Raw genomic sequence first — 55,018 nt, 5'->3', positions numbered from 1 at the left:
GCTTTCTGCTCCAGCAGGCCGATGATGGCCTCGAAGCGTTGCAGATCGGCGGGCTCGGCCAGCAGGGTGGCGGTCAGCTGGCCGTGCAGGCCTTGCAGCGCCTGGTGCAGCTGGGCTTCGTCAGCCACCTCGACCACCACCGTGGTGGGACCGAAGACTTCTTCCTGTAGCAGCTCGTCGTTTTCCAGCAACAGGCTCACATCAGCCTTGAACAGCTGCGGACGCGCCTGATTGCCTTCTTGGTTGGCACCGGCCAGGTGCTGCACACCGGAATGGGCCAGCAGCGCCGCCACGCCCTTCTCGTAGCTCTTCAGGGTGCCCGGATTGAGCATGGTCTGGGGCGCCTGCTCGTTCATGGCACCGGCCAGGCGCTCGAGGAAGCCGCTGAACTCGGGCGAACGCACGCCGATGACCAGACCCGGATTGGTGCAGAACTGGCCGCAGCCCAGGACCACGGAGGCCGCGAGTTCACCGGTGATGGCGTCGCCACGGGCCTTGAGTGCCTCGGGCAGGATCACCACCGGGTTGATGCTGGACATCTCGGCGAACACCGGGATCGGCTGCGGACGGGCCGCGGCCATGTCGCACAGGGCGCGACCACCGCGCAGCGAGCCGGTGAAGCCCACTGCCTGGATGGCCGGGTGCTTGACCAGCTGCTCGCCCACGCCACCGCCATAGATCATGTTGAACACGCCCTTGGGCATGCCGGTCTTCTCCGCGGCGCGCAGGATGGCATCGGCCACGTATTCGGCGGTGACCATGTGGCCGCTGTGGGCCTTGAACACCACCGGGCAACCGGCGGCCAGGGCCGCGGCGGTGTCGCCACCGGCAGTGGAGAAAGCCAGCGGGAAGTTGCTGGCGCCGAAGACGGCCACCGTACCCAGGCCGATGCGGTACTGACGCAGGTCAGGACGCGGCAGCGGCTTGCGCTCGGGCAGCGCGGTGTCGATGCGTGCACCGTGGAAGTCACCGCGACGCAGCACCTTGGCGAACAGGCGCATCTGGCCGCTGGTACGGCCGCGCTCACCCTGGATGCGACCAGCCGGCAGCGCGGTTTCCTGGCAGACCAGCTGGACGAAGTCGTCACCCAGGCCATCCAGTTCGTCGGCGATGGCATCCAGGAAGGCCGCGCGCTTCTCGGCGCTCAGCTTGCGGTACAGGGGCGCGGCCTGCTCGGCGGCGCGGGCGGCGGCATCGACCTCGGCCGCGGACGCTTGGAAGAATTCATAGGGCAGTTTCTCGCCAGTCGTGGCGTCGATGCTGTAGACCCGCACCTCGCCCTCGCCGCTGCGAGCGCCACCGATGTAGTTCTTGCCTTGAATCTGCATTGTTCTCGACTCCTTATACCTAGGGGTTCAGGGAAGACCACCCGCAAAGGGGAGGTCTTCGAAAGGGTGGCACGCTCAGTCTCAGAGCGGCCGGGCCAGCCTGTGCGATACCCACTCTAGCATCCGCATAGTCAGCAGTCATCATACAACTATCAGAGCTGCTGGACCTGCCCGGGCTGGAAGGCTGCCGTGCCGGCCTTGACGCCATTGCTCAGCGGCTCGCCGAATTCCGGCACCGCGATCTCGAATCGGTCGCCCGGCTCGACGCGCACACCGTCGGCGAAGGACAGGGTCGCCGTGCCGAAGAAATGCACATGGACATCGCCCGGTCGCAGGAACTGCGCATACTTGAAGTGGTGATACTCGAGGTTCTCCAGGCTGTGGCACATGTTGTCCTCGCCGGAGAGGAATTCCTTCTCCCAGACCACCTGCTCGCCGCGACGGATCCGGCTGGTGCCCGCCAGATGGCGCGGCAGCTCACCGGTGCGCAGCGCCGGACCGAAGCTGCAGTAGCGTAGTTTGGAATGGGCCAGGTAGAGATAGTTCTTGCGTTCCATCACGTGGTCGGAGAATTCGTTGCCCACCGCGTAACCCAGGCGATAGGGCGTGCCGTCGTCGCCGATCACATAGAGACCGGTCAGCTCGGGCTCTTCACCGGCGTCCTCGGCGAATTCCGGCAGCGGGATGTCGGCACCGGGACGCACCAGGATGCCGCCGTCGCCCTTGTAGAACCATTCCGGCTGGGCACCGGCCGTGCCGGTCGCGGGCCGACCGCCCTCCACGCCCCATTTGAACATGCGCATGGAGTCGGTCAGCTTGGCCTCCTCCTGGCTGTTCTGCTGGTGCATCTTGTCGCGGGTGGCGGCGCTGCCCAAATGGGTCAGACCGGTCCCGGTGACCAGGCAGTGCGCGGGGTCCTCGTGGTCCAGCGGCGGCAACAGGCGGCCGCCGTCGAGCAGCTCGGCATAGGCCGGTCCGGGCTCCAGGCCCAGGGTCTGCACCTGAGACTCCAGCGACACGCCGGCGCGGATGGCCTGCAGCGCCAGGGTCCGGGTGCTGGTCGCGCCCCGGACCTGCTGGACTTCGCCGCGCTCGACCACGCCGACGCGGCGCTGGCCCTGTTGGTCTTCGAACTGAATCAGGTGCATGGCATTCTCCTTGTTGGTTATCGCCTGAAGGAGACTTTACTCGGCGCTACGGGGCCTGCCTAATGAGAGCTCCCTATCCCGCGATAACCAACGGTTATTCCCATGCTGCCATCCCTGGGCTCCATAGCCTCCCGTCTGCGCCTGCGGCAACTGCGCCTGCTGATCGCCCTCGACGAGGAAGGCTCGCTGCACAAGGCCGCCGAACGCATCGCCATTTCCCAGCCCGGTGCCACCAAGGCACTGCACGAGATCGAGAGCACCCTGGGCGCCACCCTCTTCCTGCGCACCCACCAGGGCCTGCAACCCAACGACCTGGGCCGCTGCGTGATTCGCTATGCGCGGCTGATCGAGAGCGACCTGGCCCACCTGCGCGAAGAGATGCTCGGCATTCTCCAGGGCGAAGGCGGCCGGCTGGCGGTGGGGGTGATCATGGGCGCCGTGCCCCGCCTGATAGCCGCGGTGTCGCGCCTGGGTGCCGCGCAACCCCAGCTGGGTATCGAGATCATCGAGGACACCAGTGTGCGTCTGCTCGACCTGCTCGACGCCGGCCGCATCGAGGTGGCCATCTGCCGCAGCAGCGTCAGCCGCCGGCCGGATGCCTACGCCTGCCTGGAGGTGCGCGAAGAACGGCTGGAGATCGTCTGCCATCCCCGCCATCCGCTGGCGGAGTCGGAGACGCTGGGGCTGGCCGAACTGGTCGACAGTCGCTGGATCGTCTATCCGGCCAACCTGCCCATGCGCCTGACCCTGGAACGGGAATTCCGCGCGGCGGAACTGGAGTTTCCCCGCTATCCGGTGGAAACCTCCTCGACCTTCACCCTGCTCGGCCTGCTGCAGGAAGACGCCAGCCAGGTGGCCATGCTGCCCAGCGACATCGCCCAGTTCGGCGAAAGGCATGGCCTGCTGCGTCGCCTGCCGGTGGTCCAGCGCACCCGCAACGAGCCCTATTCGATCCTGGTGCGCCAGGGCGCGGGGTTGTCGGCGGCCGCGCAGCTGCTGCTGGAGCAGTGGCGGCTGGAAGCGTGAAACCTCTATCGCGGCCATGGCGGTCCGCCGATGCTGCCGCTCCTATAGATGAAAGCACTACGACTTGTCGCGATTTCGCCGAGTCTGACGTGACTAAACGCCTACTCGGATAGCCCCCTCTCCCCTCGGGAGAGGGTTGGGGTGAGGGTTGTCCCCTTCAGCGCAGTCTCCAGTGGAAAGGCTACGCCGTTTTCCACGCTACGTACTGCTGCGGCCTGAAATGCATCGCGGCCATGGGCCGCTCCTACGAAAGCATCATGCACTGTAGGAGCGGCCGCATCGGCGGACCGCCATGGCCGCGATAAACCATCAAAAAAACTAACCTCAATACGTCGGCAACGTCACCCCGTGGAACAGGGTCTCCAGCTCCTGCCGCGAGGGCGTCTGCATCGCCTCGGCGAGGACATCGCGGGTCAGGTGCGGCGCGAAGCGGCCGATGAAGTCGCACATGAAGCCGCGCAGGAAGGTGCCGCGGCGCAGACCGATCTTGGTCACACTGGCCTCGAAGAGGTGGCTGGCGTCCAGGCAGACCAGGTCGGCATCGGCTTTGTGATCCACCGCCATGTCGGCGACGATGCCCACGCCCAGGCCGAGGCGGACATAGGTCTTGATGACGTCGGCGTCCGCCGCGGTCAGCACCACGTTGGGCTCCAGGCCCTGGCGGGCAAAGGCCTCGTCGAGCTTGGAGCGCCCGGTGAAACCGAAGACGTAGGTCACCAGCGGCTGTTCCGCCAGGTGCTCCAGGGTGAGGTGCTCCACCTTGGCCAGCGGGTGGCCCTGGGGCACGATGACGCAACGGTTCCAGCGATAGCAGGGCATCATCACCAGGTCGTTGAAGCGCTCCAGCCCCTCGGTGGCGATGGCGAAGTCGACGGTGCCGTCGGCGGCCATCTCGGCGATCTGGGTCGGCGATCCCTGGTGCATGTGCAGGGCCACGTCCGGATACTGCTTGATGAATTCGCTGATCACGTCCGGCAGCGCATAGCGCGCCTGGGTGTGCGTGGTGGCGATGGACAGGGTGCCCTTGCGCTCGTTGGAGAACTCCTGGGCGATCTGCTTGATGCTCTCGCACTTGCGCAGGATCTCGCCCGCGGTCTGGATGATCCGCTCGCCCGCTGGGGTCACCCGGGTCAGGTGCTTGCCACTGCGCGCAAAGACCTCGACGCCCAGCTCGTCCTCGAGCAGACGAATCTGCTTGCTGATGCCGGGCTGCGAGGTATAGAGACTCTGGGCCGTGGCGGATACGTTCAGATCGTGGTGGGCGACTTCCCAGATATATCTCAACTGTTGCAGCTTCATGCCGGCTCCTCGCTGACCCCGTGCGCAAGCATATAACAGTAATGCAGCCCTTAAGCTTTTTCTAGACCGAAATCGAATTAAGTCGCGAAGGGCAAGGCTGACGCTTATGGATCAGCCCTGCCGCAGCGGCACCAGGTACACCGGGATGCGCGCGGTCTGCAGCAGGCAACTGGCGGTCCGCCCCAGGGGTGTCACCTGGGCGTCGCCCTGGCTGCGACTGCCGATCACCAGCAGATCCGCGGCGAACTCCTGGGCCTGCTTGAGGATGGCCGCGGGCGGATCGCCCTGCACCACCCGCACGGCACGCACCAGCCCCACCGTGGCCGGGGTTTCCAGCAGGTCTTCGCGCAGGGATTCGAACACCTGCTGCTCGATGGTCTCCAGGACCTGATCCAGACCGCCATTGCGCAGGCGGTCCAGGGATTCGCCATCCAGATGCTGCTGCAACAGGGTAGACGCCAGCAGGCCGAGCGGCTCCACCACATGGACGACATACAGCTGGGCCTGATGGATACGGGCGAGATTCAAGGCATGCTGAAAGACATAGGGCGAACACAGGCCCAGGTCCGTGGCATAGAGCAGAGAGCGGATCACGATTCCTCCTGACCAGATCGACCGACCTGACCGGTGCAACGCGGGATAGCCCTTTCCAGCGTAGCAGGGGAAAAACGTTTGCGCTGCGAACCGCGCGTTAGAGCCCTTTCAGGGCAGCTCTTCGGGCTCGCGTGCGGCGGTGGCCAGGATCGCCGCCGCCAGCGCCGGTTCGCGCAGCGGTGCCTGCACCGCACCGAGCAGCTCGCCGTCCCGGATCAGGAACAGCGCCGGCAGATGAAAGACGCCATAGCGCTGCACCAGACCGCCGCTGCGCTCGGCATCCACCCAGTACAGCCGCTCGACCGGCAGCTTCGCCGCAGGCAGCACCTGGCGCGCCAGCCGGCAGGAGGCGCAGCCGACGCTGGTGAAGATCAGCAGCGAGCGCCCCGGCGCCGCCAGCAGGACGGCATCCGCCGTCCCGTCGTCCAATTCCATCGCTTCCTCGCCTCACTCATCGTTAAGGCGCGCCCTCAGGCTTGCCAATAGCGTCGTAACCATTGTGAGCGGGCGGGACACGCGTTAAGGTGCCCCATCCTCTCCACCGTATTTTGCCTGCACGGGTCCCGTCCTGTCGCAGCGCCGTGACCGACGAGTAGCACCATGGCCGCACAGCCCCGCCTTAACGACCTCAACATCGAAGCCAACGAGCCGCTCATCACCCCCGAGCAGCTCAAGCAGGAGATCCCGCTGAGCGATCTCGCCGCCGACACCGTCGCCCAGGGCCGCCAGGTCATCCGCGATATCCTCGACGGCAAGGACCACCGCCTGTTCGTGGTGATCGGCCCCTGCTCGATCCATGACATCAAGGCCGCCCACGAATACGCCGAGCGCCTCAAGGTACTGGCCGCCCAGGTCAGCGACAGCCTCTATCTGGTCATGCGCGTCTATTTCGAGAAGCCCCGTACCACCGTGGGCTGGAAGGGCCTGATCAACGATCCCTATCTGGACGATTCCTTCAAGATCCGGGACGGCCTGCACATCGGTCGCCAGCTGCTGCTGGACCTGGCGGAAAAGGGCCTGCCCACCGCCACCGAGGCGCTGGACCCCATCTCCCCCCAGTACCTGCAGGATCTGATCAGCTGGTCGGCGATCGGTGCCCGCACCACCGAGTCCCAGACCCATCGTGAAATGGCTTCGGGCCTCTCTTCCGCGGTCGGCTTCAAGAACGGTACCGATGGCAGCCTGACGGTGGCCATCAATGCCCTGCAGTCGGTCTCCAGCCCGCACCGTTTCCTGGGTATCGACCAGCGCGGTCAGGTCTCGGTGGTGATGACCAAGGGCAATGCCTATGGCCATGTGGTCCTGCGCGGCGGCAACGGCAAGCCCAACTACGACTCGGTCAGCGTCACCCTGTGCGAGCAGGCGCTGGTCAAGGCCAAGGTCAAGCCGAACATCATGGTCGACTGCAGCCACGCCAACTCCAACAAGGATGCCGCCCTGCAGCCGCTGGTGATGGACAACGTCGCCAACCAGATCGTCGAGGGCAACAATTCCATCGTCGGCCTGATGGTGGAAAGCCACCTGGGCTTCGGCAGCCAGCCGATTCCGGCGGATCTGTCGCAACTGGAGTACGGCGTCTCGGTGACCGACGCCTGCATCGACTGGGCGATGACCGAGAAGAGCATTCTCGACATACACCGCAAGCTCAAGGATGTGCTGCCGCGCCGCGCGCGCAGCTGATCCGCCAGCGGATACAAAAACGCCGGGCTCAGCCCGGCGTTTTTCTTCCGCACCAGAGCCTGTTCAAAGTCTCGCGAGCTAGAGACAAACAAGGCGAAGCTGGCTGAGGAAGCGGATCGGACCCGCGCTCGGGTTTACGAATGGTAAATGAGCATTGCGACGGGGCCACCTTGGCCGGGCTGGCGACCCAGGCCAGTTTCAACGCCGTTTGGCCGACGCGCAGCAGACTTAGGACAGGCGCTCAGGCCAGCGGCGTCACCTGGCCACGCCGCTCCAGGTAGTGCTCCACATAGGAGCAGGAGGGAATGACGCTGTAGCCGCGGCTCTCGGCGTAGTTCAAGGCGTGCTCGGCCAGCCTAGCGGCCAGACCGCGCCCACGCAGGGCATCGGGGACGAAGGTGCGATAGAAATCCATCGTCTGCTTGCCCAGATCCATGTAGGCGAGATAGGCGCGTTGACCGTCGACAGAAAGCTGGAATTGATGATTGGCCTCATCGTGTTCCACGTGCAGGGATTCGTTCATGACTACTCCTTGGCGGTTTGGCTCCGCCTTATCCATTGTTATCGATGATACCCGAAGACGAGAACGCACCCTTCCTGTGCGGGACTGAGCCACAGCGCGTCAGACCCCTCCGGAAGAAGCAGGTTCTGACCAGCCGTCGCACCGAGAAATCACACTATATCAGGGCTGTTCACGCGGGAGCAGGCGCGGCTTTGACCTTGACAACTTCCGGTCATCCTCTAACGTTTTGAAACGTTCGTGGCTTTCAGCCATCCAAGCAGTTGCTGGTGCCGGGTGCGGGCATTCGGGGGCGAACACGGGGAGCAGAGAGGAATTTCCGCAAAAAATCCCTCTTCAACGGGTTCACTCAGTTTACTTACGACCGGTAATGAGTAGTATGTAGCCGCAATTTTCCACCTGGGAAATTGATCTTAAAACAGGATGTCTACCTCAAGGGGTTTACGATGAACAACGCTCTGAAATTCGCCGCCCTGGCTCTGGCCGCTGCTATGGCCACTGGTTGCAGCACCGCTAACAAGGAAAGCGAAGCTCGCCTGACCGCTACCGAAGACGCCGCTGCCCGCGCTCAGGCTCGTGCTGACGAAGCCTACCGTCACGCTGACGAGGCCCTGGCCGCCGCTCAGAAAGCTCAGCAGACCGCTGACGAAGCCAACGAGCGCGCCCTGCGTATGCTGGAAAAAGCCAGCCGCAAGTAAGCGCCTCGGCTGGAAAGGCGAGTGGCAACAGTCGCCTTTCCCGGAGCAAACAAAAAGCCCGCCATCTCAGATGGCGGGCTTTTTGTTTGTCTGGCCGGCTGAGCGCGCTCGGCCGGTCGCGATCACAGGGTCTTGGCGGGCGCCTTGGCCACCGTACCGGTAACCATGCCGGCAGGCAGGTCGGCGATTTCCACCGGCAGGCCGTCCTGGCCCTGGACCACGTCACGTACCGTGTTCCAGTTCACCGCGCTGTTGGCCTGCAGCAGGTCATCACGCTTGATCAGCGCATTGACCACCGCGGCTTGACGGTCGATGTCGGTCGGGTCGCCCTTGAGGTTGACCGGCTGATGGGCTTCCAGATAGAGCTTGCCCTGGCTCACGCCGAACTTGTAGGGCTCGTCGATGATGCGCACCGGCGTGCCGACTGGCAGCATGCCGACCAGTTCGGTGACGTTGAAGTTGTACATGCGGAAGCAGCCGTGGCTGACCTGCATGCCGATCCCGAACTTCTTGTCCGAGCCGTGGATGAGATAGCCCGGCAGGGTCAGACGGATCTTGTAGGGACCAAGGGGATTGTCCGGACCGGGCGGAACCACCTTGGGCAGCGGATCGCCTTCGGCGGCGTGCTCGGCACGGATGGATTCCGGCGGATACCAGGCCGGATCCTTGATCTTGTCCACCACCTTGGCCACGCCGACCGGCGAGCCCCAGCCATCACGACCGATGCCCAAAGGATAGGTGAACACCGAATGACCACCTTTGGGGTAGTAGTACATGCGGTATTCGGCGATGTTGATGACGATGCCTTCGCGCGGCCCGGGCGGCAGGATGAACCGCGTGGGCAGCACGATCTCGGTGCCGGCGCCCGGCAGCCAGGCATCGACGCCGGGATTGGCGGCCACCATTTCGGTGTAGCCCAGATCGTACTTCTGGCCGAGATCGGCGAAGGTGTCTTCGTAGGCGGCCTTGATGACCTGAACCTCGCCGACCACGTCTTCACCGGGTGGCGGCAGCGGCAACTCCAGTGCCTGAGCCGTACCCGCGCTCAACAGACCAAACAGCGAGAGGGAACCGACCAGGGTCGAAACGCGCGCGGGCATGGGATGAATCCTTGCAAGGAGCAAAAAGGTGACGGCGCGAATTGTACACGCCTCGATCGGCGTCCGGCAGGGCCTGGAGCCTGCTCAAAGGCTCGCGAGCTAGCGCCGAACCAGGCGAAAAGACCTGAGAAAGCGGAGTTTACGAGGTGTAAATGCGCATTCCGAAGGGATTTCAACACCGTTTGGCCGACGCGCAGCAGACGTTGGGCAGGCTCTCAAAAGACCTGTAACGGATTGGGCAGACCCCGTTTGGCGCCCTGCAGCCGCTGCATGCAGGCCGGGCAGAGGGTCTTGAGCCCCAGCGCCCGACGACTTAGCGCATGCATCCGGGGCCGCGCCGGCAGCAGGGTGCCGCACAGGGTCCGGTCGGTCGGCGAGCCCAGCTCCAGCTGCCGGGCGACGATATGCACCCGCCCCTCGCGGCAGGCGAACAGGTCGAGCTGGGCATCGGGCTGGATCAGCTGATAGCCGTGCATGGACCGGGAAAGGCGGGACATCGGGATACTCCAGGGGCGGATCCGCCGGGCGGTAGATTGGCCGGACCGGCGGGGCGCGCAACCTTAGCGGAAAGCCTCGCCGGGGAAAAGTCCGACGTTCAGTCGCGCAGCAGCGGCTGCAACTGGGGCCAGGCGTTGTCCAGCAGGCGTTGCTGGGCATTGGCCTGGGGATGGATGCCATCCGCTTGCATGAAGGCGGGATCACCGCCTACCCCTTCGAGCAGAAAGGGCACCAGGGCCACCTGCTGGGCCTTGGCCACGTCGGTATAGACCTGGGCAAAGCCGTCGGTATAGCGCGGTCCGTAGTTGGGCGGTAGGCGCATGCCCAGCAGCAGCACGCGCGCGCCCCTGGACTTGGCCTGCTCCACCAGGGCGCTGAGGTTGCGCTCGAACTGGGCCAGCGGCTGGCCACGCAGACCGTCGTTGCCGCCCAGCTCGATGGCCACCACCGTGGGCTGGTGGTCGGCCAGCAGCTGGGACAGGCGCGCCAGGCCACCGGCGGTGGTGTCGCCACTGATGGACGCATTCACCACCTGATAATCGAGCTTCTGCTCCTGCAGGCGCCGCTCCAGCAGCCGTACCCAGCCCTGGCCTTCGGCGAGGCCGTAGCCGGCGCTGATGCTGTCACCCACTACCAGCAGGGTGCGCGCCATGGCCAGCGGTGTCAGGGTCAGGCAGAGCACGGCAAGCAGCCAGGCAATGCCTTGGCGCAAAGGCGCACTGGACTTCGCCCGGTTTTTTGACTCTAACTCGCCACAGCCGCCCGCGTGCGGGCCCTTCGAATACGGCATCGGAATCCTCATGAGCGAAGTCATACTGCTGGCACGCGACCTTAGCAAGGTCGTCACGGGCGCGGAAGGCGCGCTGCCGATCCTCCAGGCGCTGGATCTGCAACTGGAGGCCGGCGACAGTTTGGCCATCATCGGCAGCTCGGGTTCCGGCAAATCCACCCTGCTCGGCCTGCTGGCCGGTCTCGATCTGCCCAGCGGCGGCGAGGTCCATCTCGCCGGTCAGCGGCTGGACACCCTCGACGAAGACGCCCGCGCCCGGCTGCGCGCGGAACGGGTGGGCTTCGTCTTCCAGTCCTTTCAGCTGCTGGACAGCCTCACGGCACTGGAAAACGTCATGCTGCCGCTGGAACTGGAGGGCGTGCGCCAGGCCCGGGAACAGGCAGTGGCCCTGCTGGAACGGGTCGGCCTGGGCGAACGGCTGCGTCATTACCCGCGCCAGCTCTCCGGCGGCGAGCAGCAGCGGGTGGCCCTGGCGCGAGCCTTCGCGCCGCGACCCAGCATCCTTTTCGCCGACGAACCCACCGGCAATCTCGACAGCCGCACCGGCGCCCATATCAGCGATCTGCTGTTCGAACTCAACCGCGAGCGGGGCACCACGCTGGTGCTGGTGACCCATGACGAACGCCTGGCCGCGCGCTGCGCCCGCCAACTGCGCCTGGAAGGCGGTCGGCAGGTCGCGGCATGAGGCGCACCGGTCTACCCTTCGCCCGGCTGTTCGGCCTGGCCTGGCGCCAGAGTCTGAGAGAACTCCGCGCCGGCGAGATCCGCATGCTCTGCCTGGCGCTGGTGATCGCCGTCGCGGCCAGCGTCGCCATCGGCTACTTCACCGCCCGCCTCGGCGCGGGCATGGCGAATCGCGCCAGCGAATTCCTCGCCGCCGACCTGGTGCTGCTGGGCAGCGAACCGCCCCGTCCGGAACAGGTGGACGCCGGCCTGCAGCTCGGCCTCGAACACAGCCGCTCGCTCAACTTCAGCACCATGGCGGCAGGTGCCGAGGCCCTGCAACTGGCCAGCGTCAAGGCGGTCCAGGCCAACTTCCCCCTGCGCGGCGAGGTGCGCAGCGCCGCGCTACCGGACGGTCCCGAACAGCCGGGCGGCGCGCCGGCGCCCGGGGAGGCCTGGGTCGAGCCGCGCCTGCTGCTGGCGCTGGATGCCAAGGTTGGCGACCGCCTGGACATCGGCCGCAAGGCCCTCACCATCACCCGCGTGCTCACCTACGAACCCGACCGCGCCGGTGACTTCTACAGCCTGACGCCCCGGGTGCTGATCAATCTCGACGACGTGGCCGCCACCGGGGTCATCCAGCCCGGCAGTCGGGTGCGCTATCGCGAACTCTGGCGCGGCGAATCCCAGGCACTGGCCGCCTATCGCCAGGCCCTCACCCCGGCCCTGGCCGCCAACCAGCGCTTCGAGGGACCGGGCGACGGCAATCGGCAACTGGGCAACGCCCTGGAACGCGCCCAGCGCTACCTCGGCCTGGCCAGCCTGGTGGCGGTGGTGCTGGCCGGTGTAGCGGTGGCGCTGTCGGCCAATCGCTTCGCCGCGCGGCGCTTCGACGCCAGCGCCCTGCTGCGCTGCCTGGGCCTGACCCGGCGCGACGCCCTGATGCTCTACGGCCTGCAACTGGGGCTGCTGGGCCTGGCGGCAAGTCTGCTCGGCGCCCTGCTCGGCTGGCTGGCGCAGCTGGTGCTGTTCGAGCTGCTGCACGGACTCTTGCCGGCGCGCCTGCCGGCCGCCGGGATCGGTCCGGCGCTGGCCGGCATGGGCACCGGGATGGTCGCCCTGGTCGGCTTCGCCCTGCCGCCGCTGGCCGCCCTGGGGCGGGTCCCGCCACTGCGGGTGTTGCGCAGCGACCTGCAGCCCGTGCCCCTGCGCACCTGGCTGGTCTATGGCTGCGCCCTGCTCGCGCTCGGGCTGATCATGTGGCGGCTGTCGCTGGATCTGCGCCTGACCCTGGCGCTGCTGGTGGGCGGCCTGCTCGCCGGGCTGCTGTTCGGCAGCCTGCTGTACCTGGCCCTGCGCGGCCTGCGTCGGGGGATGCAGGGTGCGCCCCTGGCCTGGCGGCTGGGGCTGGGTCAGCTGCTCCGATACCCCCTGGCAGCGGTGGGCCAGACCCTGGCCTTCGGCCTGATCCTGCTGGCCATGAGTCTGGTGGTGCTGCTGCGGGGCGAGTTGCTGGAGCGCTGGCAGGCGCAATTGCCGGCCGAGGCACCCAATCACTTCGCCCTCAATGTCCTGCCGGACGAGCGCCAGGCCTTCGCCACGGCAGTGGACAAGCTCTCGCCCCACGCCAGTCCGCTCTATCCCATCGTGCAAGGGCGGCTGGTCAGCGTGAAGGGGCATCCCGCCCAGGAAGGGCTGGAAGACGACTCCCGCGGTGGCCGTGCCACCCGGCGCGATCTCAATCTGACCTGGTCGGCTGGGTTGCCGGACGGCAATCGCCTGGAAGCCGGTCAGTGGTGGGATGCGCTGCCCGCTGGCGAGCTACCCGGCGTCTCGCTGGAAAGCGAACTGGCGCGCAGCCTCGGCGTCGGCCTGGGCGACACCCTGGGCTTCATCATCGGTGATCGCCAGATCGAGGCGCGGATCACCAGCCTGCGGCAGGTCAGCTGGGACAACTTCCAGCCGAACTTCTTCGTCATCTTCGCCCCGGGTGCCCTGGAGGGTGTGCCCTTCACCTATCTGGGCAGTTTCTACCTGCCGCCCGGTCACGACCGCGAGTTGCTGAACCTGGCCCGGCAATTCCCGGCGGTGACCCTGCTGCCCATCGATGCCCTGCTCGATCAGCTGCGCAGCATCCTGCGCCAGGTCAGCGTGGCGGTGGAGTTCGTGCTGCTGTTCGTGCTGGCCGCCGGTATCGCCGTGCTGCTGGCCGGCCTGCAGGCGACCCTCGACGAACGCATCCGCCAGGGCGCCCTGCTGCGCGCCCTGGGTGCCCGGCGCGAATTGCTGCAACGGGCAAGGCGCACCGAATTCATCCTGCTCGGCGGCGCCAGTGGCTTGCTCGCGGCGCTCGGTTGCGAGATCGTCAGCGCCCTGCTCTACCGGCTGGCCTTCGACCTGGACTGGCAACCCCATCCCTGGCTGTTGCTCCTGCCGGTGCTGGGCGCCCTGCTGGTCGGCACGGCGGGCCTGCTGGGCACGCGGCGGGCCCTTACCGCCAGTCCGTTACTGATCCTGAGAGAAAGCTGATCCATGAGTCGCTACCGTCCGCCGCGCACCGCCGGCACGCCCCTGATCACCGCCGCCGGCGAAGCCCGGCTGCGCGCCGAACTCCACGAGCTGTGGAACGTGCGCCGGCCCCAGGTCACCCAGGCGGTGAGTGAGGCGGCCGCCCTGGGCGATCGCTCGGAGAACGCCGAGTACATCTATGGCAAGAAGATGCTGCGCGAGATCGACAGCCGAGTGCGCTTCCTGCGCAAGCGGCTGGAGAATCTCAAGGTGATCCGCGAGCGCCCGGCGGATCCGGGCAAGGTCTATTTCGGCGCCTGGGTCACCCTGGAAGACGATGACGGCGCCGAGAAGCGCTATCGCATCGTCGGCCCGGACGAGCTGGACCTCCGGCAGAACCTCATCAGCATCGACTCGCCCCTGGCGCGGGCGCTGGTCGGCAAGGCGCTGGACGCGGAAGTCCGCCTGCAGACGCCGGCTGGCGAACAGCGCTGGTACATCGTCGAGATCGCCTATCCGGAAGAAGCGGGCTAGCGCCGGCGGGTGATCACGCCCTGCCGCGCCACCCGGGTCAATTCCCGCACCAGGGGTGCGAGACCGGCCTGGCCGGGCGACTGCACCACGGCGAAGTCGAAGCTGTCGTCGGCAAAGCCAAGCAACTGTTCGGCGCGCTCGGCGAAGCGGATCTGCAGTGTGCGGCTGTGGGGCCAGCGCCTCGGCCAGCCTTCGAGATAGCGCAGCAAGGTGGGCTGGTCGGGACCGCCGAGCAGGATGGCGGGATGACAGGCAAGCTTGCCCTGGGTCAGGGGGGTAAGGCGTAGCGGGAGCGGTAGCATGGACGAAATTCCGCCTCGTGGATCCAGCTGGGCGGTAGTACGAGGCCTGTTCCGTCCAGCGCTTTAGCGGTATTTGTAAGCGCCCCGCAAGTTGCTGTTTAAATCGGCGCAGGATCATCCTAGGGAGGGCCCGACTGCCCTGTCAAGCGGGCTTCAGCCGTCTTCGCGGCGGATCGCCCTGGGGCTCGTCGCCGCCACGGCCGGTGCCTCCAGGCGCGCCCGTTCACGACTGAAGGCCACCCGGTACTTGTTGACGCTGGCGACGTAGTTGACCACCCCGATACCCACCTCCTCGGCGGCGATGCGCTCGACCTGGAAGAACCAGCGATCGCCGTCCAGGCCCTGCTTGCGCGCCTTGGCCCTGAGCGCCTGGACGCGCTCCGGTCCCAGGTTGTAGGCCGCCAGGGTAAAGGCGCGGCGCTCGCGCTCGGCAAGCCGCGGACTGGAGAAGAACTCCCGCCGCAGGCGCGCCAGATAGCGGGTGGCGGCCTTGACGTTGTCCTCGGCGGAATGCAGGTTGCGCACCCCGACGCTGCGCGCCGCCCGCGGGGTGATCTGCAGCAGCCCCGCGGCGCGGCCGGCACCGCGGGCGTGGGGATCGAGGCCGGATTCCTTGTAGGCCATGGCGGCCAGGGTCAGCCAGTCGAAGTCATAGGCCTTGGCGTAGCGCTGCAGCAGCGGTCGCACCTGGGCCAGGCGCTTGCGGTCATGGGCCTGTAGCGGATCGCGCACCTGGTAGCGGCGCGCATAGGCCTGGCGAAAGGCCTGGTCATCGTCGCGTGCCTGGGGTTGCCGGGCGAAGGCCCGTATCCGTTCGGCCAGCCGGTGCGCTGGCGCGCGCAGATACCAGAGCTGCGGCTGGTCATGGGCCACCACCACCCGATCGGCGACCCGCAGGCGTGACAGCACCCGCGCCCAGCGATGGGCCAGGCCGGCTTCGACGACGCTGAGCGGATAGATGCCGGCCTGGGTCAGTTCCAGGACGTCTTCCACCGCCAGGGTCGGATCGGCCCACTCGATCTGCACCGGCCGCAATCTGCGCTTTTCCAGCTGGACGTTGAGCCGTTCCAGGGCCGGGCCGGCGGCGCTGCCCTGGGGTAGCACCACCCGGCGCCCGGCCAGTTGTTCCAGATGACGTGGCAGGCGCTGGCCGCGTCCACCCACTACCACCAGGCTGGCGGGCGCCGCCACCGACGCGGCGATCAGCGCCGAATGCGGCGGTGGCAGCAGGGTTTCGCCCGGCGCCACCAGATCGCCCTCGCCTCTTTGCAGCGCCGCCAGGAGGTCGTCCTTGGCCTTGGGCACGAAGACCAGGCGCAGCGGCCGGCCCCCGGGCTGGTGCTGCAGGTAGCGGGCGAAGGCCTGCAGGCGCCGATACTCGATGCCCAGGGCCTGGCCGTTCCATTCGCCGGAGCTGTGGCGACTCTGGTTGACCAGGACGCGCAACTCGCCGGTACGCTCGATGGCAGTCAGGTCGCGGGCCGCGACATGCCGCGGTGCTTCGGGTGGCAGCGCGCCGAGCCGCGCCTGGGCGGAACCGGCGAGCAGGCAGCCGAGGATGACAAGGGTGAATCGAAACGGCATCCAGGACTCCTGACCTGGCCGGGACAGCGCCGATAGCACCCGGACTACGGATAGAATGAGCGAACAAAGTCTGTAGAAGGTCCGCACCATGCAATTGATCGACATCGGCGTCAACCTCACCCACCCCAGTCTGCTCAAGGAGGTGGACGCGGTGATCGAGCGGGCCCAGGCCGCCGGTGTGATGCAACTGGTGCTGACCGGTACCACCCTGGAAGACAGCGAGAACGCCCTCAACCTCTGCCTGCGCCTGGATGCGGGTGAAGCCCTGTTCAGCACCGCGGGCGTCCATCCCCACGAAGCCTCGACCTGGAACGCCGCCGCGGCCAGGACCCTGCGTGACCTGGCCGGCCAGCCCAAGGTGCGGGCCCTGGGCGAATGCGGCCTGGACTTCAATCGCGACTTCACCCCGCGACCGCAGCAGGAGCGCTGCTTCGAGGAACAGCTGGCCCTGGCCGCCGAATTGCGCCGCCCGGTGTTTCTCCACGAACGCGACGCCAGCGAGCGGATGCTGGCGATCCTGCGCGACTATCGCGATCATCTGCCGGCCGCCGTGGTGCACTGCTTCACCGGCGAGCGCAAGGCGCTCTACGGCTACCTGGATCTCGACCTGCACCTGGGCATCACCGGCTGGATCTGCGACGAGCGCCGTGGCCTGCACCTGCACGAACTGGTCGGGCAGATCCCGGTCGGCCGACTGATGCTGGAAACCGATGCCCCCTACCTGCTGCCACGCACCCTCAGACCCAAGCCGCGCCATGGCCACAACGAGCCGGCCTTCCTGCCGGAGATCCTGCGCACCGTGGCGCGCCTGCGCAACGAAACGCCCGAGCAGACCGCCCTGCACACCACTGCCACCACCCGCGCCTTCTTCGACCTGCCGGAGATCGCCGAGCCAGAGCGGGTCGAGGAATACGACTAGGCGCGGAGCGCCGCTGCGCTAAAGTCGCGCAGGCCGGGGCCGTTAACCTCAGGGCTTGTTCCGCGGCGTCACCCTGCTCCCTGCAGGACGTTGACGCCAGTCAAGATCCGGGGCGCGCCGGCCTGCCAGGCTGTGCGGCCCCGCCGACTGGATGCCCCCTTATGTTTGCCTGGCTGCGCGATATTTCCCTCAAGTACAAATTCTGGGCGGTCAATGCCGTCGCCTTCGTCACCAGCCTCTTGCTGGTGCTGGTCGCCATGCAGCTGGAAGTCTCCGGTCGCGCCGAGCAGCTCAAGGCGGTCAAGGCCGCCGTGGGCGACGCGGCGGCCAGGCTGAGCGCCCCGACCTTCGGCGACATCTTTATCGCCCGGGCGCCGGAATACGCCCTGGCCGTGGGTGTGTTGATGCTGGTGCTGCTGGTGGCCTCGCAGCTCCTGATCCGCTTCATCCTCGGCAATCTGCAACGCCTCAAGGACACCATGCTGCGGGTGGAGCGCGACGGCGATCTCACCGCCCGGGTCGAGGTGCGCGGGCGTGACGAGGTCGGGCAGATGACCCAGGCCTTCAACGCCATGCAGGACAGCTACACCCGCGTCGTCGGTACCGTGGCCGCCAGCGCCTCGCGCCTGGACGAAGGCGCCGGGCGCCTGGCCAGCGGCATGCAGGGCGTTCGCGGCGGCATGCACGATCAGCAGCACGAGACCGACCAGGCGGCCACCGCGATCAACGAGATGAGCGCCACCGTGCAGCAGATCGCCGAGCACGCCGCCGGCACCCGCGACCAGTCCCAGGAAGCCGATCGCCTGGCCGGCGCCGGCCAGCAGGCGGTGGAGCGCGTCGGCCAATCCATCGCCGACCTCTCCCAGGGCGTGCAGCAGACCGCGGTGATGATCCAGGAGCTGGCCGAGAACAGCGAGCGCATCACCAGCGTGGTCAACGTCATCCACGGCATCGCCGAGCAGACCAACCTGCTGGCGCTCAACGCCGCCATCGAGGCGGCCCGCGCCGGCGAGGCCGGCCGTGGCTTCGCCGTGGTGGCCGACGAGGTACGCAACCTGGCCAAGCGCGTCCAAGGCTCCACCGACGAGATCACGCGCATGGTCGACAGCCTCCAGGCCGGCACCCGCGATGCCGTGGAATTCATGCGCGAGAGCTCGCTCAAGGCCGACGACTGCGTGGTCCAGGCCGGCGCCGCCGGGCAGGCCCTGGCCGACATCACCGCCGCCGTGACCCTGATGCGCGACAGCAACACCCAGATCGCCGTGGCCGCGGAGCAGCAGGCCCAGGTGGCAGAAGAGATGAGCAGGTCGGTTGTAGGCATCCGCGATGTCACGGAAAGGACCATGCTGCTGACGCAGGAGTCGGCCAGCACCAGCACCGAACTGGCCGCCCTCGCAGGAACCCTGAATCAGGCGATCCGCCAGTTGCGCCTATAGCCTCCATAGCGAGAGCGCATTCGCGCGGTTGCCCGACAGGCGGCAAGATGCCCGCACGTTTTTGGAGAACCACCATGCGCTCGGTCACCACCCTCACTTCCGCCGCTCTGCTGTTGCTGGGTCTGGGCTGCATCGCCCAGGCGCTCGGCAACCCGCATCCGCAACCGCTGATCCTGGCGGCCGTCGTCTGTCTGGTGGCCTTTGCCCTGCAGGAACCCGACGCCCTCCCCGTGCCTCAGTCTTTGCGCGTCTGACGGTCACGCAGCTGGCGTTTCAAGGCTTTCAGCGCCCTCGATAGCGCCGCCGGATCGGCGGGTCGACCGGCATAGCGCTGTGCCTGGAATTCCGCGGAGAACGCCATTATCGCCGCGCGTGCCGCCGGCAATTCGGCCATGGCGCGCCCGGCGAAGCTGCCGGCAGGCTCGCCGCCTTGCCGCTTTACCCCCTGGCGCGCCAGCAGGCGCTCGAACTGGCCAAAGCGCGTCAGCAGGGGATCGCGGGTCCGCTGCCAGGGCTTGAGCACCAGCAGCGCCATCACCCCGAGAACGCCCAGCACCACCACTGCCAGCAGCAGCCCCAGCCGTTGCAGCGAGCCCTCGCCGAGCAGCCGCTTGAACAATTCGCCCTGGGTGTCTTCCTGGTAGTTGAGCACCCAGCGCTGCCAGCCATAGTTGACGCGGTCCCAGCCCAGACGCAGTTCATTGAGCCAGGCCAGGTTGCGATAGCGATTGGCGGCGAAGGGATTGTCGGCGAGGAATTCGCTGGCCGCGCCCTGGGCCGCCAGGGCTTCCTGCAAGCCGCGCTCGATTCGCTCGGGCGCTACCTGGGCGGTGGGATCGACGCTGATCCAGCCGCGCCCTGGCAGCCAGTATTCCACCCAGGCATGGGCATCGAATTGCTGCACCAGCAGATAGCCACCCGCCGCGTTGAATTCACCGCCCTGGTAGCCCGCCACCACCCGCGCGGGGATGCCCGCCACCCGCAGGGCAAAGGTCATGGCGCCGGCATAATGGGCGCAGAAACCGCGACGGTTGTCGAAGAGAAAGGCGTCGATGGCATCGACGCTCGCCGTGGGCGGCTGCAGGGTGTAGACGAAGGGCTGCTGGCGGAAATAGGCGAGGATCGCCTGGGCCAGGGCCTCGGGCGTCGACGCCTGGGTCTTGAGCTGGGCCACCCAGGCACGGGTGCGCGGTTCGCCGCCACTGGGCAGCTGCAGCGCGCGGCGCTGGCTAGAGGCGGACAGCCGCTCCGGCTCGCGGATGGCCTGCGGCCAGCTGGACACCCAGTAGAGCAGCGCCTGGTCCACCGGGCGGCGGCGCTGCAGGTGGAAGTCGCTGGCCAGGCGCACGTCGCGCTGATCGCTGCGCGCCACGTCCAGGCCATAGAGCCAGGGCCGACCGCTCGGCTCCATGACCACCTGATAGTCCAGCCGGGCGCCGCCAGGCGTCCAGGCCGGTTCCGGACTCCAGGCGGTATCGGGATCCACCGACCAGCGCGCGCCATCGAAGCGCTCGTAGGTGGTGGCCCGCCAGTAGAGGTCACGCTGCGCGGGCCGGTCACCGGCGAAGCTGACCCGGAACACCCGCTCCGCGGATTGCGAGAGCTGGGCGATCTCCCCGGGTGCCATGCTGTCGCCCAGTCCGGTGCGCGCCTGGTCGCCCGGTTGCGGCAGCGACCACAGCGGACCGATGCGCGGAAACACCAGGAACAGCAGCAGCATCAGGGGCACCGCCTGCAGCAGCAGGGTGCCGGCGACCTTCAGCGTCGCCAGCGGCCGACTGGCCAGAGCGCTCTGCTGCAGACCGATCAGCGCCGCCACCAGCGCGGTCACCGGCAGCAGGCTGTAGAGCGCGGCGAGCAGACCGTCCTCGAACAGGTAGGCGATCACCACCGCGAAGAAACCCAGGTAGATCACCACCAGGGCATCGCGGCGACTGTGCATCTCGATCAGCTTGAGGGCGAAGGTCACCAGCAGCAGCACGGCACCGGCGTCCAGGCCGATGAAGGAGCCGCGCGACAACCAGATGCCGCCCATGGTCAAGAGCAGCAGGCCGCCCTTCTCGATCCGCGTCGGCGCCCGCACCCGCATGCGGAACAGCAGCACCCGCCAGCCGGCGCAAAAGGCCCAGAGCAAGCCGACCCAGGGCGGCAGATGGGTGAGGTGCGGCAGGATCACCAGGGCCTGGGCCACCAGCAGCCAGATCAGGGCGATGCGCGGAATGGGTTGCGGCACGGCGGTGCTCATGTCGGCCGTCCGAACAGGGCCAGGGCCTGCAGCGCCGCGTCACGCTGGCTCTCGCCGGTGGCCGGTGCCAGCTCCACCGCGGGCAGGCGTAGGCCGAAGCGCAGCTGGCGGGCGCTGCAGTCCAGCACCGCCTGACACAGCCAGGACAGCCGGGTCTCGGTGTCGCCATCGAGTACGCTGAAATCCAGCCAGAGTTCGCTGCCGGCCAGGGCGGTGAAGTCCTTGACCAGCAGGCCCTGCCCGCGGGAAAAGGCCTTCCAGTCCAACCGCCGGCGCGAATCGCCGGGCTGATAGGGCCGCAGACCCTGGAAGTCGTCGGCGCCCTGTCCCACCTGGCGCTGGCCTTCCTCGCCGCCGGCATCCTGGCCGCTGCGCAGCGGCGTCGTGGTCGCCAGGGGCTGCGGATAGACCAGGGCGCGCACGTCCAGGTCCAGCCAGCTCCAGGCGACGAACAGGCCGAGCGGAAAGCGGCTCTCCACGCGCAGCCGTCCGGGCCTCAGCCAGCCGCGGCTCGGCGCCGGGTGAAAGATCTGCAGGGCGACGCTCTCCTCCGCCGGTACGTCGCTGAGCACCAGCGGCTCGTTACGCCAGCCCAGGGCGATGCCCTGGTGCGCGCGGCCACTGCTCTCCAGGCGCAGGCGAAATCCGGCGACCTCCCCGGCGAACACCGGGCTGGTGCCGCCGCCGACCAGTTGCAGGCCGGCCAGGTTGCGATAGGTGTGCAACATGGCCACCAGCGCCAGGGAAAACAGCAGGAAGGTCAGGCCATAGGCCAGGCTGTTCTGGTAGTTGATGCCGGCCAGCAGCATCAGCAGCAGGGCGATGGCGAAGGCGCCGCCCTGGCGGGTGGGCAGGATGAAGATGCGTCGCTGATCGAGGGTGATGCGATTGGCCGGCGGAATCCGCCGTGTCAGCCAGCCGTCTCGATAGCGCTGCCAGGCGCCGCCGGTCACAGCGCCGGGACTTCGCGCAGCAGCCACTGCACCAGGGCGCCGCCACCGTGCCCGGCAGGATCGGCGATGTCGCGCAGGCGATGGCCGGCCACCGCTGGCAGCACCGTCTGGACGTCCTCGGGCAGCACGTGGTCGCGCCCCGCCAGCAGCGCCCAGGCCCGCGCCGCGGCCAGCAGCGCCAGGCTGCCGCGTGGCGACAGGCCGAGGGCGAAGGAGGTCTGGGTGCGGGTGGCCTCCACCAGGCGCAGCACATAGTCCACCACCGCCTCGCTGGCGTGGATGCGCGGCACCTCGGCCTGGATCAGCCGCAGCTGGGCGTGATCCAGCAGGGGCTCCAGCCGCGGCAGCTGCTCGCGTCCGGAACCGCCGAGCAGCAGCGCCCGCTCGGCGGCGCGGCCGGGATAGCCGAGCGACAGGCGCATCAGGAAGCGATCGAGCTGGGATTCCGGCAGGGCGAAGGTGCCGCCCTGGGAGATGGGATTCTGGGTGGCGATGACAAAGAAGGGATCGGGCAAGGGCCGGGTGGCGCCCTCGATGGTCACCTGCCCCTCCTCCATGGCTTCCAGCAACGCGCTCTGGCTCTTGGGCGTGGCGCGATTGATCTCGTCGGCCAGCAGCAACTCGGCGAACACCGGCCCGGGATGGAAGACGAACTGCCCGCTGTCGCGATCGAACACCGAGGTGCCGAGGATATCGCCGGGCAGCAGGTCCGAGGTGAACTGGATGCGCTGGAAGGACAGCCCCAGCACCTTGGCCAGGGCATGGCTGAGGGTGGTCTTGCCCATCCCGGGCAGGTCCTCGATCAGCAGGTGACCCCGCGCCAGCAGGCAGGCCAGCGCCAGCCTGACCTGGGTTTCCTTGCCCAACAAAACGCCGTCTACCGCCTTGAGACAGGCGTTCAACCTATCGTGCATGCCCTGAGGTCTCTCGCCTTGCGCCGACCCGAGAAGGAGTCGGCCTGCAGAACGAGAATAGCAGCACCTTTTGCCGGCGACCGCCGCCCCGGAGGTTTACCGCTTATTTCAGGGTGGCGAGGATCTCTTCCACGGCGCGGGCCGGATCGGCGGCGCGGGCGATGGGCCGGCCGATCACCAGGTAGTCGGAGCCGGCATCCAGGGCTTCGCGCGGGGTGAGGATGCGGCGCTGGTCGTCCAGGGCACTGCCGGCCGGACGGATGCCGGGGGTGACCAGTTGCAGCGCCGGCTGCGCGGCCTTGAGCGCCGAGGCTTCCTGGGCCGAGCAGACCAGCCCGTCCAGGCCAGCGCGAGCGGCCAGACCGGCCAGGCGCAGGACCTGCTCCTGGGGATCCACGTCCAGGCCGATGTCGGCCAGGTCCTCGCGCGCCATGCTGGTCAGCACGGTGACACCGATCAGCAGCGGCTTGGGACCGCTCATGGCCTCCAGGGTCTCGCGGCAGGCGGTCATCATGCGCAGGCCGCCCGAGCAGTGGACATTGACCATCCAGACGCCCATCTCCGCCGCGGCCTTGACCGCCATGGCGGTGGTGTTGGGGATGTCGTGGAATTTCAGGTCGAGGAAGACTTCGAAGCCGCGCGTGCGCAGGGCTTCCACTACCCCGGCGGCGCTGGCGGTGAACAGCTCCTTGCCGACCTTGACCCGGCAGGTGGCGGGGTCGAGGCGGTCGGCCAGCGCCAGGGCGGCGGACGACGAAGGGAAATCCAGGGCGACGATGATGGGAGACTGGCAGGCGGACATGAGAGCTCTCGGCAAAACGGCAAAGGCCGGCATTTTCGCAGAAAAGCGCCGCGCCGGCACTTGGCCGCGGTCTGCCCGCGCTCTTCTCCTTCAACTCGGCCTGAGCAATCGCTCGCGCAGCCAGTTGCCCGCCGGACCCAGCGGCCGCCGGCGCGACCAGACCACGTCCACCGCCACCCGCTGCGGCCAGCCGGGAACGGCCAGTTCCACCAGCCGTCCCTGGCCGAAGGTCGCCACCAGCCACAGCGGCAGCTCGGCCCAGCCGAACCCCTGCACCGCCATGTCCAGCAGCAGCAGATAGTCGGGCGCCGACCAGCAGCGACCGCGGGTGTCCGGCAGGCGACTGACCTGCTGGGAGGCTTCGGTCACGGTGCTCAGGCGCAGCAGGCGATAGGGCGCCAGGTCGGCGGGTGTAACCCTTTCCAGTGTCGCCAGCGGGTGATCGGCAGCCACATACAGGCCAAAGGTGACCAGGCCATCCAGGGTCGCGGCCTCGATGTCCGCCGGATAAGGCGGCCGACCCGCCAGCAAGCCGAGATCAGCGCGCCCCTGCACCAGGCTGAGCACATCGGCGTCCTCGGCGATCAGGCATTCGAATTCCAGATCCGGATAGCGCTGGTCCAGCTCGGCCAGCAGCGCCTCATAGCGGGTGGGCTGGTAGGTATCGGAGATCACCAGGGTCAGGCGTGGCTCCACCCCGGCCGCCAGCTGAGTGGCGCGATTGGCCAGGCGGTCATGGGCCGAGAGCACGGCGCGGGCCTGGTCGAGCAGTTGCTCGCCGGCCGCCGTCAGCACGGGGTAGCGACCCTGGCGATCGAACAGCGGCACCCCCAGATCGTCCTCCAACCGGGCGATGCTTTCGCTGATACTGGACTGCCGCTTGCCCAGCACCCGAGCCGCCGCGCTGAAGGAGCCGGCAGCAGCCGCCTCGACGAAGGCCTCGAGGGCTTCGGCATTAGGATACATATCGGCTCAGCCTATGGATTCCATTTTGATCTCCCCAGCTTAGCCGATGAGACTGAGGGCCTGTCCAGTGTGGAGTCGTCTCATGTCCAATTCGCTCAACCAGCGTCCCGTCAGTGCCCGCGTGCTGCACGCCCTGCTCTTCGAGGGCATCGCCGTGCTGCTTGCCACCCCGACCCTGGCCTGGCTGCTGGATCGTTCCCTGGGCCATATGGGCCTGCTCACCGCCGCCTTTTCCGCCATCGCCATGCTCTGGAATCTGGTCTTCAACCTGGGCTTCGATCGCTTGCAGGAGCGCCTGGGCTTCACCCGTGGCCTGGGTGTCCGGCTGCTGCACGCCCTCGGCTTCGAAGGGGGATTGATCGTGGTGCTGGTGCCCCTGGCCGCCTGGTGGCTGTCCATCGGTCTCTGGCAGGCGCTGCTGCTGGACCTGGGACTGATCCTGTTCTTCCTGCCCTATACCCTGGCGTTCAACTGGCTCTACGACCTGGGTTACGCCGCCTGGGTCAGGCGCACGAATGCGAGCTGCCGGGCGCACTGACGGCCTCTCCCGTGGTCGAAGCGGTATAGCCACTCAAGGAGAAGAAAGATGCCCTGGTATGCCTGGTTGATCCTGCTGGTTGCCATCGGCTCGGTGGTCGGCAGCCTGCTCATGCTCAAGGACACGGCGCGCAAGGTGCCCTTGACCGACGAACAGAAATCCAAGATCCGGCAGCGCAATGCCGAGATGGATGCCAAGGAGGCCCAGGACCGCTGAGTGCGCCCCGGGTTGTTTAGACGAAGCCCTGCCGCGTCCCGTGCGGCAGGGCTTCGTGGTCTCAGGACTCCAGCGGGACCTTGGTGTTGACGTACTCCGGCACCTCCGCCAGTGCCAGACTGCGCACCTGCTCGCGGGTCGGTCCCTGGCGCTTGGGTAGCGGCTCCAGGGACTGCGGCTGACCGCTCTGTAGGGCGCGCTCGATGGCCGCCAGCACGCGCACGTCGCGCCAGCCCTCCTCCCCGTCCATCTCCGGCTGGCGATCCTCGAGGATGCAATCGGAGAAATAGGCCGTCTCACCGCCGAAGTGATCCACCACCGGCGCCTTGAACTCCTCTGTCTCCCCATCCACCGTCAGGCGATAGCCGATGGCGACGCCTTCGCCGAAACCGAAGCACGGCGACGCCTCGATCGCGCCCTGGCGGCCCACCAGCTGGAAGCGCTCGGTGTTGGGGCCGCTGAAGCTGACGGAGAACGTCGCCAGCCGCTCCTCGGGAAAGCGCAAGGTCACGGTCACGGCATCCCAGGTGGTGATGTCTCGCCCGGGTGTCTGCACCCCGACGGCACTGACTTCGATGGGCTCGTCACCAAACAGCGCCCGCACGGCGTTGAGTGGATAGGGCCCCATGTCGGTGACGGGGCCGGCCCAGAAGCCGCTCTGGGCGCGGTGATTGGCCGTGTCGACCGGCTGGGTGAAGGTCGAGGTGAACAGGCGCGGATCGCCGATTTCGCCGTTGCGCACCCGCTCGATCATCTCCACCGTGCCCGGCTCGCAGTGCAGTCGATAGGCGATCATCAACTTGGCTCCGGAGCGCGCAGCCGCCGCGTTGATCGCCTGGCATTCTTCCTCGCTGATCGCCATGGGCTTTTCCAGCAGGACGTGAATGCCGGCGTCCAGCGCCGGTACGGCGAATTCCAGATGGCGGAAATTGGGCGTGGCCAGGTAGATCGCATCGATCTCGCCGGAAGACAGCAGCGCCGGGAATTCTTCGTAGGTATAGCTCTTGAGACCGTACTTGGCGGCCAGATCCCGCGCCTTGACGGGATCGCCGGTGACCAGGGCGGTCATCTCGGAATTGCGGGTCTGGCCGACCCCGGGCATGAAGGCGCCCTGGGAAATCCAGCCACCGCCTACCACTGCATAACGAATCTTGCCTGTCGCACTGGGCATGGAACGCTCCCGAATCCGGGCAGACGTTGTGTCCGCCACCTGAACTGTCGGCAAGCGTTGCGGCGATGAAGTTCCGGGCCGGTGTTCAGCACCGACCACCTGGCAGCCACGGACTAGCGCCGAAAGCGCAATTCGACCTCCGCCCCTTCGAAGTCGTCGCTGCGATCCCGACTGATCACCCGACCGCCCAGTTCGAAACGACCGGGGTCGCCTTCCTTGCGAAACAGCTGCGGCAGCAGACCCGCCTCGGCGACGCTGTTGTCGGCCTTGCCTGCGCCCAGGCGGCGAGCGTTCACCGACGGGGACGCCGCCGCTTCACCGGGCACGCTGAGGTCGAGCGGATGGGCGGCAGCCGGCGCCGGCTTGGGCACGGCAGGCTTCTTGAGCTGGCTGTTCCTGGCCAGGTCCTGTTTCTTGGGTGGCGGTGCAGGCAGCACGAAGGCCCTGGTCGGGAGCGGGTCCAGGCGGTAGGCGCGCAGATCGGCGGCGCTGCCCTGAGGCTCGGTTGCCACCGATGGCTTCGGCGCCTCTGGCGCTGGCGCCGCTGCCGGAGGCGTCTTGGCCGTGGCGGGCGGTGACTCGTTATCGCAGCCTGCCAGCAGCAGGGTCATGGCCAGCGCCGTCGTTGCCAGGTATCCACGCATAGGCTCACCACACTCAGGATATCGCCCCCGGAGCGAGGCACCAGGTGCGACAGGGGTCAGTCTCTACAACCGACTCCGCTGCCCCGTGGCGGGTTCCAGGCGTGCCGCTAGGCGGCCAGGCTTTCCTGGCAGAGCTGACGGGCGAGCAGCCCGAGGATCATCAGCGCCCGTTGAGCGTCGCGCCCCCAGGGCAGACCGCAATTGAGACGGATGCAGTGATTGAACTGGTCGGTGTTGCTGAAGATCATGCCCGGCGCGATGCTCACCCCCTGATCCAGGGCGCGCTGGTGCAGCAGGCGGGTGTCCACCCGCATCGGCAGGCTGACCCAGAGGATGAAGCCGCCATTGGGTCGACTCATCTGGGTGCCTTCCGGAAAGTGCTCCTGGATCGCCAGCTGGAAGGCGGTCATGTTGCGCCGGTATTCCTGGCGGATGGCACGCAGGTGGCGGTCATAGCCGCCGTTCTCCAGATAGGCGGAGACCCCCATCTGGGTCACGCTGCAGGCGGAATGGGTGGTAAAGGTCTGCAGGCGGCAGATGTCTTCCTGGTAGGGCCCGGCCACCACCCAGCCGATGCGGACACCGGGTGAAATGGTCTTGGAAAAGCTTGAGCAGTAGATGACCCGACCCTGCTTGTCGAGCGCCTTGAGCGCCTTGGAGCCGCTGTCGTAGGTCAGCTCGCCATAGATGTCGTCCTCGACGATGGCGATGTTGCGCTCCGCCGCCAGTCTGAGCAGCTGCTTCTGCCGCGCCTCCGGCATGCTGCCCCCCAGGGGATTGCTCAGCCGCGCGGCCACCACCAGGGCCTTGACCGGCCACTGGCTCGCGGCCAGCTGCAGCGCCTCCACGCTGAGTCCGGTCTCGGGATCGCAGGGGATCTCGATCACCTTGAGGCCCAGCACCTCGGCCAGCTGCAGCAGCCCGTAGTAGGACGGCGACTCGGTGGCGATCAGGTCGCCCGGCTTGGTCAGCACCCGCAGCGACATCTGCAGCGCATCCACGCAGCCATGGGTGATCACCACCTCTTCCGGACCCACCACCACCCCCGCATCGCGCAGGCGGATGGCCACCTGGCGGCGCAGGGGCTCGTAGCCCGGACTGTGCAGATAGGAAAAGGCCGCGCGAGCCTGGAAACGGGTCACCTTGGACAGCTGCTGGTGCAGGGCCCGCAAGGGCAGGTAGTCGGGCTGGGGGACCGCCATGCCGAGGGGCACCACGCCTTCCCGCCGCGATTCCGCCAGCACCTGGTTGATGATGCCGGCGCGGGTCACCAGGCTGGGCCGCTCCACCGTGGCGATGTCCGGCGTCGGCGCGGTCAGCGCCGGGGTCTGGTGCACATAGAAGCCCGATTGCGGCCGGGCCCGGATCAGTCCCTGGTCTTCCAGGGTGGCATAGGCCTGCAGCACGCTGGCATGGCTGACGCCCAACTGCTGGCTCAGCTTGCGCACCGAAGGCACCCGTTCGCCGGGTTTGTAGACCCCCGTGCGGATGTCGTTCGCCAGTTGCTGGGCGATGCGCTGATAGAGCAACAGATTGGTCATGGCGTCTTCCTGGACGAAAGCGGAACAGTAGCAGGCTACCCTGAAGGTATACCGGTACAGCTAGGCCTGACCTTAACCCTTCCCTTCCCGGGGCGGCAATGTCCAAAAACGACAAGGAACTGGCGCACCCCTCCTTGACGCCAGAGGCCTTGCCGCGCCCATGAAAAAGCCCGCCAAAGGGCGGGCTCTTGCACCGGGGTGGGCCTCAGATGGCCTTTTCCAGCTCGGGGATCAATTCGAACAGGTCACCCACCAGGCCGTAGTCGGCCACCTGGAAGATCGGCGCCTCCTCGTCCTTGTTGATGGCGACGATCACCTTGGAATCCTTCATGCCCGCCAGGTGCTGGATGGCCCCGGAGATGCCGACGGCGATGTACAGCTGCGGCGCGACGATCTTGCCGGTCTGGCCGACCTGCATGTCGTTGGGCACGAAGCCGGCGTCCACCGCGGCGCGCGAGGCGCCCACCGCCGCGCCCAGCTTGTCGGCCAGGGCGTAGAGGATCTTGAAGTTGTCACCGTTCTGCAGACCGCGACCACCGGAGACCACCACCTTGGCGGCGCCCAGCTCGGGACGGTCGGACTTGGCCAGCTCTTCGCCGACGAAGCTGGAGATGCCGGCATCCTTGACCAGGCTCACGGCTTCGACGGCGGCGGAACCGCCCTCGGCGGCGACCGGATCGAAACCGGTGGCGCGCACGGTGATCACCTTGACCGGCGCCGTGGAGCGCACGGTGGCGATGGCGTTGCCGGCATAGATCGGCCGCTTGAAGGTGTCGGCGGATTCGACGGCGATGATCTCGGAGATCTGGTCGACGTCCAGCAGCGCGGCGACGCGCGGCAGGAAGTTCTTGCCATTGGTGCTGGCAGCGGCCAGTACGTGGCTGTAGTTGGCAGCCAGCTCGACCACCAGCGGCGCGACGTTTTCCGGCAGCTGGTGAGCATAGGCGGCGTTGTCGGCCAGCAGCACCTTGCCGACGCCGGCGAGCTTGGCGGCGGCGTCGGCGACCGGCTGGGCATTCTGCCCGGCGACCAGCACATGGATGTCGCCGCCGATGGCCTGGGCCGCGGCAACGGTGTTCAGGGTAGCGCCGAAGAGGTTGGCGTTGTCGTGGTCGGCAATGACGAGAATGGCCATCAGATCACCTTAGCTTCGTTCTTGAGTTTTTCGACCAGCTCGGCCACGGACTTGACCTTGATGCCCGCCTGACGACCCGCCGGGGCTTCCACCTTGACCACCTCGTAGGAGGCTTTCACCGCCACGCCCAGGGCGTCCGGGGTCAGGGTTTCCAGCGGCTTCTTCTTGGCCTTCATGATGTTGGGCAGCGAGGCGTAGCGCGGCTCGTTCAGGCGCAGGTCGGTGGTCACCACCGCCGGCAGCTTGAGCGCCACGGTCTGCAGCCCGCCATCGATCTCGCGGGTCACGTTGAGGCCGTCAGCGGCCTGCTCCACCTTGGAGGCGAAGGTGCCCTGGGCGAAGCCGGTCAGAGCGGCCAGCATCTGGCCGGTCTGGTTGTTGTCGCTGTCGATGGCCTGCTTGCCAAGGATCACCAGCTGCGGCTGCTCCTTGTCCACCACGGCCTTGAGCAGCTTGGCGGTGGTCAGCGACGACAGCTCGGCGGTACCGGTGTCGATCAGCACGGCGCGATCGGCGCCCAATGCCAGGGCGGTACGCAGTTGTTCCTGCGCCTGGGCGGGACCCGCGGTCACGACCACGATCTCGCTGGCGATACCCTTTTCCTTCAGGCGCACCGCTTCTTCCACGGCGATCTCGCAGAAGGGGTTCATGGACATCTTGACGTTGGCCAGGTCGACACCGGTCTGGTCGGCCTTGACGCGGACCTTGACGTTGTAGTCCACCACGCGTTTGACAGCTACGAGAACCTTCATGAATCCCTCGATTTATTCTGGTGAATAAACAGGACGCCAAGGCGGCCTTGCGTTGGACACGACCCCTGTCGGCCCACACCTTGTTGCAAATCCTTCTTATGTTGACCTCCACGGCAGCAGGGGTCAACGCGACAGTCCGTCAGGGGCCAGTAACTCCCGAGTCTAACAGGCTTGCAGAAAATTTAAACAAACGTTTGAATGGGTGCCAGGGAGCACGCCGGATATAATGAAGTCTTTTGTTGCACCCCTATATAAATAACCAGATCGTGAGTTTTGCCTGAGGAGAGTGAGCCGTGGAACGCGAATACATGGAATTCGACGTGGTGATCGTCGGGGCCGGCCCCGCGGGCCTGTCCGCGGCCTGTCGCCTCAAGCAGCAGGCGGCCGAAAACGGCCAGGAGATCAGTGTCTGCGTGGTCGAGAAAGGCTCCGAGGTCGGTGCCCACATTCTCTCCGGCGCGGTCTTCGAACCCCGCGCCCTGGACGAGCTCTTTCCCAACTGGAAGGAACTCGGCGCGCCCCTGAACACCCCGGTCAAGCGCGACGACATCTACCTGCTCAAGGATGATCGCCAGGCGACCAAGGTGCCGAATTTCTTCGTGCCCAAGCCCATGCACAACGAGGGCAACTACATCATCTCCCTGGGCAATCTCTGCCGCTGGCTCGGCCAGCAGGCCGAAGCCCTGGGCGTGGAGATCTATCCGGGCTTCGCCGCCCAGGAGCCGCTGATCGATGAGCAGGGCGTGGTGCGCGGCATCATCACCGGCGACCTGGGCGTGGATCGCGAAGGCCAGCCCAAGGAGGGGGTCTACACCCCCGGCATGGAACTGCGCGGCAAGTACACCCTGTTCGCCGAAGGCTGCCGGGGCCATCTGGGCAAGCAGCTGGGCCAGAGATTCAAGCTTGGCGAAGGCGCCGATCCGCAGCACTACGGCATCGGCATCAAGGAGCTGTGGGAGATCGATCCGGCCAAGCACGAGCAGGGTCTGGTGATCCACACTTCCGGCTGGCCGCTGGACAAGGAGAACCCGGGCGGTTCCTTCCTCTATCACCTGGAAGACAACCAGGTGGTGGTCGGTCTGATCGTCGACCTGGCCTACAGCAATCCGCACCTCTCGCCCTATGACGAATTCCAGCGCTACAAGCATCATCCGGTGGTCGCGCAATACCTGGAAGGCGGCAAGCGCGTCTCCTACGGTGCCCGCGCCCTGGTCAAGGGTGGCCTAAATTCCCTGCCGAAGATGGTCTTCCCCGGTGGCGCCCTGATCGGCTGCGACCTGGGCACCCTCAACCCGGCCAAGATCAAGGGCAGCCACACCGCCATGAAGTCCGGCATGCTCGCCGCCGACGCCATCGTCGCCGCTCTGGCAGCCGGTCGCGAAGGCGACGAACTCCAGGGTTACGTCGACGGCTTCAAGGGCAGCTGGGTGCAGGAAGAACTGCACGCCAGCCGCAACTTCGGTCCGGCCATGCACAAGTTCGGTCCGCTACTGGGCCCGGCCTTCGCCTTCGTCGAGCACAATCTGCTGGGGGGCGCCCTGCCCTTCACCCTGCACGATCGGCGCATGGACCACACCTGCCTGAAGAAGGCCGACGAGGCCCCGCGCATCAGCTATCCCAAGCCGGATGGCAAGCTGAGCTTCGACAAGCTGTCCTCGGTGTTCCTCTCCAACACCAACCACGAGGAAGACCAGCCGGTTCACCTCAAGCTCAGGGATCCCTCGATTCCCATCGCGCAGAATCTGCCGCTGTATGACGAACCTGCCCAGCGCTACTGCCCGGCCGGGGTCTACGAGGTGGTCCGCGATGGCGGCGAGCCGCGCTTCCAGATCAATGCGCAGAACTGCGTCCACTGCAAGACCTGCGACATCAAGGACCCGGCGCAGAACATCACCTGGGTAGCGCCGGAAGGCAGCGGGGGTCCCAACTACCCCAACATGTAAGCGTAAAAAAGGGCCCTGCGGGGCCCTTTCGCTATCCAGCGGGCGCGACGGGAAAGAAGCTGCCGCGACTCCAGAGGCCGAGCCAGGAGCGGCCCTCGTGGGTGCTCTCCTCGACCCTCTCCATCAGCCGATAGAACACCGCCCGATTGAGCCGCGCCTCCAGACCGCCGCGCACCTGGACATAAGGTGCAGGCTGGTCATCCTGTTCTTCGAATCGCAGCGGGTGCTCGGCGCCGGCGGCGACTCGATCCCCGACGTTGGTGAGGAAATCCAGGGCCTGCTCCCTGCCGCTGCCACTCCATTCGACATCCACCGCCAGAAAGGGCACATCCTCGACCTGGATGCCCACGCACTCCACCGGCGTCACCAGTACATAGCGCTCGGGATCGCGCCTCAGGATGGTGGAGAACAGCCGGACCATGGCCGGGCGGGTGATGGGCGTGCCCTGGTGATACCAGGTACCGTCCCGGGCGATGCGCATGTCGATGTCGCCGCAGAACGGCGGGTGCCAGAGCTCCACGGGCGGCAGCTTGCCGTCCTCGGCGGCTGGCAGCTGCGCCAGCAGATTCCGCGTCACGTCAACCTGGGTCACGCCCTTCTCCTCTATCGGGAGCCCAAACCGAGTAGGCGTTGGGCATATTCATTGAGCGCCGGCCCGAGCAGGTCTTCCGGGCGCTCGTCATAGAACGTCAGGAAGCCGCCACGACTGCGGATCCGCGCTGTGTCCACCAGGCGGAAGGTAGCGGTCTCCACCAGCATCATCTGCACGACGCTACGATCGCGGCCGACCCGGCCCATGTCGTCCTGGTCTTCCCACTCTTCCCAGGTACCGATGCGATCGTCCGCGCCGGCGAAGCGGGTATAGAGCACATAGTGGGCCCCGAGTTGACGAGCCTTGGCCATAGCCTCGTCGAAGCCCTCTGGCTTATCCGCACGGCGCACCCGGGGGAAATACTCCACGAAGCCCTTGAACGCCTCCTCCGCCACCACGTTCGGCCGAGCATAGGGATGGCCCACGGGCACGAAGGCACCCTGGGCTATGTAGATGTAGGAGTCGGCCTGCAGCCGAAAGTTGTTCAGCCGCTGGGTCTTGCTGTAGTCGAGCAGCCCCGCGTCGCGCAGGTGGTACTCGACACCGGACGCCATGTCGCTGACGTTCATGCAGCCACCCAGGCAGGCCAGCAGCACGGAAATGAAGAGAAAACGCAGTTTGACCATGAAGAGCAGACCCCTGTCCGGCGCCAAGTTGTCGTCGATACAGGGGCCTTAGCAGCTTTCGCGCCAGTTCGAGGCGCAGCTGCTAGATCAGCCGCCGATGATCTTCATGACGGTCACGCCCCCCGAGAAGGCCACCTCCTGCTTGTCGCCCAGGGCCTTGACCAGCAGCCGCTGCAGCGCTGGCAATGCCAGGTGACGCGGCTTGTCCAGCAGATCGCCGACATAGTGGCGGTTGCTCGACGACAGACAGCCATGCAGCCAGCCAGTGGACGACAGGCGCAGTCGCGAGCAGGTCCGGCAGAAGGGCACGCTTTCGTTGGCGATGACACCGAAGTGGCCGCCCGACTCGACGCGATAGCGCAGCGCCGTGGAATCCACCGGCGCATCGGCCTGCACATAGGCATGACGCGAACCTATGATCTCCAGCAATTCGGCCAGGGGCACCAGCTGGTTGTTGAAGGTCGCGGGATTCTTGGCCAGGTGCCCCATGCGCATCAGCTCGATGAATCTCAGCTCGAAGCCCCGCTCCAGGCAGTACTCCAGCAGCGGCAGCACCTGGTCGAGATTCTGGCCGCGCAGGGGCACCATGTTCAGCTTGATCTTGAGACCGGCGGCCCGGGCCGCTTCCAGTCCGGCCAGCACCGTGGCCAGATCGCCCCCCCGCGCCAGACGCGGAAAGGCTTCGGCATCGAGGGTGTCGAGGGAGACGTTAAGGCGACGGATACCGTGGTCGATGAGAAAATCCAGCTTGCGTGGCAGCAGTTGACCATTGGTGGTCAGGCTGATGTCCTTGAGGCCGAGCTGGGAGACACGGGCGAGAAAGGGTTCCAGCCGCGGCGTGACCAGGGGTTCGCCCCCGGTGATGCGCAGCCGTTCGATACCGGCGGCATCGATGAGGTATTCCACGCCCCGGGCCATGGTTTCGGCACCGAGTTCGTCCTGCGCCGCCACGAGCCGCTTGCCATTGGGCACGCAGTACGTACAGGCATAGTTGCAGGCCGCCGTGAGGCTGATCCGCAAGTTGCGAAACGCCCTACCCTGGCGGTCAACGATCATCTTGGGGGTACTCCAGTGGGACAAGAGAAAAGGGATGGCGCGGCATCCCTTGCCTCTATCGGACCCTAGGATCGGACAGGCGTTTCGACGTCTCGCTTGCGGCGGTTGCCCATGCGCACGCCGATCTCCATGAGGAACTGGAAGAAACCTTCCTGATCCTCCAGCACGTCGCGCCAGAACGGTGAATGGTAAAGGGCCACGGCCCCATGCACCAGCGCCCAGGCGGCGCAGTAATGGAAATAGGGCGGCACGTCCTCGAGCTTGCCCTCGTCGATCCGGCCTTCGATCAGGCTGGTCAGCCGCTGGAAGTTGGAGGTGCGAATGCTGTGCAGCTGCTCGACCAGTTCGGGCACCTGACGCGTCTTGACCACCTTCTCCTCGAGTCGATCGAACAGGCGATAGCGCTGCGGATCGCTCATGCGGAATTCGAAATAGGCGCGGGAGAGCGCTTCGCGATCGCGGGCGACGTTGTCCGACTGGAACAGCTCGGCCAGGTCCCGCTCATAATCCAGCATCAGGCGCAGATAGATCTCGGCCTTGGAATTGAAGTGCTTGTAGATGGTGCCTTTGCCGATACCGACCGCCTCGGCGATCATCTCGACGGTGACGCTGTCTTCTCCTTCGGAGAGAAACAGCTGCAGGGCGGTATCGAGGATTTCCTGTTCGCGGCGACGGAACTCGCGGACTTTGCGGGATTCTTTCTGCATGGCAGCCCACTTGTTGTTTTGAAAAGGGATAGGGCCTTCGAATCGCCAGTCACCCCTCGGCATACCGGCACTTCGTCACACCTTGGGCGAGCTGCACCGAAAGCATCGGTGAACCGCGCGGGCGCGCCCCTTATTATGCCCCATCACACCCAGATTGTACGGATCGAGTCAATGTCTTCCTGGAAGCACGAATTCCCTCAGGCCTACGCCATGAGATACCTCAACCACGCGGCCGTGGCCCCGTGGCCCAAGCGCGCCGCGCAGGCCGTCACCGAATTCGCCGCCGAAAACTGCCAGTACGGTGCGCGCAACTATCCGACCTGGCTGGTAATGGAACAGCGCCTGCGCGATCGCCTCACCCGCCTGCTCAATGCGCCGTCCAGCAGCGACATCGCCCTGGTGAAGAACACCTCGGAAGCGCTCTCCTTCGTCGCCTTCGGCCTGGATTGGCAGAGCGGCGACCAGGTGGTGATCAGCGACGAGGAGTTCCCCTCCAACCGGGTGGTCTGGGAAGCCCTGGCCCGCTTTGGCGTCGAGGTGGTGGAAGTCAGCCTGGGTGACACCCCCGAGGCCAATCTGCTGGCCGCCTGCGGCCCGCGCACCCGACTCATGGCCATCAGCGCCGTGCAATACGCCAGCGGCCTGCGCCTGGACCTGCCCCAACTGGGCCAGGGCTGCGACGCCAAGGGCGTGCTGCTGTGCGTCGACGCCATCCAGCAACTGGGCGCCCTGCCCTTCGATGCCCAGGCCTGCAACTGCGCCTTCGCCATGGCCGACGGTCACAAGTGGATGCTCGGCCCGGAAGGCCTGGGGGTCTTCTATTGCCGCGCCGATCTGCGCGAGCAACTGAAGCTGCACGAGTATGGCTGGCACATGCTGGACAACGCCGGCGACTACAGCCAGCGCGAATGGCAACCGGCCAGGACGGCGATGCGCTTCGAGTGCGGCAGCCCCAACATGCTTGGGGCAGTGGCCCTGGAAGCGAGTCTGTCGCTGCTGGAGGATGCCGGCATGGAACAGGTGGGCAAGGACCTGCTGGCGCGGATCGAGCTGCTCGACAGCCATATCCGCCGCCTGCCCGGTGCCGTCCTGCATTCGCCGGCCAACGTCGAGCGGCGCTCGGGCATCCTCACCTTCTCGCTCGAGGGCTGGGACAACCGTCAACTGTTCGAACGCCTCAAGACCGCCGACGTGGTCTGCGCCCAGCGAGGCCCGGGCATCCGCCTGTCGCCACACTTCTATACCAGCGAGCACGTACTGGAACAGACGCTGGATCTGGTCGGGGCGCTGGCGCGCTTCTGATGGCCTGAAAGGCCCGGGATAGCCAGTGTCGGGGCAGCGCTATTCCAAAACTGTTTAAAAAACGTCCAATCCCGACTGGACCTTTCTCCGCGCTGACCAATACTCAAGTGACTGGCCGCGTCGACCCCCGCGGCGCGGGCCAGGGAGGCGGCTCTCCGTCCAGGCGAACCGCTGGTCCGGCCCGGGTATCCCTGGATACCCGGGCCATTTTTTTGCCTAGAGGGTGGCGCGTGGGAACAGCCGCCGGAAGTTGGCCGTGGTCTGCTCGGCGAGGGTCTCCAGACTGACGCCTCGCACGTCGGCCAGGCACTGGGCGACCTCGACCACGAATTGCGGCAGATTGGCCTTGCCGCGGTGGGGCACCGGCGCCAGATAGGGCGAATCGGTTTCCACCAGCAGGCGATCGGCCGGCACCTGGCGCGCGACGTCGCGCAGGTCGGCGGCATTGCGGAAGGTCAGGATGCCGGAAAAGGAAATGTAGAAGCCCAGGTCCAGCGCCGCCTTGGCCGTCGCCCAATCCTCGGTGAAGCAGTGCAGCACCCCGGCGCCTGGCAGGTCGGCGGCGCCCAGCATGGCCAGGGTGTCGGCCCGCGCTTCGCGGGTATGGATCACCAGCGGCAGTGCCGTGCGGCGGGCCGCCTCCAGGTGCAGGGCGAAGGACCGCTGCTGGATCTCGGCGGTGTCCGGCTGATAGTGATAGTCCAGCCCGGTCTCGCCGATGGCGGCGACGCGGGGATGGGCCAGCCGCGCCAGCAGCCAGTCGAGATCGATGGCACTGCCCTGGGCCGCATCCAGCGGGTGGATGCCCACAGCGCAGTGGACGTCGGCATAGCGTTCGGCCAGGGCCTGCACCGTGGGGGCGTTGCCGGCATCGACGCCGATGCAGAGGAACTGGCTGACGCCCCGGGCGCGCGCGGCATCCAGCGCTGCGTCCAGGGAACCGTCGTGAAGGGATAGATCGAGTCGATCCAGGTGACAGTGGGAGTCGACGAAGTGCACGAGAAATAGCCTTGAATCAGCAGCGACGCCCCGTCCCAGCGGGACGGCGCAGGCATCACATCGTATGGGTGGGACGGTCCGACTTCAGCGAGCCGGCCAGATAGGTTTCGATCTTGTTGCGCGCGGTATTGTCGCCTTCGTTGAACTGCACGCCGACCCCGGCGGCTCTATTGCCCTGGGCGCCCTTGGGGGTGATCCAGACCACCTTGCCGGCGACCGGGATCTTGTCCGGCTCGTCCATCAGGTTGAGCAGCATGAAGACCTCGTCGCCGAGCTTGTAGGTCTTGCCCGTCGGAATGAACAGGCCACCGTTGCGGATGAAGGGCATGTAGGCGGCATAGAGCACCGACTTGTCCTTGATGGTGAGGGACAGGATGCCATTACGGGGACCCAGGTTCTGCGGCAAACTCATGAGATTCTCTCGAGACAGGCAAGACGGACGCGCGGATCGCTAGCGTCCGGGCACCAGGCCGGCCCAGCGGATCAACAGCGATTCCAGCAACAATACGCGGTTGAGGTTGGCTTTGCCCAGCACCTTCTGCCGCTCGGCATGCAGCCATTCCTGCAGGGCCAGCACCGTCTGCGGCGCGCTCTTCTCGGCCAGATAACCCAGCACCTTGGCCATGTCCGGTGCGGCTTCGGCATCGGCGCCACCCCACTGCTGGCGCAGGACGCCATGGGTCCACTCGCAGAACCAGTCGAGCAACAGCGGCAGCGGCACGGCGTTCCAGCTCTCGGCCAGCTGACTGGGCGCCGCCTGACGCTTGAGCAGGCGCTTCACCCCCTCCACCACCAGGGCCCGGCGGGCGAGCACGTCCTCGCCATGCAGGCGCAGGGCCGCCAGCGGCGAGCCGCCGGCCAGCACCAGCAACTGGATGCGGATCTCTTCCTCAAGCTCCGGCAGGCGCTCGCCCAGCCAGGCGAGACTCTCGGCACGCGAGGGCACCGGACAGGCCTGCTGCACGCAGCGGCTGCGCACGGTGGGCAGCAGGCGACTCGGCTGATGACTCACCAGCAGCAGCACGGTAGCGCCCGCGGGCTCTTCCAGACTCTTGAGCAGGGCGTTGGCGGCATTGAGGTTCATCGCCTCGACCGGCTCCAGCAGGATCAGCTTGCGCCCGCCCAGCTGGGCGGTCTGGGTAACGAAGTCCACCAGCCCGCGGATCTGGTCGACGCGGATGGGCTTCTCGGCCTCTTCCGGCTGGATCACGCAGTAATCGGGATGGGTCCCGGCCCTGAGCAGGGAACAGGCCTTGCACTGGCCGCAGGCGGCATCGCCCTGGGGCGCCTGGCACAGCAGCAGGGCGGCCAGGCGTTCGGCCAGATCACGCTTGCCGATGCCGCGCGGGCCATGCAGCAGATAGGCATGGGGATGCTGCCGCCGGGGCGAGATCCGCGCCCAGAGGTCCTGCTGCCAGGGATAGACGTCAGCCACCAAGCGTCGACTCCAGGGTGGCGACCAGAGCGCGCAGATCCGCCTGTACCTCGGCGAGGCTGCGCGAAGCGTCGATCAGGCGATAGCGGGCCGGCACGGCCCGGGCGCGATCCAGATAGGTCTGGCGCACCGCCTCGAAGAAGGCGCGCTGCTCCTGCTCGAATCTGTCCAGGGCGCCACGACGGGCGGCACGGGCCAGGCCGATGTCCACCGGCAGGTCGAACACCAGGGTCAGATCGGGTTGCAGATCATCCAGCACGAAGGCTTCCAGGGTGGCGATGCGCTCGACGGGTACGCCGCGGCCACCGCCCTGGTAGGCATAGGTCGCATCGACGAAGCGATCGCAGAGCACCAGGGCGCCGCGCGCCAGGGCAGGCCGGATGACCTGGGCCAGGTGCTGGGCGCGGGCGGCGAACATCAGCAGCAATTCGGTATCCACGGCCATGGGCTCGGCCGCCGGCGCCAGCAGGATCTCGCGGATACGCTCGGCCAGCGGCGTACCACCCGGCTCGCGGGTCAGCACCACCTCACGCCCGCTGGCGCCGAAGAGTTCGGCGAGATAGTCGCGGTTGGTGCTCTTGCCCGCGCCCTCGGGGCCTTCGAGGGTGATGAACAGGCCATTTGCCGTCATGGGGTTTCCTTGGTTTCGGGCGTCTGCGGAGCGGGACTGGAGCGATAGTCGGAGCGCCGCTTGAGCTGGAAGTCGCGGACCGCCTGGTTGTGCGCCTCCAGGTCCTTGGAGAAGACATGGCTGCCATCACCACGGGCGACGAAATACAGGCTGTCGCCGTCCTTGGGATGCAGCGCCGCATGGATGGCCTCGCGACCGGGCATGGCGATGGGTGTCGGCGGCAATCCCGCGTTGAGATAGGTGTTGTAGGGCGAAGGCTCGCGCAGATCGGCGCGGGTGATCCGGCCGCTGTAGCGGTCGCCCATGCCGTAGATCACGGTGGGATCGGTTTGCAGCAGCATGCCGGTCGCCAGGCGCCGGACAAAGACCCCGGCGATCTCGTCGCGCTCTTCGGGGACGCCCGTTTCCTTTTCCACCAGCGAGGCCATGATCAGCGCCTGGTAGGCGTCCTTGTAGGGCACCGCGGGATCCCGCGCCTGCCATTCCTGATCGAGCACGGCCTGCAGGCGCTGGTTGGCCTGGCGCAACAGATCGGATTCGCGCTGGCCCTTCACATAGCGATAGGTATCGGGGAAGAAGCGCCCCTCGGGGTGCTGGCCGTCCAGGCCCAGGCGTTTCATCAGGACCGCATCGTCCAGCTCGGCGGTATCGTGCTCGAGCTTGGGCTGGCGCGCCAGGGCAGCGCGGACCTGGCGGATATTCCAGCCTTCCACCAGGGTGAGGCCGTACTGCACCACCTCGCCCTTGCGCCAGAGGCCGAACAGCTCCTCTACCGTCATGCCGGGGGTCAGGCGGTATTCGCCGCTGTGCAGCGTCTGCCCGGCCAGATTGAAGCGCCAGTACAGGCGCAGCCAGAAGGCGCCATCGAGCACACCCTGCTCTTCCAGGCGCAGCAGACTGCCGCCCGGAGTCCCGCCCTTGGGGATCTCGATCAGTTGCTCGCCGTCGACTTTCAACGGCTGAATCAGTGCCTGGTGCTGGCGCCAACCGGCCAGGACCAGCAGCAGGCCACCGGCGGCCAGGACCGCCGTAAGCAGAGCTCTCGCCTTGCGCATCGGCTATTCCAGAATCTCGTTTATCGAACCTTGCAGTTTACGGGTCACCGGCCCCACGGACCAGTTCGCGGCTGCGTACCGGCGCACGGGCCAGATACCGTATTGGCTGTTGCAGAGGAAAACTTCGTCGGCGCCGAGCAGATCGTCCAGCGCCAGCGGCCGGACCTCGCTCGGGATGCCTGCCTGGGCGGCGAGGTCGAGCAACAGACCGCGCAGCACGCCGGCCACGCCACAGTGATCGAGCGCGGGGGTCTGCAGCCGCCCCGCGCAGACCAGAAACAGATTGCTGAACACCCCTTCGATCGGCCGGCCGTCCTGATCCAGCATCAGGCCTTCGGCATAGTCGGTGCTGATCCATTCCCCACGCGCCAGGACCTGTTCGAGTCGATTCAGGTGCTTGAGCCCGGCCAGCAACGGCTGGGTAGCCAGACGCGTCGTGCAGGGATAGAGGGCGATACCCTCGGTCGCGTGCGCCGGTGGATAGGCCGGCGTGGGCGAGCCCAGCAGCAGGCGCCGCACCTCGGGGTCGGCCGGCGGAGCGTAGCCGCGCAGGCCATCGCCGCGGGTAAGCAGCAGCTTGGCCACGCCCTCCCCCAGCAGCGCCGCATAGGCGCGGATCTCGGCGTCCAGCTGAGCGATGTCGCAGGGAATACGCAGCCGCTGGCAACCGGTGGTCAGCCGCTGCAGATGACGATCGAGCAGCCGCGGCTGGCCACGGCGTACCGCGATGGTTTCGAACAGCCCATCGCCATAGGCCAGACCCCGATCGCGTTGGAGACCAGGGTCCAGCGGTTGGCCGTTGAGCCAGTCCTGGATCAAGCGTCGAAGCGCCGGAACACCAGACTGCCGTTGGTGCCGCCGAAGCCGAACGAATTGGACAGCGCCACTTCGATGGGTCGCTGCCGTGCCTCGTGGGGCACGAAGTCCAGATCGCAGCCGTCGCTGGGATTGTCCAGATTGATGGTGGGCGGCGCCACCTGGTCGCGCAGGGCGAGCACGGTGAAGATGGCTTCCACTGCGCCCGCGGCGCCCAGCAGGTGACCGGTCATGGACTTGGTGGAGCTCACGCTCAGACGCTTGGCCTGCTCGCCGAACACCTGCTTCAGGGCCGCCACTTCGGCCAGGTCGCCGGCCGGCGTGGAGGTGCCATGGGCGTTGACGTAGTCGACCGCTTCCGGCGCGATACCGGCATCCTTGAGCGTCGCTCTCATGCAGCGAGCGGCGCCCGCGCCATCTTCCGGCGGGGCGGTCATGTGGAAGGCGTCCGCGCTCATGCCGAAGCCGATCAGCTCGGCATAGATGCGGGCACCCCGTGCCTTGGCGTGCTCGTAGTCTTCCAGCACCAGGGCGCCGGCACCGTCGGACAGCACGAAGCCATCGCGATCGCGATCCCAGGGACGACTGGCGCGGGTCGGATCATCATTGCGGGTCGACAGGGCACGCGCCGCGCCGAAGCCACCCAGACCCAGACCCGAGGTCGCCATCTCCGAACCGCCGGCGACCATGACGTCGGCTTCGCCATAGGCGATGTTGCGCGCCGCCATGCCGATGCAGTGCGTCGCCGTGGTACAGGCGGTGGCGATGGCATAGTTGGGGCCCTGCAGACCCAAGTGGATCGACAGGAAGCCGGACACCATGTTGATGATGGAGCCCGGTACGAAAAAGGGGGAAATACGGCGGGGACCTTGGGCGAGCAGCGACTGGCAATTCGCCTCGATATTGGTCAGTCCGCCGATGCCGGAACCCATGGCGACACCCATGCGCTCGCGATTGCCGTCGTTGACCTCGAGACCGCTGTCACGCATGGCCTGGAAGCTGGCGGCGAGACCGTATTGGATGAACAGATCCAGCTTGCGGGCTTCCTTCGCGGACAGATACTGCTCCACGTCGAATCCTCTGACCGATCCGCCGATCCGCGTGCTGAAGGCAGAGACGTCCATATGCTCGATCGGCGCGATACCGCTGCGACCGGCCAGGATGCCTTCCCAGCTGCTCGCCACATCGGCGCCAAGCGGCGATACCATGCCCATACCCGTGATCACGACACGTCTACGCGACACACCCAACTCCTCTTGTCCTTCCGGGGCGGCCACCCCTCTTAAAAACAGCCGATTGCATCGATCTTGACCTTGGACCTAAAGAAAAGCCGCACGCCCTACAGGACGTGCGGCTTCTTTTGTCCGAAACTGGCGGCTACTTATTGCTGGTGAGCAACGATGTAGTCGATAGCTTCCTGGACGGTGGTGATCTTCTCAGCCTGCTCGTCCGGGATTTCGGTCTCGAATTCCTCTTCCAGAGCCATCACCAGTTCGACGGTGTCAAGGGAGTCGGCGCCCAGATCCTCGACGAAGGAAGCGCTGTTGGTAACTTCCTCTTCCTTCACGCCGAGCTGCTCAGCGACGATCTTCTTAACGCGTTCTTCGATGGTGCTCATACCGTGTTCTCACTCCTAAAGGAAAAATCCGCACAACGGATTGCGCGTAAGTGTATAGAAAGGGATTTCCGTATTTCAAGCTGACGCGACATCAAGACGTATGCGCGGCCATTGCTGGTCCGACAGTTTACCAGCTTAGCGCAATAGCCGCGCGGGGGGTAACGTCGGTCAGCTCATGTACATTCCGCCATTCACGGGGATCGTGGCGCCGGTCACATAGGCCGCGCCCTCGCCCGCCAGGAAGCCGACCACCTTGGCGATCTCGTCGGCCTGACCGAGGCGGCCGGCCGGGATCTGGGTCAGCAGCGCGGTGCGCTGGGCTTCGGGCAGCTCACGGGTCATGTCGGTGTCGATGAACCCCGGGGCCACGGCATTGACGGTGATGTTGCGCGAACCCAACTCGCGGGCCAGCGCCCGGGTAAAGCCCTCAAGACCGGCCTTGGCGGCGGCATAGTTGGCCTGACCGGCATTGCCCATGGCGCCGACCACCGAGCCGATGCTGATGATACGACCCCAGCGCCCCTTGGTCATGCCCTTGAGCACGGCCTTGGAGAGCCGGAACAGGCTGTTGAGGTTGGTATCGATCACATCGAACCACTCATCATCCTTCATCCGCAGCATCAGGTTGTCGCGGGTGATGCCGGCGTTGTTGACCAGGATCGACGGCGCGCCGAATTGCGCCTGGACCTGCTCGAGGGCGGCCGCGACGGAGGCGTTGTCGGACACGTTGAGCACCAGACCGGTACCTTCGATGCCATTGGCCTTGAGCGACTCGGCGATGCGCTGGGCACCCGCCTCGCTGGTCGCGGTGCCGATCACGGTGGCGCCGAGCCGACCCAGCTCCAGGGCGATGGCTTGACCGATACCACGCGTGGCGCCTGTGACCAGGGCGACCTTACCTTGCAGACTCATCTCGTTTTCCTCGATTCAAAAAGCCGCGCGCGTGGCGGCGAAGGCGTCGGGGGTGTCCAGGGCCAGTGTTTCCACGCCCTTGACGCATCTCTTGTTCAGACCGGCCAGTACCTTGCCGGGACCGCACTCCACCAGGTGGGTGACGCCCTGGGCAGCCAGGTACTGCACCGACTCGACCCAGCGCACCGGACTGTACAGCTGGGCCAGCAGATCCTGCTGGAGGCTGGCCAGATCGGTGTTGACGCCGGCATTGACGTTCTGCACCACCGGAATCTCCGACTGGCTCCAGGTGCAACCACGCACGTCCTCGGCGAAGCGCTCCGCCGCCGGACGCATCAGGTCGCAATGGGAAGGCACGCTGACCGGCAGGGCCACGGCGCGCTTGGCACCCAGGGCCTTGCAGGCCTCGATGGCGCGCTCTACCGCAGCAGCGGCACCGGCGATCACCACCTGCCCCGGAGCGTTGAAGTTGACCGCGCTCACGACCTCACCCTGGGCCGCTTCGGCACAGGCGGCCAGCACCTGGGCATCCTCCAGACCCAGGATGGCGGCCATGCCGCCCTGCCCGGCCGGCACGGCTTCCTGCATCAGCTCACCACGGCGCGCCACCAGGCGTACCGCCTCGGCGAACTGCAGGCTGCCCGCGGCGACCAGCGCCGAATATTCGCCCAGGCTGTGACCGGCGACATAGGCCGGCTTGGCGCCGCCCTCGGCCAGCCACAGGCGCCACAGCGCGATGGAGGCGGTCAGGATGGCGGGCTGGGTACGGTCGGTCTGATTGAGCGACTCCTGCGGGCCCTGCTGGGTCAGCGCCCAGAGGTCATAGCCGAGGACAGCGGACGCTTCGGCGAAGGTTTCGCCGATCAGCGCGTGGTGCGTGGCCAGCTCACCCAGCATGCCCAGGGCCTGGGAACCCTGACCGGGAAAGACGAAAGCGAGAGAGGCGGACATAGGCAGGTCTCTTGTAGGTCCATTGCTGGCGAAACCGCGGTTCCGCCACTGACAGACTGAGATGTCGGTGTCGACCGGTCGGTCACACCGCTTTCAGAACCGCCAAGTTTAACCGGATCCGCGCGGGGAGATCAGTCTCCACGTCGCGCAGGGCCCGCTCGATGGCCTGAACGAAACCGACTTCGCCTGCCGCGCCATGGCTTTTCACCACCACCGCATTCAGGCCGAGAAAGCTCGCACCGTTGCGCAACTCCGGATCCCAGTGACGGAAACGCCGGGCCAGCCAGGGCTGCAGCAACTGACGCTCAAGCCAGGAGGCCGTGCCGCTGCGTTCGACCAGCAGGCGCAGCAGCGCCTCACCGGACTTGAGCACGGCATTGCCGGTGAAGCCATCGCAGACCACCACATCCGCCACGGCGGCATAGAGATCGCTGCCCTCGACGAAGCCGATGAAGTCGAAGGCCTGACTCTCGGCAAGGCGCCGTGCGGCGTCCTGGATCACCGGCGTGCCCTTGCCCGGTTCGCGACCGACATTGAGCAGCGCGACCCTAGGCCGTGCCAGGCCGCGGGCCTGGGCCGCACCTGCCCCCAGATAGGCGAATTGCACCAGCTGTTCGGCGCTGGTGTCGAGATTGGCGCCAAGATCCAGCAGCAGCGTCTGATGCCTGCCCTGCCCGGGCAGCGCCGACATCATGGCCGGGCGATCGATGTCCGGCAGCGTCCCGAGCAGCAGGCGCGCAAGCGCCATCCAGGCCCCGGTATTGCCGGCGCTCAGGCAGCCCTGGGCGTGGCCTTGCTGTACCGCTTCGAGCGCGGCATGCATGGACGTACGGGTGCGACTACGCACCACACTGGCGGGTCGTTCATCGGGACCGACGAGGCCATCGACATATTCGAACTGCAGGCGAGCGGCGAGCGAGGCAGGCGGTGACCAGGCCGACAGGGCGTCGCGCTGACCACAGAGAAGGAGGTGTAAGGCGGGGAAACGCTCGAGGGCGTCGAATGAAGCAGGAACAATGCAGCGGGGACCGAAGTCCCCGCCCATTGCATCGATCGCGATGACGATTTCGATCGAGAATTACTCGTCGGAACCTTTGTCGATCACTTTGCGACCGCGGTAGAAACCGTCGGGCGACACGTGGTGGCGCAGGTGAACTTCACCAGTGCTCTTTTCCACGGACAGAGCGTTCGCTTCGAGGGCGTCGTGCGAACGACGCATGTCGCGAGCGGAACGGGATTTTTTGTTCTGCTGAACAGCCATGATTTAACTCCTAAACGTTTGGGTCACGCTTCAACTGCGCAAGTACACTGAACGGGTTGGGTCGCTTTTCCTCGTCCGCCGGCTCTTCGGGCGCCTCGAAACCTTCCGGATGCTGGCAAGCACCTTCCGGATGCACGGGAATGATCGGCAGCGCGAGCAGCAGCTCTTCTTCGATCAGACTATGCAGATCCAGGGGCTCTTCACCAACCTCCAGGGCGTCGTAGCCCTGTGGCAAGGCATCGGCCGACTTCCCTTCCCGCAGCACCGCGAAATCGAATTCGCTGCTAATGGGAAGCACTGCCGGCTCCAGACAACGCTGGCAAATCATCTCGACCTTGGTATCCAGGACACCATGGATGACGAACTGCTTTTGTTGATCACGCCCGAAGTCGAGGACGACGGCAACCGCGCCTTCGGACTTCACGAGCTGCTCGCCGACACGCCGCATGTTCGCGAGAGGCAGCTCACCCTTGAGGGTTACGCCGCGATCCGCCAATTTGCGAGGATCGACCTGAGGTGGAATTGGCCCATTCAACATAAGCGCGCCATTATAGGGACGGCCTTACGGCTGTCAAAGGAAATTAACCCCGAAGCGACTCCGACCGACCTTTGGTCGACCTCGCCCGAGAACAAACTGATGCCTCGTATTCTACTCGCTTCCAGCTCGCCTTACCGCCGCCAATTGCTGGAAAGGCTGCAGCTGCCCTTCGCCCACCAGTCACCCGACATCGACGAGACGCCGCTACCCGGCGAAACCCCTCAGGCACTGGTGGAGCGCCTGGCACGTGCCAAGGCCACCGCCCTGGCCGATCAGCGGGAGCCGACGCTTATCATTGGCTCGGATCAGGCGACTGCCATAGAGGGCGAGATTCTCGGCAAGCCCCTGACCTACGCACGGGCCCATCAGCAGCTGACCCGAGCCAGTGGTCGCACCCTGGTGTTCCATACCGGACTGGCCGTCCTGGACAGCCGCAGTGGCGAGTGCCGCAGCGAGGTGGTGGATTTCCAGGTGCGCTTTCGCCCGCTGGATGCTGCGACCATCGACCGCTATCTGCGGGCGGAGCAACCCTATGACTGCGCTGGCAGCTTCAAGGCCGAAGGCCTCGGCATCGCCCTGTTCGAAGCCATGCAGGGAGAGGATCCGACCAGCCTGATCGGCCTCCCGCTGATCCGCCTGGCCGCATTGCTGCGCCAGGCAGGAGTGCAGGTGCCCTAGGCCACCTGCAGCTGGCACCAATTAACGCAGCACCGGACCCTGCCAGCCCATATAGAGGGCCAGACGCTCGGCGACGCTGGCACCCAGGCGCTTGGCGAAGCGATCAAAGGGCGAGTCCTCCTGGGTAAAGTCCACCAGGCGCTCCTCCTTGACCACATCCCGCGCCACATAGCTGGTGCTGCCGAGGCCATCGATCAACCCCAGGGAAAGCGCCTGCTCGCCGGACCACACCAGTCCGGAGAACAACTCGGGATGGCCCTCGACCTTGAGTCGATCGCCGCGGCCTTTCTTGACGCTGTCGATGAACTGCTGATGGGTGGTATCCAGCACCTGCTGCCAGAAGCGGGTTTCCTCGGGCTTCTGCGGCTGGAAGGGATCCAGGAAGGCCTTGTGCTCGCCGGAGGTATAGACGCGCCGCTCCACGCCCAGCTTTTCCATGGTGCCGACGAAGCCGAAGGAAGCCGCGGTCACGCCGATGGAGCCGACCAGACTGGCCTTGTCGGCATAGATGGCATCGGCCGCACTGGCCACATAGTAGGCGCCCGAGGCACCCAGGTCGGTGATCACCGCGTACAGCTTGATGTCCGGGTGCAGACCGCGCAGTCGCTTGATCTCGTCATAGATGTAGCCGGATTGCACCGGACTGCCGCCCGGGCTGTTTATACGCAGCACCACACCGCGGGTGTTGCTGTCGTCAAAGGCCTTGCGCAGCGCCGTCACGACATTGTCGGCACTGGCCTTCTCGTCGTCGGCGATCACGCCCTTGAGTTCGATGAGCGCGGTATGGGCGCCGGACTCGGTCACCCCGCCCTTCTTGCCCAGCGACAACAGGGGCGTGAACAGCACCAGCATGACAATCAGATAGGCGAAGGTCAGCAGCTTGAAAAAGATGCCCCAGCGCCGCGCTCGCCGTTGCTCGCGCACGCTGGCGAGCATGGTCTTCTCGATCAGGGCCCAGGTCCTGTCGTCCGCCGGACGCGTACGTCCGCTGTCTTCCTTCCACTCGTCAGCCATGCCCGCTATCACTCCTGCACACAACATTGTCACCCAGCCATAGCGCCAGGTCCGCGAAAGCTTCGATCACCAGGCGCGGACCGAAATCCCTGAGGACCTCGGCCGGCTGGGCGCCATAGGCGACCCCGATCGCCGCGACCCCGGCACGCCGCGCCATTTCCAGGTCGAAGACGGCATCCCCAACCAGCAGGGCATGCTCCGGCGCCACGCCGCAGTGGGCGAGAATTTCCTGCACCATCTGCGGATCGGGCTTGCCGGCGGCCTCGTCGGCGCAGCGGGTGATGTCGAAGAAATCGCTCAGGCCATGCTGCTGCAGCGAACGGTCCAGGCCGCGACGGCTCTTGCCCGTCGCCACGGCCAGCTGATAACCCTGGGCGCGAAAGCGCTGCAGCCCGCTCAGCACATCGGGAAACAGCGGCGAGGCCGCCTGCTCGCGACGGACGAATTCGGCGCTGTAGGCATCGCGAAAGCCCTCGATCTGCGCCGGGGTCACCAGCTGCGGATAAAGGGTCTGGATCGCCGCGACCAGCTCCAGGCCGATGATGCCCTTGATGGCCACGTCGCTGCGCGGCGGCAACCCCAACCGCTCGGCCGCCACGTGCATGACCTCGACGATCCGGCCGATGGAATCCGCCAGGGTGCCGTCCCAGTCGAAGATCAGCAGCTGGTAGTCAGGCATCCAGACGCTCCAGCGTCTGACTCCAGGTGCTGTCGACCGGCGCTTCCAGCCGCAGCTCACCGCCTTCGGGCAAGGGGATCACCAGACTCGCCGAGTGCAGGAACAGTCGCTTGCCACCGAGTTCGCGGATCTCCTGGGAAAAGGCTTCGTCGCCGTACTTGGGATCGCCGGCGATGGCGTGCCCCGCATGGCGCGCGTGGACGCGGATCTGATGGGTCCGCCCGGTCACCGGCCGCGCCTCGACCAGGGTGGCGAATTCGCCATAGCGCCGCAGCACCCGGAATTCGGTGAGCGCCTCCTTGCCCTCGTCGTTGACCTCGACCATGCGCTCGCCGGACCTGAGGGTGTTCTTCAGCAGCGGCGCGCTGATCTTCTTCTTGGCCGCCGGCCAATGGCCGCGCACCAGGGCGTGATAACGCTTGTCCACGCCGTCGCCGCGCAAGGCTTCGTGCAGGAAGCGCAGCATGCTGCGCTTCTTGGCGATCATCAGCAGGCCCGAGGTATCCCGATCGAGACGATGGACCAGCTCGATGTCGCGGGCGTCGGGACGCAGCTGGCGAAAGACCTCGATGACCCCGCCGGACAGGCCACTGCCGCCGTGCACGGCGATGCCGGCCGGCTTGTTGATGACGATGAGGGTCTTGTCCTCGTGGACGATGGAGTCCTCCAGGCGCTCAAGCAGCCCCTTGGCCAGGGGCGCCGGCTCGTCGGGCTCGGACAGGCGCAGTGGCGGTACGCGGATCTGGTCGCCGGCCTGCAGGCGGTAGTCGGGCTTGATGCGCCCCTTGTTCACCCGTACTTCGCCCTTGCGCAGGATGCGATAGATGAGGGTCTTGGGCGCGCCCTTGAGCTGGGTACGCAGGAAGTTGTCGATACGCTGGCCGGCATAGTCGGCGGGCACATCGAGCAGTTGAACGCCGGTGCTGGGAGAAGGAGGCTTAGTCATCGGCAGATGATAGCAATTTTCCCTTATTTGAAGCACTTAAAGCTTGCTGCTATAGTCCGGAGGCGGTTATCAGTCCTGTCTGGATGGCACCGCTCGCGAGGCCGTAGATTCCGCCCGCGAATAATAGGCTGCAAATGCAATAGTCACTGGACGTCTGGCCGTCCAGCAGACCGCCGACTCTGCCCAAGGGGGTGAGTGGCGAGCTGCGATCCGCCTGGTAACCAAAGGCAGCGGCACCCAGGGTGTCAGCTGTAAAACGACAACCGCTCCGGACCTTGCGGGCGGCACCAGATTCCTGAAGATTGTGTGCAGGATGGAGATGCACAACCAGCGTATCGCGTAGCCTGACAGTACGCCTGCAGCCCGCTTCGCGCCCAGCTTCGGCCAAGGTGACGATCGCAGGTGGAAGCCTCAAGGCCAACGGCCGATGCTCCAACCGCGACACCTGACACGAATCCCGCGACGACCCGGCTGCCCGAGCCTTTCGGCTGTCACGCCCGCACCATGCCTGGTTGATTCCTCCTCTTGTGGAGCTGCAACGGCAGTCGCTCAAGCGCCTGCAGGAGACGTAGTCGCGGCACGCCCCCGGGCCTGCTGCTGGACACGAAGGCCGGCTTGGACCGGCTTCGATACGACCCCGTGCACCCTTCTCCTGAATCCTGTTGCCACCACGTGGGCCGAGAGCCTGGAACGTAGTGGTATTACATGAAAAGAATGCTCATCAACGCGACCCAGCCCGAGGAATTGCGGGTTGCCCTGGTCGACGGTCAACGTCTGTTCGATCTGGACATCGAGTCCGGAGCCCGCGAACAGAAAAAGGCCAACATCTACAAAGGCCGCATCACCCGCATCGAACCCAGCCTGGAAGCCGCCTTCGTCGACTTCGGCGCTGACCGCCACGGCTTCCTCCCGCTGAAGGAAATCTCCCGGGAATACTTCAAGAAGAACCCGGAAGGCCGCGTCAACATCAAGGAAGTGCTCTCCGAAGGCCAGGAAGTAGTCGTCCAGGTCGAAAAGGAAGAGCGCGGCAACAAGGGCGCCGCCCTGACCACCTTCATCAGCCTCGCCGGTCGCTACCTGGTGCTGATGCCCAACAATCCCCGCGCGGGTGGCATCTCCCGTCGCATCGAGGGTGAAGAGCGCAACGAACTGCGCGAAGCCCTGAACGGCCTGAACGCCCCGGGCGACATGGGTCTGATCGTGCGCACCGCCGGTCTCGGTCGCAGCACCGAAGAACTGCAGTGGGACCTCGACTACCTGCTGCAACTCTGGTCCGCCATCAACGAAGCCTCGGGCGAGCGCAAGGGTCCCTTCCTGATCTATCAGGAAAGCAACGTCATCATTCGCGCCATCCGCGACTACCTGCGCCAGGACATCGGCGAGGTTCTGGTCGACAGCGTCGAAGCCCAGGAAGAAGCCCTGAGCTTCATCCGCCAGGTGATGCCGCAGTACGCCAGCAAGATCAAGCTGTACCAGGACAGCGTCCCGCTGTTCAATCGCTTCCAGATCGAAAGCCAGATCGAGACCGCCTTCCAGCGTGAAGTGAAGCTGCCCTCGGGCGGTTCCATCGTCATCGATCCCACCGAAGCCCTGGTGTCCATCGACATCAACTCGGCGCGCGCCACCAAGGGTGGCGACATCGAAGAAACCGCCCTGCAGACCAACCTGGAAGCGGCTGAGGAAATCGCCCGCCAGCTGCGCCTGCGCGACATCGGCGGCCTGATCGTCATCGACTTCATCGACATGACCCCGGTCAAGAATCAGCGCGCCGTGGAAGATCGCGTCCGCGAAGCCCTGGAAGCCGACCGCGCCCGCGTGCAGATCGGTCGCATCTCCCGCTTCGGCCTGCTGGAAATGTCCCGTCAGCGCCTGCGCCCTTCCCTGCGCGAAACCAGCGGTATCGTCTGCCCCCGCTGCAACGGCCAGGGCATCATCCGCGACGTGGAATCCCTGTCGCTGGCCATCCTGCGCCTGATCGAGGAAGAAGCCCTCAAGGATCGCACCGCCGAGGTTCGTGCCCACGTACCCATCCAGGTCGCGTCCTTCCTGCTCAACGAGAAGCGCAACAGCATCACCAAGATCGAGCTGCGCACACGCGTGCGCATCATCATCCTGCCGGACGATCACATCGAGACCCCGCACTTCGAAGTGCAGCGTCTGCGTGACGACAATCCCGAGCTGCTGAACAGCCAGTCCAGCTACGAGATGGCCAACACCGAAGCCGAAGAGGTGCAGCCGGTCAGCTCCACCCGCACCCTGGTGCGCCAGGAAGCGGCGGTGAAGGTTGCGCCCGAACGCGCACCGGCCCCCACCCCGGTCACTGCCGAAGTCGTGGCGCCCGTCGCCCCTGCAGCCAAGGCCACCGCCGAGCCCAACCTGTTCAAGGGCCTGGTCAAGTCCCTGGTCAGCCTGTTCGCCGGCAAGACCGAAGAGCAGCCCATGGCCGACAAGGCCGTTGCCGCGCCGGTCGCCGCCAAGAGCAGCGACGAGCAGCGCAGCCAGGACGAGCGCCGCAACGGCCGTCAGCAGAATCGCCGCCGCGAAGGTCGTCGTGACGACGAGCGCAAGCCGCGCGAAGAGCGTCAGCCCCGCGCCGATCGTGGCGAGCGCAGCGAGCGCCCGGCCCGCGAAGAGCGCAAGCCGCGGGAAGAGCGTCAGCCCCGCGAAGAGCGTCAGGCCCGTGAAGACCGCCCGGCTCGCGAGGAGCGTCAGCCCCGCGAAGAGCGCGCCACTCGCGAAGAGCGTCAACCGCGTGAAGAACGCCAGCCGCGCGAAGACCGCCCGGCTCGCGAAGAGCGTCAGCCCCGTGAGGAGCGCGCCTCTCGCGAAGAGCGTCAGCCGCGTGAAGAGCGTCAACCCCGTGAAGAGCGCCAGCCGCGCGAAGAGCGCGTGAGTGCCGAAGAGCGTCCGGCTCGCGAAGAGCGCCAGCCGCGTGAGGAGCGTCAGCCTCGCGAGGAGCGCAAGCCACGCGAAGAGCGCCAGCCCCGCGAAGAGCGCAAGGCGCGCGAAGAGCGTCAGGAAGCGGCCAGTGCCGAAGAGTTGAACGAAGAAGAAGTGCTGGACGGCAATGACGAACTGGAAGAAGGCGAAGAGCGTCCGCGTCGCCGTTCCCGCGGTCAGCGTCGCCGCAGCAACCGTCGTGAGCGTCAGCGCGATGCCAATGGCAACTTCATCGAAGACGAAGAGCCGGGTACCGATGCCCCTGTAGCGCCCGCCGCCATAGCTCTGGGTACCGCTGTCGTGGTGAGCGAGAGCGTGACTGCCGTCGCCACCCAGGAAGAGGCTCGTGAGGCTCACCAGCAGGAGCCGGTGGTTGCTGCCGACATCCCTGCCGCTGAAGTCACCCAGGAAACCGCCGTGGAGCAGCCTGCCGCCGAAGCGCCGGCCCAGCCGGAGATCCTCACGCCCGACGTGATCCAGCTGCAGGACGAGCGTGCGCCGCACCAGGAAGTGGAAATTGCCGCACCTGCTGCCGAGCAGATCGCCCCGGTCGCGACCCCTGCCGCCATTCCTGCCGCACCGGCCGAAGCCGAAACTGCAGAGTCGGCCGCAGGCCGCGCCTCCAACGACCCGCGCGAGCGTCGTCGCCGTGAGCGCATGGCTCGTGAAGCTGAAGCCGCTCGCGCCAGCCAGCCCGAGCAGCAGGCCGAGGCACCCGCCCTGGGCGCCATCGCCGAAACCGAGGAAACCTTCGCTACCGCAGCGGTAGGCACCGTGGAGCCGCAGCAGGCGCCCGAGGTTCAGCCCGTCCAGGCGACCGAGGAGCTGCCCGCAGCCGAGGCCGAGTCGGCGCCGATCGTGATCGAAGAGCCCGTCGAGGTCGTACCCAGCCCTGCCCAGGAAGAAGCGGCCAGTGTCGCCCTGACCGGTCAGGACAGTGTCACTGACGAAGCACCCAAGGCCGATGCCGATGCCGTGAAAGAGGACGAAGCCACTCAGGCCGAACTCGATCGCAAGCTCAAGGACTCCCGGGAAAATCATCCCGGCTGATCTCAGCCATCCATGAAAAGGGGCGCCTAGGCGCCCCTTTTTTTTATATCTGGAATCCTTACAGGCGCCGGTACGCGCTCGACGCCACCCTGGACATGCCATAGCAGCCTCGCGCAGGCGAGCACTTAGCCAGAAGCAGGGGAAGATGACCTTCGTGCCAAACCCCACGTTGGGGCTGCCTCAACCCGCCTACGGTGCCCTGCATACTGTGTAAGTTGGCACTGAGCGCGGCGAAGCCCAACGCTGGCGCGATAGCAGGACTGTTGGGCTTCGGCGATGGAGCCGCCTCAACCCAACCTACGGTGCTCCGGCATAGCCGGTAGGTTGGCGCTGAGCGCAGCGAAGCCCAACGCTGGCGCGATAGCAGGACTGTTGGGCTTCGGCGATGGAGCCGCCTCAACCCAACCTACGGTGCTCCGGCATAGCCGGTAGGTTGGCGCTGAGCGCGGCAAAGCCCAACGCTGGCGCGATAGCCGGACTGCTGGGCTTCGGCGATGGAGCCGCCTCAACCCAACCTGCGGTGCCCCGGCATAGCCGGTAGGTTGGCGCTAAGCGCAGCGAAGCCCAACTCTGGCGAGATAGCAGGACTGTTGGGCTTCGACGGTGGAGCGGCCTCAACCCAACCTGTGGTGCCCCGGCATAGCCGGTAGGTTGGCGCTGAGCGCAGCGAAGCCCAACACTGGGAGGAAAGGCCGGGCTGTTGGGGCGCGGCGGGGGGGCTGGCCCGGGCCCACCCCCGGCTCGTTTAAACATATCCGCGCCCCC

Annotated in this window: 56 protein-coding genes (1 of these 56 cut by a window edge); 15 read left to right on the top strand and 41 right to left on the bottom strand. The window is 66.5% G+C overall.

Features of this window, described 5'->3' with window-relative positions; translation table 11 throughout:
* Window positions 1–1,328: the 5' portion of an aldehyde dehydrogenase (NADP(+)) gene (locus tag QMX82_RS10880; RefSeq protein ID WP_282283293.1), read on the bottom strand. Its footprint begins 250 nt before the window's first position; the window shows 1,328 of its 1,578 coding nt (coding positions 1–1,328); it begins with the start codon at window positions 1,326–1,328; its stop codon lies beyond the left edge, outside the window.
* A 152-nt stretch (window positions 1,329–1,480) separates the two neighbouring features.
* A complete protein-coding gene (araD1, locus tag QMX82_RS10875) occupies window positions 1,481–2,476 on the bottom strand; it encodes an AraD1 family protein (protein WP_208692153.1) in 996 nt (331 codons plus the stop codon).
* 102 nt (window positions 2,477–2,578) lie between these two features.
* Between araD1 and QMX82_RS10870 the strand changes: the two genes are divergently transcribed.
* Window positions 2,579–3,502, top strand: a complete 924-nt coding sequence (locus QMX82_RS10870) for a LysR family transcriptional regulator (protein WP_282283290.1) — start codon at window positions 2,579–2,581, stop codon at window positions 3,500–3,502.
* 324 nt (window positions 3,503–3,826) lie between these two features.
* Here the strand turns inward: QMX82_RS10870 and cysB are convergent, their stop codons facing one another.
* The 3 genes from cysB to QMX82_RS10855 form a co-directional block, all read right to left on the bottom strand.
* The gene (gene cysB / locus QMX82_RS10865; protein ID WP_208692155.1) at window positions 3,827–4,801 is read right to left on the bottom strand and encodes an HTH-type transcriptional regulator CysB; all 975 of its coding nucleotides are present in this window, start codon (window positions 4,799–4,801) and stop codon (window positions 3,827–3,829) included.
* Window positions 4,802–4,912: 111 nt separating this feature from the next.
* Entirely contained in the window at window positions 4,913–5,395 is a 483-nt protein-coding gene (locus QMX82_RS10860) for a universal stress protein (RefSeq protein ID WP_208692156.1), read from the bottom strand.
* A gap of 108 nt (window positions 5,396–5,503) precedes the next feature.
* A complete protein-coding gene (locus tag QMX82_RS10855) occupies window positions 5,504–5,830 on the bottom strand; it encodes a thioredoxin family protein (RefSeq protein WP_282283284.1) in 327 nt (108 codons plus the stop codon).
* 165 nt (window positions 5,831–5,995) lie between these two features.
* On the opposite strand from QMX82_RS10855, the gene QMX82_RS10850 reads away from it, so the two are divergent.
* A complete protein-coding gene (locus QMX82_RS10850; RefSeq protein ID WP_282283282.1) occupies window positions 5,996–7,075 on the top strand; it encodes a 3-deoxy-7-phosphoheptulonate synthase in 1,080 nt (359 codons plus the stop codon).
* Window positions 7,076–7,316: 241 nt separating this feature from the next.
* Here QMX82_RS10850 and QMX82_RS10845 read toward each other — a convergent pair whose 3' ends face one another.
* Window positions 7,317–7,598, bottom strand: coding sequence for a GNAT family N-acetyltransferase (locus tag QMX82_RS10845; protein ID WP_187980002.1), 282 nt, complete (start codon window positions 7,596–7,598; stop codon window positions 7,317–7,319).
* 443 nt (window positions 7,599–8,041) lie between these two features.
* On the opposite strand from QMX82_RS10845, the gene QMX82_RS10840 reads away from it, so the two are divergent.
* Window positions 8,042–8,293 (top strand): Lpp/OprI family alanine-zipper lipoprotein, encoded by a 252-nt coding sequence (locus QMX82_RS10840; protein WP_059315705.1) that lies wholly within the window; start codon window positions 8,042–8,044, stop codon window positions 8,291–8,293.
* 122 nt (window positions 8,294–8,415) lie between these two features.
* Here QMX82_RS10840 and QMX82_RS10835 read toward each other — a convergent pair whose 3' ends face one another.
* The 3 genes from QMX82_RS10835 to QMX82_RS10825 all read right to left on the bottom strand — a co-directional run bounded on the left by QMX82_RS10835 (window position 8,416) and on the right by QMX82_RS10825 (window position 10,543).
* Window positions 8,416–9,393 carry a L,D-transpeptidase family protein gene (locus QMX82_RS10835; RefSeq protein WP_208692159.1) on the bottom strand — a complete coding sequence of 326 codons (978 nt, stop codon included), beginning with the start codon at window positions 9,391–9,393 and terminating at the stop codon, window positions 8,416–8,418.
* A gap of 215 nt (window positions 9,394–9,608) precedes the next feature.
* Entirely contained in the window at window positions 9,609–9,890 is a 282-nt protein-coding gene (locus tag QMX82_RS10830; RefSeq protein WP_158892670.1) for a hypothetical protein, read from the bottom strand.
* A 98-nt stretch (window positions 9,891–9,988) separates the two neighbouring features.
* Complete coding sequence (locus QMX82_RS10825) at window positions 9,989–10,543, bottom strand: arylesterase (protein ID WP_282283304.1); 555 nt, start codon at window positions 10,541–10,543, stop codon at window positions 9,989–9,991.
* Between the two features lie 148 nt (window positions 10,544–10,691).
* Here QMX82_RS10825 and QMX82_RS10820 point away from each other — a divergent pair, with 148 nt between their 5' ends.
* Genes QMX82_RS10820 through greB form a run of 3 tightly spaced genes read left to right on the top strand, consistent with a single transcriptional unit; the run spans window position 10,692 to window position 14,386 of the window.
* The gene (locus QMX82_RS10820; protein ID WP_208692160.1) at window positions 10,692–11,366 is read left to right on the top strand and encodes an ABC transporter ATP-binding protein; all 675 of its coding nucleotides are present in this window, start codon (window positions 10,692–10,694) and stop codon (window positions 11,364–11,366) included.
* A complete protein-coding gene (locus tag QMX82_RS10815; RefSeq protein ID WP_282283269.1) occupies window positions 11,363–13,873 on the top strand; it encodes an ABC transporter permease in 2,511 nt (836 codons plus the stop codon). The genes QMX82_RS10820 and QMX82_RS10815 overlap by 4 nt, the downstream gene beginning before the upstream one ends.
* Before the next feature lie 3 nt (window positions 13,874–13,876).
* Window positions 13,877–14,386 carry a transcription elongation factor GreB gene (greB, locus tag QMX82_RS10810; RefSeq protein WP_133862710.1) on the top strand — a complete coding sequence of 170 codons (510 nt, stop codon included), beginning with the start codon at window positions 13,877–13,879 and terminating at the stop codon, window positions 14,384–14,386.
* On the opposite strand, the gene QMX82_RS10805 is transcribed toward greB, so the two are convergent.
* Window positions 14,383–14,688, bottom strand: coding sequence for a hypothetical protein (locus QMX82_RS10805; protein WP_282283267.1), 306 nt, complete (start codon window positions 14,686–14,688; stop codon window positions 14,383–14,385). The two genes, greB and QMX82_RS10805, sit on opposite strands and share 4 nt — an antisense overlap.
* Window positions 14,689–14,841: 153 nt before the next feature.
* Complete coding sequence (locus QMX82_RS10800) at window positions 14,842–16,272, bottom strand: transglycosylase SLT domain-containing protein (protein ID WP_282283265.1); 1,431 nt, start codon at window positions 16,270–16,272, stop codon at window positions 14,842–14,844.
* Between the two features lie 88 nt (window positions 16,273–16,360).
* Between QMX82_RS10800 and QMX82_RS10795 the strand changes: the two genes are divergently transcribed.
* The 3 genes from QMX82_RS10795 (at window position 16,361) to QMX82_RS10785 (ending at window position 18,881) form a co-directional block, all read left to right on the top strand.
* Window positions 16,361–17,191 (top strand): TatD family hydrolase, encoded by an 831-nt coding sequence (locus QMX82_RS10795; RefSeq protein WP_282283263.1) that lies wholly within the window; start codon window positions 16,361–16,363, stop codon window positions 17,189–17,191.
* Window positions 17,192–17,352: 161 nt separating this feature from the next.
* Window positions 17,353–18,627 carry a methyl-accepting chemotaxis protein gene (locus QMX82_RS10790; protein WP_282283261.1) on the top strand — a complete coding sequence of 425 codons (1,275 nt, stop codon included), beginning with the start codon at window positions 17,353–17,355 and terminating at the stop codon, window positions 18,625–18,627.
* 47 nt (window positions 18,628–18,674) lie between these two features.
* On the top strand, window positions 18,675–18,881 hold the full coding sequence (locus QMX82_RS10785; protein ID WP_282283259.1) for a hypothetical protein: 207 nt from the start codon (window positions 18,675–18,677) through the stop codon (window positions 18,879–18,881).
* Here QMX82_RS10785 and QMX82_RS10780 read toward each other — a convergent pair.
* From QMX82_RS10780 to QMX82_RS10760, 5 genes are all read right to left on the bottom strand, one after another.
* Window positions 18,863–20,872, bottom strand: coding sequence for a transglutaminase TgpA family protein (locus QMX82_RS10780; RefSeq protein ID WP_282283257.1), 2,010 nt, complete (start codon window positions 20,870–20,872; stop codon window positions 18,863–18,865). The genes QMX82_RS10785 and QMX82_RS10780 overlap by 19 nt on opposite strands.
* On the bottom strand, window positions 20,869–21,825 hold the full coding sequence (locus tag QMX82_RS10775) for a DUF58 domain-containing protein (RefSeq protein WP_282283255.1): 957 nt from the start codon (window positions 21,823–21,825) through the stop codon (window positions 20,869–20,871). Before QMX82_RS10775 ends, QMX82_RS10780 begins: the two co-directional genes overlap by 4 nt.
* Window positions 21,822–22,739 carry an AAA family ATPase gene (locus tag QMX82_RS10770; RefSeq protein WP_007160574.1) on the bottom strand — a complete coding sequence of 306 codons (918 nt, stop codon included), beginning with the start codon at window positions 22,737–22,739 and terminating at the stop codon, window positions 21,822–21,824. The genes QMX82_RS10775 and QMX82_RS10770 overlap by 4 nt, the downstream gene beginning before the upstream one ends.
* A 103-nt stretch (window positions 22,740–22,842) precedes the next feature.
* Window positions 22,843–23,541, bottom strand: a complete 699-nt coding sequence (pyrF, locus tag QMX82_RS10765; protein WP_282283252.1) for an orotidine-5'-phosphate decarboxylase — start codon at window positions 23,539–23,541, stop codon at window positions 22,843–22,845.
* Between the two features lie 90 nt (window positions 23,542–23,631).
* The gene (locus QMX82_RS10760; RefSeq protein WP_282283250.1) at window positions 23,632–24,507 is read right to left on the bottom strand and encodes a LysR family transcriptional regulator; all 876 of its coding nucleotides are present in this window, start codon (window positions 24,505–24,507) and stop codon (window positions 23,632–23,634) included.
* 82 nt (window positions 24,508–24,589) lie between these two features.
* Here QMX82_RS10760 and QMX82_RS10755 point away from each other — a divergent pair, with 82 nt between their 5' ends.
* Together QMX82_RS10755 and QMX82_RS10750 are read left to right on the top strand one after the other, a co-directional pair.
* Entirely contained in the window at window positions 24,590–25,045 is a 456-nt protein-coding gene (locus QMX82_RS10755; RefSeq protein ID WP_282283248.1) for a multidrug/biocide efflux PACE transporter, read from the top strand.
* A gap of 48 nt (window positions 25,046–25,093) precedes the next feature.
* Window positions 25,094–25,261 (top strand): DUF2897 family protein, encoded by a 168-nt coding sequence (locus tag QMX82_RS10750; protein WP_017641898.1) that lies wholly within the window; start codon window positions 25,094–25,096, stop codon window positions 25,259–25,261.
* 61 nt (window positions 25,262–25,322) lie between these two features.
* Here QMX82_RS10750 and QMX82_RS10745 read toward each other — a convergent pair whose 3' ends face one another.
* From QMX82_RS10745 to QMX82_RS10725, 5 genes are all read right to left on the bottom strand, one after another.
* Window positions 25,323–26,432 carry a Gfo/Idh/MocA family protein gene (locus tag QMX82_RS10745; RefSeq protein WP_282283246.1) on the bottom strand — a complete coding sequence of 370 codons (1,110 nt, stop codon included), beginning with the start codon at window positions 26,430–26,432 and terminating at the stop codon, window positions 25,323–25,325.
* A 113-nt stretch (window positions 26,433–26,545) separates the two neighbouring features.
* Window positions 26,546–27,076 (bottom strand): hypothetical protein, encoded by a 531-nt coding sequence (locus QMX82_RS10740; RefSeq protein WP_282283244.1) that lies wholly within the window; start codon window positions 27,074–27,076, stop codon window positions 26,546–26,548.
* Between the two features lie 107 nt (window positions 27,077–27,183).
* Window positions 27,184–28,617 carry an aminotransferase-like domain-containing protein gene (locus tag QMX82_RS10735; RefSeq protein WP_282283242.1) on the bottom strand — a complete coding sequence of 478 codons (1,434 nt, stop codon included), beginning with the start codon at window positions 28,615–28,617 and terminating at the stop codon, window positions 27,184–27,186.
* A gap of 205 nt (window positions 28,618–28,822) precedes the next feature.
* Window positions 28,823–29,752 (bottom strand): electron transfer flavoprotein subunit alpha/FixB family protein, encoded by a 930-nt coding sequence (locus QMX82_RS10730; protein WP_208692172.1) that lies wholly within the window; start codon window positions 29,750–29,752, stop codon window positions 28,823–28,825.
* On the bottom strand, window positions 29,752–30,504 hold the full coding sequence (locus tag QMX82_RS10725) for an electron transfer flavoprotein subunit beta/FixA family protein (RefSeq protein WP_133862694.1): 753 nt from the start codon (window positions 30,502–30,504) through the stop codon (window positions 29,752–29,754). Before QMX82_RS10725 ends, QMX82_RS10730 begins: the two co-directional genes overlap by 1 nt.
* A 293-nt stretch (window positions 30,505–30,797) precedes the next feature.
* Between QMX82_RS10725 and QMX82_RS10720 the strand changes: the two genes are divergently transcribed.
* The gene (locus tag QMX82_RS10720; RefSeq protein ID WP_133862693.1) at window positions 30,798–32,447 is read left to right on the top strand and encodes an electron transfer flavoprotein-ubiquinone oxidoreductase; all 1,650 of its coding nucleotides are present in this window, start codon (window positions 30,798–30,800) and stop codon (window positions 32,445–32,447) included.
* Between the two features lie 31 nt (window positions 32,448–32,478).
* Here the strand turns inward: QMX82_RS10720 and QMX82_RS10715 are convergent, their stop codons facing one another.
* The 4 genes from QMX82_RS10715 to QMX82_RS10700 all read right to left on the bottom strand — a co-directional run bounded on the left by QMX82_RS10715 (window position 32,479) and on the right by QMX82_RS10700 (window position 35,428).
* Window positions 32,479–33,039: a DUF1285 domain-containing protein gene (locus QMX82_RS10715; RefSeq protein ID WP_282283235.1), complete on the bottom strand. Its 561-nt coding sequence runs from the start codon at window positions 33,037–33,039 to the stop codon at window positions 32,479–32,481.
* 11 nt (window positions 33,040–33,050) lie between these two features.
* Window positions 33,051–33,665 (bottom strand): DUF4823 domain-containing protein, encoded by a 615-nt coding sequence (locus QMX82_RS10710; RefSeq protein WP_282283233.1) that lies wholly within the window; start codon window positions 33,663–33,665, stop codon window positions 33,051–33,053.
* A gap of 87 nt (window positions 33,666–33,752) precedes the next feature.
* Window positions 33,753–34,721: a GTP 3',8-cyclase MoaA gene (locus QMX82_RS10705; RefSeq protein WP_208692175.1), complete on the bottom strand. Its 969-nt coding sequence runs from the start codon at window positions 34,719–34,721 to the stop codon at window positions 33,753–33,755.
* 65 nt (window positions 34,722–34,786) lie between these two features.
* A complete protein-coding gene (locus QMX82_RS10700; protein WP_007160588.1) occupies window positions 34,787–35,428 on the bottom strand; it encodes a TetR/AcrR family transcriptional regulator in 642 nt (213 codons plus the stop codon).
* 171 nt (window positions 35,429–35,599) lie between these two features.
* Between QMX82_RS10700 and QMX82_RS10695 the strand changes: the two genes are divergently transcribed.
* Window positions 35,600–36,730, top strand: a complete 1,131-nt coding sequence (locus QMX82_RS10695) for an aminotransferase class V-fold PLP-dependent enzyme (RefSeq protein ID WP_158892633.1) — start codon at window positions 35,600–35,602, stop codon at window positions 36,728–36,730.
* 216 nt (window positions 36,731–36,946) lie between these two features.
* Here QMX82_RS10695 and QMX82_RS10690 read toward each other — a convergent pair whose 3' ends face one another.
* The 13 genes from QMX82_RS10690 to QMX82_RS10630 form a co-directional block, all read right to left on the bottom strand.
* Window positions 36,947–37,729 carry a TatD family hydrolase gene (locus QMX82_RS10690; protein ID WP_273861369.1) on the bottom strand — a complete coding sequence of 261 codons (783 nt, stop codon included), beginning with the start codon at window positions 37,727–37,729 and terminating at the stop codon, window positions 36,947–36,949.
* Between the two features lie 55 nt (window positions 37,730–37,784).
* The gene (locus tag QMX82_RS10685; protein ID WP_017641886.1) at window positions 37,785–38,141 is read right to left on the bottom strand and encodes a PilZ domain-containing protein; all 357 of its coding nucleotides are present in this window, start codon (window positions 38,139–38,141) and stop codon (window positions 37,785–37,787) included.
* A gap of 39 nt (window positions 38,142–38,180) precedes the next feature.
* On the bottom strand, window positions 38,181–39,164 hold the full coding sequence (locus tag QMX82_RS10680; RefSeq protein WP_282283221.1) for a DNA polymerase III subunit delta': 984 nt from the start codon (window positions 39,162–39,164) through the stop codon (window positions 38,181–38,183).
* Complete coding sequence (tmk, locus tag QMX82_RS10675; RefSeq protein WP_282283219.1) at window positions 39,157–39,795, bottom strand: dTMP kinase; 639 nt, start codon at window positions 39,793–39,795, stop codon at window positions 39,157–39,159. The genes QMX82_RS10680 and tmk overlap by 8 nt, the downstream gene beginning before the upstream one ends.
* Entirely contained in the window at window positions 39,792–40,850 is a 1,059-nt protein-coding gene (mltG, locus tag QMX82_RS10670) for an endolytic transglycosylase MltG (protein ID WP_282283217.1), read from the bottom strand. The genes tmk and mltG overlap by 4 nt, the downstream gene beginning before the upstream one ends.
* Window positions 40,851–40,853: 3 nt before the next feature.
* Window positions 40,854–41,666, bottom strand: coding sequence for an aminodeoxychorismate lyase (gene pabC / locus QMX82_RS10665; protein WP_282283302.1), 813 nt, complete (start codon window positions 41,664–41,666; stop codon window positions 40,854–40,856).
* On the bottom strand, window positions 41,666–42,910 hold the full coding sequence (gene fabF, locus QMX82_RS10660) for a beta-ketoacyl-ACP synthase II (protein ID WP_158892619.1): 1,245 nt from the start codon (window positions 42,908–42,910) through the stop codon (window positions 41,666–41,668). The genes pabC and fabF overlap by 1 nt, the downstream gene beginning before the upstream one ends.
* Window positions 42,911–43,047: 137 nt before the next feature.
* Window positions 43,048–43,284 carry an acyl carrier protein gene (gene acpP, locus QMX82_RS10655; protein WP_007160597.1) on the bottom strand — a complete coding sequence of 79 codons (237 nt, stop codon included), beginning with the start codon at window positions 43,282–43,284 and terminating at the stop codon, window positions 43,048–43,050.
* 168 nt (window positions 43,285–43,452) lie between these two features.
* Window positions 43,453–44,196 carry a 3-oxoacyl-ACP reductase FabG gene (gene fabG / locus QMX82_RS10650; protein WP_282283198.1) on the bottom strand — a complete coding sequence of 248 codons (744 nt, stop codon included), beginning with the start codon at window positions 44,194–44,196 and terminating at the stop codon, window positions 43,453–43,455.
* 15 nt (window positions 44,197–44,211) lie between these two features.
* The gene (gene fabD, locus QMX82_RS10645) at window positions 44,212–45,147 is read right to left on the bottom strand and encodes an ACP S-malonyltransferase (RefSeq protein ID WP_282283196.1); all 936 of its coding nucleotides are present in this window, start codon (window positions 45,145–45,147) and stop codon (window positions 44,212–44,214) included.
* Between the two features lie 82 nt (window positions 45,148–45,229).
* Window positions 45,230–46,219: a phosphate acyltransferase PlsX gene (gene plsX, locus QMX82_RS10640; protein ID WP_442969382.1), complete on the bottom strand. Its 990-nt coding sequence runs from the start codon at window positions 46,217–46,219 to the stop codon at window positions 45,230–45,232.
* A 6-nt stretch (window positions 46,220–46,225) separates the two neighbouring features.
* On the bottom strand, window positions 46,226–46,408 hold the full coding sequence (gene rpmF, locus QMX82_RS10635; protein WP_007160601.1) for a 50S ribosomal protein L32: 183 nt from the start codon (window positions 46,406–46,408) through the stop codon (window positions 46,226–46,228).
* 10 nt (window positions 46,409–46,418) lie between these two features.
* Complete coding sequence (locus tag QMX82_RS10630; protein ID WP_208692206.1) at window positions 46,419–46,946, bottom strand: YceD family protein; 528 nt, start codon at window positions 46,944–46,946, stop codon at window positions 46,419–46,421.
* Between the two features lie 99 nt (window positions 46,947–47,045).
* On the opposite strand from QMX82_RS10630, the gene QMX82_RS10625 reads away from it, so the two are divergent.
* Window positions 47,046–47,624, top strand: coding sequence for a Maf family protein (locus tag QMX82_RS10625; protein ID WP_282283166.1), 579 nt, complete (start codon window positions 47,046–47,048; stop codon window positions 47,622–47,624).
* A gap of 21 nt (window positions 47,625–47,645) precedes the next feature.
* Here QMX82_RS10625 and sppA read toward each other — a convergent pair whose 3' ends face one another.
* From sppA to rluC, 3 genes are read right to left on the bottom strand one after another with little or no spacing between them, the layout of a single operon-like run.
* The gene (sppA, locus tag QMX82_RS10620; RefSeq protein ID WP_208692208.1) at window positions 47,646–48,638 is read right to left on the bottom strand and encodes a signal peptide peptidase SppA; all 993 of its coding nucleotides are present in this window, start codon (window positions 48,636–48,638) and stop codon (window positions 47,646–47,648) included.
* A complete protein-coding gene (locus QMX82_RS10615; protein ID WP_208692209.1) occupies window positions 48,631–49,317 on the bottom strand; it encodes an HAD-IA family hydrolase in 687 nt (228 codons plus the stop codon). Before QMX82_RS10615 ends, sppA begins: the two co-directional genes overlap by 8 nt.
* Complete coding sequence (gene rluC / locus QMX82_RS10610) at window positions 49,310–50,263, bottom strand: 23S rRNA pseudouridine(955/2504/2580) synthase RluC (RefSeq protein ID WP_133862675.1); 954 nt, start codon at window positions 50,261–50,263, stop codon at window positions 49,310–49,312. The genes QMX82_RS10615 and rluC overlap by 8 nt, the downstream gene beginning before the upstream one ends.
* A 705-nt stretch (window positions 50,264–50,968) precedes the next feature.
* Between rluC and rne the strand changes: the two genes are divergently transcribed.
* The gene (gene rne / locus QMX82_RS10605) at window positions 50,969–54,253 is read left to right on the top strand and encodes a ribonuclease E (protein WP_282283158.1); all 3,285 of its coding nucleotides are present in this window, start codon (window positions 50,969–50,971) and stop codon (window positions 54,251–54,253) included.
* The last annotated feature ends 765 nt before the right edge of the window (window positions 54,254–55,018 follow it).

Source organism: Pseudomonas sp. PS02302, assembly GCF_029959585.1.
In the GTDB taxonomy this organism is placed as follows: domain Bacteria; phylum Pseudomonadota; class Gammaproteobacteria; order Pseudomonadales; family Pseudomonadaceae; genus Chryseomonas; species Chryseomonas aestiva.
Note: the sequence above shows the minus strand (reverse complement) of the source record. Positions and strands in the feature narration are given on the sequence as shown.

Excerpts from the sequence above, each read along its gene's own strand:
- QMX82_RS10805 (WP_282283267.1), bottom strand. The coding sequence starts at position 14,688 with ATGCTACCGCTCCCGCTACGCCTTACCCCCCTGACCCAGGGCAAGCTT.
- QMX82_RS10725 (WP_133862694.1), bottom strand. The coding sequence starts at position 30,504 with ATGAAGGTTCTCGTAGCTGTCAAACGCGTGGTGGACTACAACGTCAAG.
- QMX82_RS10705 (WP_208692175.1), bottom strand. The coding sequence starts at position 34,721 with ATGATCGTTGACCGCCAGGGTAGGGCGTTTCGCAACTTGCGGATCAGC.
- QMX82_RS10795 (WP_282283263.1), top strand. The coding sequence starts at position 16,361 with ATGCAATTGATCGACATCGGCGTCAACCTCACCCACCCCAGTCTGCTC.
- fabD (WP_282283196.1), bottom strand. The coding sequence starts at position 45,147 with ATGTCCGCCTCTCTCGCTTTCGTCTTTCCCGGTCAGGGTTCCCAGGCC.
- QMX82_RS10745 (WP_282283246.1), bottom strand. The coding sequence starts at position 26,432 with ATGCCCAGTGCGACAGGCAAGATTCGTTATGCAGTGGTAGGCGGTGGC.
- cysB (WP_208692155.1), bottom strand. The coding sequence starts at position 4,801 with ATGAAGCTGCAACAGTTGAGATATATCTGGGAAGTCGCCCACCACGAT.
- rpmF (WP_007160601.1), bottom strand. The coding sequence starts at position 46,408 with ATGGCTGTTCAGCAGAACAAAAAATCCCGTTCCGCTCGCGACATGCGT.
- QMX82_RS10815 (WP_282283269.1), top strand. The coding sequence starts at position 11,363 with ATGAGGCGCACCGGTCTACCCTTCGCCCGGCTGTTCGGCCTGGCCTGG.
- rluC (WP_133862675.1), bottom strand. The coding sequence starts at position 50,263 with ATGACTAAGCCTCCTTCTCCCAGCACCGGCGTTCAACTGCTCGATGTG.
- QMX82_RS10695 (WP_158892633.1), top strand. The coding sequence starts at position 35,600 with ATGTCTTCCTGGAAGCACGAATTCCCTCAGGCCTACGCCATGAGATAC.
- QMX82_RS10750 (WP_017641898.1), top strand. The coding sequence starts at position 25,094 with ATGCCCTGGTATGCCTGGTTGATCCTGCTGGTTGCCATCGGCTCGGTG.
- QMX82_RS10790 (WP_282283261.1), top strand. The coding sequence starts at position 17,353 with ATGTTTGCCTGGCTGCGCGATATTTCCCTCAAGTACAAATTCTGGGCG.
- pyrF (WP_282283252.1), bottom strand. The coding sequence starts at position 23,541 with ATGTCCGCCTGCCAGTCTCCCATCATCGTCGCCCTGGATTTCCCTTCG.
- QMX82_RS10855 (WP_282283284.1), bottom strand. The coding sequence starts at position 5,830 with ATGGAATTGGACGACGGGACGGCGGATGCCGTCCTGCTGGCGGCGCCG.
- tmk (WP_282283219.1), bottom strand. The coding sequence starts at position 39,795 with ATGACGGCAAATGGCCTGTTCATCACCCTCGAAGGCCCCGAGGGCGCG.
- QMX82_RS10830 (WP_158892670.1), bottom strand. The coding sequence starts at position 9,890 with ATGTCCCGCCTTTCCCGGTCCATGCACGGCTATCAGCTGATCCAGCCC.
- QMX82_RS10850 (WP_282283282.1), top strand. The coding sequence starts at position 5,996 with ATGGCCGCACAGCCCCGCCTTAACGACCTCAACATCGAAGCCAACGAG.
- acpP (WP_007160597.1), bottom strand. The coding sequence starts at position 43,284 with ATGAGCACCATCGAAGAACGCGTTAAGAAGATCGTCGCTGAGCAGCTC.
- QMX82_RS10820 (WP_208692160.1), top strand. The coding sequence starts at position 10,692 with ATGAGCGAAGTCATACTGCTGGCACGCGACCTTAGCAAGGTCGTCACG.
- araD1 (WP_208692153.1), bottom strand. The coding sequence starts at position 2,476 with ATGCACCTGATTCAGTTCGAAGACCAACAGGGCCAGCGCCGCGTCGGC.
- QMX82_RS10710 (WP_282283233.1), bottom strand. The coding sequence starts at position 33,665 with ATGGTCAAACTGCGTTTTCTCTTCATTTCCGTGCTGCTGGCCTGCCTG.
- sppA (WP_208692208.1), bottom strand. The coding sequence starts at position 48,638 with ATGGCTGACGAGTGGAAGGAAGACAGCGGACGTACGCGTCCGGCGGAC.
- QMX82_RS10825 (WP_282283304.1), bottom strand. The coding sequence starts at position 10,543 with ATGGCGCGCACCCTGCTGGTAGTGGGTGACAGCATCAGCGCCGGCTAC.
- QMX82_RS10780 (WP_282283257.1), bottom strand. The coding sequence starts at position 20,872 with ATGAGCACCGCCGTGCCGCAACCCATTCCGCGCATCGCCCTGATCTGG.
- greB (WP_133862710.1), top strand. The coding sequence starts at position 13,877 with ATGAGTCGCTACCGTCCGCCGCGCACCGCCGGCACGCCCCTGATCACC.
- QMX82_RS10840 (WP_059315705.1), top strand. The coding sequence starts at position 8,042 with ATGAACAACGCTCTGAAATTCGCCGCCCTGGCTCTGGCCGCTGCTATG.
- QMX82_RS10630 (WP_208692206.1), bottom strand. The coding sequence starts at position 46,946 with ATGTTGAATGGGCCAATTCCACCTCAGGTCGATCCTCGCAAATTGGCG.
- QMX82_RS10740 (WP_282283244.1), bottom strand. The coding sequence starts at position 27,076 with ATGCGTGGATACCTGGCAACGACGGCGCTGGCCATGACCCTGCTGCTG.
- QMX82_RS10755 (WP_282283248.1), top strand. The coding sequence starts at position 24,590 with ATGTCCAATTCGCTCAACCAGCGTCCCGTCAGTGCCCGCGTGCTGCAC.
- QMX82_RS10700 (WP_007160588.1), bottom strand. The coding sequence starts at position 35,428 with ATGCAGAAAGAATCCCGCAAAGTCCGCGAGTTCCGTCGCCGCGAACAG.
- QMX82_RS10800 (WP_282283265.1), bottom strand. The coding sequence starts at position 16,272 with ATGCCGTTTCGATTCACCCTTGTCATCCTCGGCTGCCTGCTCGCCGGT.
- QMX82_RS10760 (WP_282283250.1), bottom strand. The coding sequence starts at position 24,507 with ATGTATCCTAATGCCGAAGCCCTCGAGGCCTTCGTCGAGGCGGCTGCT.
- rne (WP_282283158.1), top strand. The coding sequence starts at position 50,969 with ATGAAAAGAATGCTCATCAACGCGACCCAGCCCGAGGAATTGCGGGTT.
- QMX82_RS10625 (WP_282283166.1), top strand. The coding sequence starts at position 47,046 with ATGCCTCGTATTCTACTCGCTTCCAGCTCGCCTTACCGCCGCCAATTG.
- QMX82_RS10845 (WP_187980002.1), bottom strand. The coding sequence starts at position 7,598 with ATGAACGAATCCCTGCACGTGGAACACGATGAGGCCAATCATCAATTC.
- mltG (WP_282283217.1), bottom strand. The coding sequence starts at position 40,850 with ATGCGCAAGGCGAGAGCTCTGCTTACGGCGGTCCTGGCCGCCGGTGGC.
- QMX82_RS10685 (WP_017641886.1), bottom strand. The coding sequence starts at position 38,141 with ATGAGTTTGCCGCAGAACCTGGGTCCCCGTAATGGCATCCTGTCCCTC.
- QMX82_RS10735 (WP_282283242.1), bottom strand. The coding sequence starts at position 28,617 with ATGACCAATCTGTTGCTCTATCAGCGCATCGCCCAGCAACTGGCGAAC.
- fabG (WP_282283198.1), bottom strand. The coding sequence starts at position 44,196 with ATGAGTCTGCAAGGTAAGGTCGCCCTGGTCACAGGCGCCACGCGTGGT.
- QMX82_RS10615 (WP_208692209.1), bottom strand. The coding sequence starts at position 49,317 with ATGCCTGACTACCAGCTGCTGATCTTCGACTGGGACGGCACCCTGGCG.
- QMX82_RS10770 (WP_007160574.1), bottom strand. The coding sequence starts at position 22,739 with ATGCACGATAGGTTGAACGCCTGTCTCAAGGCGGTAGACGGCGTTTTG.
- QMX82_RS10730 (WP_208692172.1), bottom strand. The coding sequence starts at position 29,752 with ATGGCCATTCTCGTCATTGCCGACCACGACAACGCCAACCTCTTCGGC.
- QMX82_RS10785 (WP_282283259.1), top strand. The coding sequence starts at position 18,675 with ATGCCCGCACGTTTTTGGAGAACCACCATGCGCTCGGTCACCACCCTC.
- QMX82_RS10870 (WP_282283290.1), top strand. The coding sequence starts at position 2,579 with ATGCTGCCATCCCTGGGCTCCATAGCCTCCCGTCTGCGCCTGCGGCAA.
- QMX82_RS10835 (WP_208692159.1), bottom strand. The coding sequence starts at position 9,393 with ATGCCCGCGCGCGTTTCGACCCTGGTCGGTTCCCTCTCGCTGTTTGGT.